Source organism: Trichococcus pasteurii (assembly GCF_900112935.1).
Lineage (GTDB): Bacteria > Bacillota > Bacilli > Lactobacillales > Aerococcaceae > Trichococcus > Trichococcus pasteurii.
The window spans coordinates 1-57,671 of the sequence record NZ_FONM01000013.1 but is presented as its reverse complement, the minus strand read 5'-3'; the positions used below and the strand labels follow the sequence as shown (position 1 = coordinate 57,671).

The following is a 57,671-nucleotide window of genomic DNA, read 5'->3' as shown; positions in this document are numbered from 1 at the left end:
CCACCACACCGAAGTACGCCAACGCCGATTTGGCCATCCAGTACCTGAAGGAACTGGATATCAGCCTGTATTTGCGGATCACTTATAAAGAAGTCATCCACAATGAAGAGCGCTATTTCAGAGAACTTGAAGGGTTTCTGATCCACACACTGCAGGTATTCGGCAGGAAATTTGTTAACCAATGGAAAGTCGTTTTCTATGCGGAAAAAGAGACGGCCGTCCTGTCCACAGAGTTGGAGCGCGTGTACTTGAGGCTGCATGAATTGATCCGGAAATATGCTGTTCAGCTGAAAATCGGCACTTTCCTTCCTTTCAAAGAGGACAAAGATAGTCTTTCATTGTCGCATCACTGGCAACTTCACCAATCCGACAGCATCGACTTCATCACCTATGATGCCGATCAGAACGAGGTCGTCGACTTTTCTGAAATCAGCGATGAAGACTTCCTGAACAGCCAAGGCTATATCCTGCGGAAAACGCAAAAGCTGAAACGTTTCCTGAAAAAGCACCAGATGCATCAGCCACTGTACCTGGAAAATTGGAACACGCTGACCGGAAACACGCGCTACACAAACGGGACTTTTTTCCGGGGTGCGCTGATCCTGAGGACTATCTTGGATTTGGGGACTGAAGTCGCGGGCGTCGGTTTTTGGCTGAACAGCGAACTCCATGAGCTGCACGGAGGAAACCACAACAAGGCTGTGGCGGGTTTGGAGCTGTTCCATTTCTTCAATGGCAAGAGGCCTGCTTTCTACACGCTGATGTTCAAGGAACGGATGACGGGCGAAGTGCGCGCTCAGGGAGAACATTATGTGCTGACCGAAAACGAAGAGGGTTACCAACTGCTGCTTTTCAACGAAAAGCATTTCAATCCGCGCTACTCGGTCGACGAATTGTTCATGCGGAACCGCAGCAACGAACTGCATGTCCGGCTGATCGGCATGGAGCACGGTGAATACCAAGTCCGGAAATACCGATTCGACCAACAAAATGGCGGTCTCTACACAAAGTGGGGGCAACTGAACAGCAAACACGGCATCGACCTTGAGGTGATGGAGTACATCGTGAAGTCCTCCATGCCTACTTTGGAGCTGGAGGATGAACAGATCGACAAAGATTGGTCCTTCTATGCTTCGATGAGCAGTAACGCGATCCTGTTCATCGAATTCCGCCGAGCGATCGGCTGAGCAGAACAATAATGAAGAAAAGGTTGTCTTCCACGAGACAACCTTTTTTTGTCGCCGGATATTTTCGGCTTGTGCGATTCACTCGGGTTATCGGACAAGTAGCAGGACGGTTGCATTGTGGTTGTCCGATTCTTCCGGGTTATCGGACATCCTCCAGCACAATGCTCTCTCGATGTCCGATTTTTTACTTTTTTCTGCCTGCTTGCGGGCCATTTTTAAATAGAAAGGGCTTTCGGACAAAAATCATCCGCAGTAAATTGCTATCCCACTGATTTCTTAAAATGCGAAGACAAAAATCAGGATGTTTTGCATAATAACGAGCCTTTTCTTATTTTTTTGTGGCGGTATACTAGCTGAGTGATTACGAAACGTAGCATTAAACAACCAATAGGATAGTTACAAACAGTCAAAAATAAGGGAGCGTAAATAAATGAATGAAGCGACCAAGAAGCAATTATTCAGCAAATTAGCCGAGAAGCAGGAGCGCATGATCGAAATCTACCGCTACTTGCATGCCCATCCGGAATTGTCTTTCCAGGAGGAGAACACGGCCAAGTATATCGAAGCTTTTTATGCAGGGAAAGAGTGTGACATCCGCACCCATGTCGGAGGATTGGGCATTGTCGTGACCATCGACAGCGGCAAACCGGGAAAAACCGTCGCCATCCGAGCGGACTTTGATGCGTTGCCGATCCAAGAGGAAACGGGCTTGCCATTTGCCTCAAAAACACCAGGAGTCATGCATGCTTGCGGACATGACGCGCATACAGCCTACATGCTGATCCTGGCCGAAACCTTGATTGAGATGAAGGAACAACTCGAAGGAAAAATCGTTGTGCTGCATCAGCCTGCGGAAGAAGTTCCCCCAGGCGGAGCGATCGGCATGATCAACGCCGGAGCGCTCGAAGGCGTCGATACTGTCTTCGGCATCCATGTGATGTCGCAGATGGACAGCGGCAAAGTGTTCTACCGTGAAGGCAATGTTCAGACCGGCCGCGCCAATTTCCGCGTGAAGATTCAAGGCGTCGGCGGACATGGCTCCTCGCCGCATAAAGCCAACGACGCCATCGTCGCGGCCAGTTATTTTGTCGTAGCCGTGCAATCCATCGTCAGCCGCCGTATGAATCCTTTCGATGTCGGATCGATCACTATAGGCAGTTTTGACGGCAAAGGCTCGTTCAACGTCATCAAAGATTCCGTCGTATTGGAGGGCGATGTGCGCTCGATGTCAGAAGAGACACGCACGCTGATCGAAAAGGAAATCCGGGCGAAGCTAGACGGCATCTCCGCCATGTTCGATGTGACCTATGAACTGGATTACGAAAACGACTATCCAGTCCTGTTCAACGATCCAGAAATGACGGCATTCGCAGCTGCGGCTCTGCAGGCTACCGAACTTCCGGGAGTAGAGGCTGTGGAACGCTGCGAGGCGCAGCCGCCTTCGGAAGATTTTGCTTATTATGCGAAGGAACGCCCGAGCGTCTTCCTGTATGTCGGAGCGACGCCGAAAGACGGCGAAGCTTATCCGCATCATCATCCGAAATTCCGGATCAATGAGGACAGTATGCTGATCGCAGCCGAAACAATGGGGACATTAGTGATTGATTACTTAAAAGGGAGCAGTGAAAAATAGTGGAAACGCAATACAAAGGTAATAACAGACTTATTTTGGGGATTGTTTCAGGGGTTGTAACATTCTGGTTGTTTGCTCAAACAATGGTGAACATCGTACCGGCCATCCAAGCAGACTTGGGCATTTCATCCGGCATCTTGGGCATTGCCATCAGTTTGACATCTTTATTCTCAGGTATGTTTATGGTTGTTGCTGGTGGGCTTGCGGATAAACATGGCCGCGTGAAAGTAACGAATATCGGAATGATACTAAGCATCATCGGTTCACTGTGCTTAGTATTGGCAAATGGCCCAGCTTTGTTGATCATCGGTCGTATCATCCAAGGGCTATCTGCTGCGTGCATCATGCCGGCTACTTTGGCTTTGATGAAGACTTACTTCGATGGAGCTGAAAGACAACGTGCGTTGAGCTTCTGGTCAATCGGTTCTTGGGGCGGCTCAGGAATTTGTTCCTTCTTCGGCGGTTTAGTAGCCACTTACTTCGGCTGGCGTGCAATCTTCATCGTTTCGATTGTAGTTGCTGTTATTGGGCTTCTTTTGCTTAAAGAAACTCCAGAAAGCAAAGTTGAAGCAGTCGGCGAAAAGAAACCTTTTGATGTCGGTGGACTGATTACTTTCGTGATTGCTATGCTGACTTTCAATGTTTTTATCAGCCAAGGAAGAACTATGGGATGGACAAATCCTATTATCTTGGGATTGGCTGTGGCATTCGTCATTTCAGTGCTTCTTTTTGTGAATATCGAAAAAAGACATGCAAACAGCTTCATCGACTTCTCTCTATTCAAAAACAAAGCTTACAGTGGTGCCACTTTGTCTAACTTCTTGTTGAATGCTTCTGCAGGGACAATGTTGGTTGCTAACACTTATGTTCAAGTTGGCCGCGGTTTTTCTTCTTTCCAATCCGGCTTGCTGACGATCGGGTACTTGGTGTGCGTATTGAGCTCCATCCGTTTGGGTGAAAAAGCCTTGCAAAAATTCGGTTCCCGCAAGCCGATGGTGACCGGCTCGTTCATTGCAACGATCGGTATCGCTTTGATGGCCTTCACTTTCGTGCCGGGAATCATCTACAACTTGTTGGTATTTGTTGGCTATGCTTTGTACGGCTTCGGTTTGGGCATTTATGCGACACCTTCCACTGATACCGCAATTTCGAATGCTCCTGCTGATAAAATCGGCAGCGCGTCAGGCATCTACAAAATGGCCAGCTCTTTAGGCGGAGCAGTCGGGGTCGCACTTTCGTCCAGCCTTTTCAATGCTTTGGGAGCGCAAGGAAATATGGAAGTGGCCGGTTCTGCCGGATTGATACTGAATGTCGCTTTTGGGACGATTGCGTTGGCTTCGATTTTGCTGACAGCTCCGAAAGCAACTGCGCAAGTGGAAGCTACAGAATAGGTTTGTGCAAACAGACCAAAAAATAGAATGAAAAAGGATGCAAAGTTATGGCGACTTTGCATTCTTTTGCGTTATACTTTTTGCGAAACAAAATATTTTCAGAAAACTATCATTAGGGGGGATACAATATAATGGAATTCATTTCTATAGTTGAAATAATCGGCACGATCGCCTTTGCGATGTCAGGAGCGTTGACCGCGATCGAGAAGGATCTTGATTACTACGGAATCGGAATATTTGCGATAACTACTTCTGTGGGCGGAGGGATCGTCAGGGATCTGCTGATCGATCGACCTTTACCGGCATCGCTGGAAAATCCGCTCTATGCACTCATCAGCCTGCTTTCCGCAGGCTTCGTCATCCTTTTCTATGCGCACATCAGCAAATTGGCGAAGATGCTGCAATTTTTTGATGCGGTCGGACTCGGTGCGTTCACCGCCATCGGAGCAGAGGTGGCGGTGCGGACGGGCCTATACCAGTGGTTCGTTGTGGTGACTTTGGCAGTCCTGACTGGAACCGGCGGCGGGCTTATCCGGGATGTTTTCGCGCGGGAGATCCCTTATGTATTCCGCAAAGAGGTCTACGCGATAGCTTCCATACTGGGTGCTATCCTATACATTATCGTGTTCCGCTTGGCCGGAAGCCAAATGGCGTTGTACAGCTGTTTTTTGGCAACGACTTTGATCAGGCTCTACTGCATGGAGAAGGATGTGCACCTGTTGAAAGTCGGAAAAGTAACTATGGAATAGATATGGTACAGGCACATACATAGATACCAATTAGTATATTTTTGGTATGATGATACTAAAAAAAGCTTATCAAGGCTATGGAATAATGAGGGGTTCAAATGGAACGTGGGTTTGAGTATTTAGTTGACATTCATGGTATTGCTGGTGCTAGAGAAATTTTTGAAAGAATCTGTACCAATCTTTTTCAGTCAATGTATGGATCTACCACTAAATCTGTAAAAGTTTCTAAAGGTGATGGGGGTATTGATGTTCTTGTTGGAGAAATACCATCCCCAGATAAAGTCTATCAATGTAAGTTTTTCCTTGATAGTCTTGGGGCCAGTCAAAGACAACAAATTAAAGAGTCTTTCGAAACGGTAACGTCTAACTACGATATCGCTGAATGGCTGTTATGCTTGCCTAGCATACTGGATCAAAAAGATCTTTTGTGGTGGTCGAAATGGAAGAATGAAAAAAGTGAAGAAACGGGTATCAAAATTGAATTATGCGATGGCTCATATCTTATTCATCAATTGAAATGCTATGACATTTATGCACGTGAATTTGATGATGATACAAGAAATAAATTGGATTTAATACTAGCAGAATTAAATAAATCAAAACAGCGGGTTTTTGATGCAATTATTTATGCTGATGTTGATGGGATTGAAGAAGAATATAACGATTTTATTTTTGTGAAAATGTTGGAAAGTGCCAATATTGTTGAAGTAAATGAGTATAAGATTGATTTCTTTAATGCTGAAATTTCTAAGCAAGAAAGCTTAAGCAAAGATGAAGTTGAAGGGCTCAAAATATATAATAATTTGAAGACTCGTATTTATTCTCTTTGGAGAACCCAATTTAATCTGCATAAGTCGAATGATGCTGGGCAAAATTTGCTAAATCAAGCTTACTTGAGGATAGAGGATCTTGATTCAACGACACTTCAGTCATCAGCTGAATACAATCTAGTTGCTAAAAAAGGAATACTTCATCAGCTTGCTAATGACAAGAGAATCGGTTGGGTGACTGATTATCTTAAAAAACTAACAGAATACATGGGTGAGTAATCATGAATGAAATAATTAATGGTGTTACTTATAAAGAGTATTTACTTACTCTTATAAGGATTGTCACATTTTTAGACTATCTTGGTGAGAACCATAAAAAAAACACTTCTCAAGAAAGGCTTGTTATGTATGATTTTTTTCTGAAATATCCAGAACTTTTAAGTATCACAGATAGTATCGATTTTGATACGAAATACTCATATTTTCATTGGAAACCAAATCATAAATTATATGATGCAGTACTTGCAGATGCACAAGCACGTGTTTTTATCAAATATGATTCGGAAACTCGAAGATACGCTTCAACAAGTATTGGTATGGAGTTTATCAATAATATGTCAAATACATACATTAAGAATTTAGTTAAAACTTCAGAGTATGTATCAAGAAATATATGTAAATTATCAAGTAAAGCAATTAATGAAAAAATCAATCATATCCTTATAAGTTGCAGGGGGCTATAATGGTGAATCTATTTTTGAAGACATTCAGGTTGGTAGGATTCGAAAAAAACTATGAAGTTAATTTTATTAAAGGTCTAAACTTTATATCTGGCCCAACATCAACTGGTAAAACAACAATCTTTGAACTCATAGACTATGCGTTTGGAGCTAAATCACATAAGTCATATATAGAGGTAGGGACAAAGTGCACAGATGTTGAACTAGAATTTATGATAAAGGATAATCTTTATAGAATTAAAAGAACATTATTTAAATTTGAACTACCAATTTTGGTTGAACTTTTTAATGAAGAAAATAATAGTTTTGAAATTTTGGGAACTTTTCTACCCAATAGTAAAGAATATGAGAAAACCCTATCTGCTTTTCTTTTGTCAAAACTGGGTCTTGATGGGGTAAAGGTTTCTAACCAAAACTTTAGTTTCCGTGATTTATTTAAATACTCCTATTTGAAACAAACAGAAATTGATAATGAGGATATCTTATCGGAAAAAAACTGGGCTGTTTATAATAAGCAAAAAGCTACGTTTGAGATAATCTTTAATTTCTATGATCAACTCATTGGTGAACTAAAGAGTCAATTAAATCTTAAACAAGAAGAGTTTAAAAATGAAACAATTAAACTAAAAGGCATTCAAGACTTCTTGAAACATTCTCAAGTTGAGAATTTTGAATCAGTAAATAAAAGAAAAATGGAAATCAGTATTCAAATTGATGAGTTTACGGAGCTACTTAATCAAAAAAAGGACAAAATCAGAAAAGAGTCATCGAACTCCTTGACACAAGAGTTAAGTGAAGGTGTTATAAAAAAAAGAGAACAGAGAAACAATCTTCTTTCTGAAATGGCTGATCAGGAACAATATATTCAAAAACTAATTACTTTATCTAATCAATACTCAAATGATCTTGAGAAAATCGATGCGGCTATAATGGGTGTTCGTGAGATTAATAAGTATGACTTCAAATTGTGCCCAAATTGTCTTCAACCAATTTCTAAACATAAGGATTCCGCAGGTTGTTCACTTTGTGCAAATTCAATGGAGAATTTGGCAGAGCAAATCTTAGTTCTAAAAAGCGAAAGAAGAAGTATAAGTACAAAGCAAAATGAACTTGAAAAGCATATTTCACAGTCTATGACACTTCGTGAGGATCTCATTAAAAAAAATAATTTTCTTTCTAAAGATATTGCGAAGGATGAAAGGCTACTTGATGAATTAACCGATTCCTATGTCAATCCGTATTTTGAAGAAATTAGTTTCATTAACTTGTCGTTGGGTAAACTCTATAGCGAGAACGATGAGCTTGATAACAGCCTTCGATTTATTAAAGAGCTTAATAGATTGAGCTTGGTGTTAAAAGATAAAATGAATGAACTAGAAGACTTAAAAGATCAAATAGATAGTAAAAAGGAAATCAATGAGAAGAAAAAAGTTTTTGAGTCATTGAATGAAAAATTCACTGAAATTCTGGAAAAATTTCAATTTCCCAAATTATCAAACGCGTACATTGATCCCAAACAGTACCTGCCGTATGTTCGAGGAAGAAAGTATAATGATTTAGGGAGTTTGGGTGCGGTGACTCTCTTAACAGTTGCTTATTATCTAACAATTCTAGAAGAAGCATCAAAACAATGTTTTAATGCCAATCACCTAAATCTATTAATGATTGATACACCAAGTAAGAATTTGGGGGTGTCTGCTAAATCATCTGAGTTCCAAGACGAAGAGATTTTTGAAGCTATTATCCATTACTTCATAGAATTGGATAAAAATATGTCTGAAGAAATCCAAGTTATAGTAATAAATAATGGATATCCTGACTTTTTACCTGAAAAACATCTAATTAAAGAGTTTTTGTCAGATGGAACTTCAGGCTTGATTGACAACATCTAGAATAGAAGAGGTTACTACATAACTCGCTGAAGTGAATGAATGTTCACTGCCATGAGCGCAAATCCAAAGTTATTGCGCACCTTTTCCTTTCCTCTGAACGAGGATCGAGTTTAGCACAAATTAGCCTTCAGGAATCCGAACGCTTATTCTGTGTTGATCTTTTTTTTATCCGTAGATCACACTAGTCTTTTCATCCAATATCAGGTTTGGGAAAATATCGTAAACCAATGCATATTGACCTTCTGTAGCTAGCTGCACATCGTAGTAAGCCTTGAACTAGCGGTTCTTCATATAATCGTCTTTCATCCGCATGAATGTGGCATCCTGATCCGTCTTGGAATAGCTGTATCTTTCTCCGAAAATCGTCATAACACGCTAATATTTCTGTTTCCACTTTGCCATATCCAGGATCAGTTTGCGGTACTGCTTTAGGATTGTTCGTCGGGATCGAAGTTGCTTTTTTCACTACCTGCCTCCGGCGTTGATATCTCTTGATCGACCGCTACAATATTCTAGTCCAATTGTTCAGCTACCTGAAGAAGTTCAGCTTCCGAAAGTTCCTCCCGACGATCCCGTTCTATCCTTGGGATGATCTCTTTCTCCAGAAGCCGTGGTTGGACTTGTCACTGATGGCAGAGCTATACTTCTCAATAGACTTGCGCCAAACAAATGTGAATCGATTTGTGGTAGCTTAAATATTTGTCCCGTCGATGAAAATAGCCTCATCCTTACTCTGTCCTGGAGTAATCCTTCGATTTTTCTTCCCGAAAACGCTGATTTCGTGTAAACACACAGGGTGATCTTCATCATTGGCGGATGGTAGGCGGGGGGCGGGGCACCCTGTTAACGGAGGAACGCTTAAAATCAGAAATTGTCGAACAAAAGCGTCTCGATCATCTTCCAGGTCTTGGTCCTGTTGCTGCTGTTCGTGAGTTTTTACAACACCTACATGGGTTTGCGATAAGAATTATCCAATTTAAGAGAAGTGAAGATAGGCCGTCTCCTTGCGAGGCGGCTTTATTTGTTGTCACACTCTCACATCGGGCTGATCACCTGGAATGAAAGCGTTATAAATTCGCTTGACACTTCTTTGTTGTGGGGTTATAATTCATTTAGTTAATATTTAGTAAAAATAACAAGTAAACATTTATCAAAAACAAAAAGGAGCGGATGAAGATGGAATTGACAGGATTGAAGCAAAAATTTGAGGAATTATTCGGCAAAGGGGATTACACAGCATTTTTCGCACCGGGACGGATCAATCTGATCGGCGAGCACACGGATTACAACGGCGGAAATGTTTTTCCTTGCGCCATTACATTGGGAACTTTCGCTATTGCGGCAAAAAATGATCTCAAGCAAGTCCGCCTCTACTCGGAAAACTTCCCGGAAGCCGGCGTCATCAGCTTCGACCTGGCCGATCTTGATCACAAAAAAGCCGACAGCTGGGCGAACTACCCGAAAGGCATGCTGCGTTATCTGAAGGAAGCCGGTCACGCCATCCCGGAAGGCATGGATATGGTCATCTTCGGAAATATCCCGAATGGCTCGGGTCTGTCCTCATCCGCATCCCTCGAGCTGTTGATGGGCGTTGTTCTGGATAACCTGTTCGACCTGAATGCGGATCGGTTGGAGCTCATCAAAACCGGCAAGCGCGTGGAGAACGAGTTCATCGGCGTCAACAGCGGCATCATGGATCAGTTCGCTGTAGGGATGGGCGAGGAGAACAAAGCGATTTTGCTGGACTGCAACACACTTGAATATGAAATGGTTCCCGTGGAATTGGGCAATCATGCTATCGTCATTATGAATACGAAAAAACGCCGCGAATTGGTCGACTCCAAGTACAACGAACGCCGCAGCGAATGCGAAGAAGCGTTGGCGAAGCTGCAGACGGTCGTCTCGGTCGGCAGCCTGGGCGAACTCGATGAAGAAACGTTCGAAAAATCAAAAGAGGTTCTGGAGAGTGACGTCCTGTACCGCCGCGCGCGTCATGCCGTTACAGAAAACCAACGCACCTTGAAAGCCAAAGCAGCCTTGCAGGCAGGCGAATTAGAAGCATTCGGCCAGTTGATGAACCAATCGCATATTTCTTTGCGGGACGACTACGAAGTGACCGGCATCGAATTGGACACATTGGTTCAAGCCGCATGGGATCAACCTGGTGTATTGGGAGCGCGCATGACCGGAGCAGGATTTGGCGGCTGTGCAATCGCCATTGTCCAAAAAGAAGCAATCCCGGCTTTCATCGAAAATGTCGGTAAAACCTATGAAGCAGCGATCGGTTATCCGGCAGAATTCTACATCGCCGAAATCAGCGATGGCGCAAAACGGTTATAAGGAGCGGTTGGCATGACGATAAATGAGACAGAGTATGCGATCGACCAAGCTGTTGTCGATTTCGTGGAAACGGGCATCGTAAACGGCGAAACGGATGCGATGGACAGGATTGCGCTGCGGAATCTGCTGTTGGCCATGATCGGAAAGGAAGACTTGGATACGCAACTTGTGCCGTCGCAAAGTTTGCCGGATCGTTTGGATCTGCTGGATCGCTTGGTGGATTGGGCGGTCGCAAACGGAAAAATCGAGGACTACCAATACACGAGGGAGACGCTGGAGGCGCAGATCATGTCTTTGATCACGCCGATGCCTTCCGTCATCAACAAGCATTTCTGGGAAGTCTATGCAGAAAATCCGGAAACCGCAACTGACTATTTCTACGAGCTCAGCCAGAACAATGATTACATCAAAACCCGCAGCATCGCCAAAAACATCGCGTTTCAGCACCGGACCGATTACGGTGAGCTGGAGATCACGATCAACCTATCCAAACCGGAGAAGGATCCGAAGCAGATCGCATTGGCGAAAAACGTGCCTGCTTCCGCTTATCCAGCTTGCCAACTCTGCATGGAAAATGAAGGCTACGCCGGGCGCATCGACCATCCGGCCCGTGCCAACCACCGCATCGTCAGGATGCCATTAAACGGCGAAAAGTGGGGTCTGCAATATTCGCCTTATGCTTACTATGAGGAACACTGCATCTTTTTGGCCGAGGAGCACAAGCCGATGAAATTGGACAAGCATACTTTCGAGAAGCTGCTTGGGATCATCACGCAATTCCCGCACTATTTCGTCGGATCGAATGCGGACCTGCCGATTGTCGGTGGCTCGATCTTGTCGCATGACCATTATCAAGGCGGCCGGCATACCTTCGCGATGGCAGAAGCACCGGTCGAACGGCCATTTGAAATGAACCGATTCGCTTCGATTCAGGCAGGCATCGTCAAGTGGCCGATGTCCGTCATCCGGCTTGCCGGTAAGGATGCCCATGAATTGGCGGAGGCGGCGACCTTTATCCTGGATGCATGGCGAGGCTATTCGGATGAAGCGGCCGAAATCCTGCATGTCACGGAGGGCATTCCGCATAATACGATCACGCCAATCGCACGCATGAAGGACGGATTATTCGAACTGGATCTGGTTCTGCGGAACAACCGGACTTCGCCGGAGTTCCCGGACGGCATTTTCCATCCACATCCGGACGTGCAGAACATCAAAAAAGAGAACATTGGCTTGATCGAAGTGATGGGGCTAGCCATTTTGCCTCCGCGTTTGAAGGATGAGTTGATTGAAATCGAAAATTATCTTAACGGAGAAACAGCTGAGATTGCTCCTTACCATCAGGAGTGGGTGGCAGGCTTGGTGGACAAAAAGGACCGGACTGGCGCTGATGCGGCGGAAGTGGTGCAGGAAGCTGTAAGCGAAGCCTTTTTGCGGGTGCTGGAGGATGCTGGTGTGTTCAAACGCACCCCTGAAGGCCAGCAAGCGTTCCTTCGTTTCGTCGGACAGTTGCGTTGAACTTTTGAATGAAAGTGGAGGGATCATATGTCAGTATTAGTAACAGGCGGAGCCGGCTACATCGGCAGCCATACCGTAGTGGAATTATTGAAAGCCGGCCAGGAAGTGGTCATCGTCGACAATTACTCCAACAGCAAACCGGAAGTGTTGAACCGGATCAAAACGATCACCGGCAAAGCACCGACTTTCTATGAAGTGGACGTTCTGGACCGCGAAGCCTTGGACGCAGTCTTTTCAAAAGAGGATATCGACTCCGTCATCCATTTCGCGGGCTACAAAGCGGTGGGCGAATCCGTGGCGAAACCGATCGAATATTACCACAACAACATCACGAGTTCTTTGGTTTTGTGCGATGTGATGCGCAGCCACGGCGTGAAGAAGATCGTCTTCAGCTCCTCGGCGACGGTCTACGGCATGAACAACGTGTCACCGCTGACGGAGGACTTGCCGACGAGCGCAACGAACCCTTACGGCTACACGAAAGTCATGATTGAACAGATCCTTCAGGATGTGGCGTTCGCCGATTCCGAGTGGAGTATCGCTTTGTTGCGCTACTTCAACCCGATCGGTGCCCACGAATCCGGTTTGATCGGCGAAGATCCGACCGGCATCCCGAACAACCTGATGCCGTACATCACGCAAGTGGCGGTCGGGAAATTGCCGCGCTTGAGCGTTTTCGGGGACGACTACGACACACCGGATGGCACAGGCGTGCGCGACTACATCCACGTCGTCGATTTGGCGCTGGGCCACATCAAAGCTTTGGACAAGATCAAGGAGTCGAATGGCGTCGGCATCTACAACCTCGGTACCGGCATCGGCTACAGCGTGCTGGACTTGGTGCACAACTTTGAAGAGGCCAATGGCGTCGAGATCCCTTACGTAATCGTCGACAGACGTCCCGGAGATGTTGCGACTTGCTATGCGGATGCGACGAAAGCAAAAGAAGAACTGGGTTGGACCGCCCAGAAGACATTGGCGGACATGTGCCGCGATTCCTGGAATTGGCAAAAGAACAATCCAAACGGATATGAATGAAAAAGTGAAGGACAGCCCCATTTTTTTAGGGGCTGTCCTTCACTTTTTCAATTAGTTCGGTAATAGAGGGTGTGAGCGTCTGGCGGTTGTCCGATAAGTGCGAAGAATCGGACAAGCAGGCAGCATTAGCACTTGGCGTTGTCCGATAATCGGGAAGAATCGGACAACCAGCAATCTTAGATTATTTTTTTCGTACTTCCGATGGCAGACAGTGGAATCTGTTTTTATAGCACGTATAGAAATAGGTCTTGTTCGAGAAGCCGACTTCGGTCAGGATCGTCTGGATCGGGATTTCGGTGGATTCGATCAGCAGGTTGGCCTTCAGCAGCCGCTTTTCGTTCAGCAGTTCTGTGAACGTCTGGCCGCTGCGCTTTTTGATCATGTTGCTCAAGTAGTTTTTATTGAAGTTCAGTCGTTTGGATGCCGCGTCCAAGGTCAGCGTCGTGAACTCGGCATCAATCAGTTGGAGGACCTCGTAAAAGGGGTCCTTTTTGCTGAACGTTTCGCTGTACTCGTGCGGCAGGGAGCGCGCCAACTCATAAATCAGGATCGGCAAATAACTGCTGATGATCTTTCCGGAAAAGACTTTCGGGAAGAAATATTCATCGGCCATGTTGTTGATGATCTGCTTGATGTGTTCGTTCTGCTCGTTGCGGAACAGGATGAAGTTCGCGGCGTTCGTGTCAAGCGGGTTGTTAGTCAGCAAAATTTTGTAGAGGATGCTGTCGTTGTGGTTCATGTTCATCAGCCAGTTGATCGAGATGCTCTTGTTGTTGAAAAGGATGTTCAAAAGCAGATCGTCCTTGCCGAGCGCCTCGATGGAATGCTCGCTGCCGGTGTCCATCAACAAAATATCGCCTTCCTTCAACAGGTAAGGGACGCCGTTGATAATCTGGCGGCATTCGCCCTTCACGATGTAGTTGAGCTCGAGGAATTGGTGCGAGTGCTCCGGGTAGGCGGCGTAGCGGTTGTGTTTGCTGATATAGATATCCTTGTTTTCGAAAAACAGATGCTCCTTGATCTTTGGCGCCCGAGTCGCCTCCCCTTCCAGTTCCGGCAGATCGGGCACAAATTTATGCCGCTTTTTTTGTTCCTTTTCGATGACAGATTCCTGCGATAGCAGCGCAATCAAATCCATCCCAACACCTCCTGTATATTTGGTACTCACAACTCATTCAGTGACATTGTAGCATAAATCCAGAAGTTGTTTAATAGTAATGTAAACAATTACAAGACGGAGGTGTGAAATAAGTAAATGAAGTACTATACGATGATAGATATCGGAGCCTCCAGCGGTCGGATCATGCTGGCGGAAATAGATAATAAACAATTGGCGTTGCAGGAAGTGCACCGTTTCAAAAATGACTTCAGCCGCATCGACGGGTCCGACAGATGGGATATCGAAACCATTTTCCAGGAAATCCTGACGGGGCTATCGAAACTGAAGGCACTCGGCGTGACCGAATGCCATCTAGGGATCGATACATGGGCGGTGGACTACTGCCTGATCGGAATGGATGGCCAGCTGCTGCAGCTCCCGATCAGTTACCGGGATGAACGCACGAAAGATACGATGGAAAAAGTGGCGCAAGCGATCGACAAAGAGACGATCTACGCCAAAACGGGCATCCAATTCCTGAACTTCAATACTTTGTACCAACTGTATGAAGAGGACAAGGACTTGTTGGCCAGGACGGACAAAATTTTGATGATACCGGATTATCTGGCTTATCGGCTCACCGGGGAAATGGTCGGCGAAGTGACGAATGTGTCCTCTTCGCAGATGTTGAATCTCGAAACCGGCGAGTTCGACAAGGAATTGCTTGAACTTGTCGGCATCCCGAGAGAGAAGTTCCCGGAACTGGTTGTGCCAGGAACGAAAATCGGCGATGTGAAGGCTGATCTGACGGAAACTTATGACCTGCCCAAAATCGAAGTGATTGCTGCGGCGACGCACGATACGGCATCCGCCATCGTGGGTGTGCCGGCAGTGGGCGGGAAATGGGCCTACCTCAGCAGCGGAACCTGGTCATTGATCGGTGTCGAAAACGACGCACCGATCAATGACTGTCCCGCCTACGAAGCGAACTTCACGAATGAGTGGGGCGCTTACGGCACCTATCGTTTCCTGAAGAACATCACCGGCATGTGGTTCGTGCAGGAAATCGCGCGCAACCTGGATTACCGACACTCATACGGCGAAATGGCGCAGATGGCCTATGCAGTCGAACCATTCCTGCAGTATGTCGATCTGAACGATCCGCGCTTCCTCAATCCAGCAAACATGATCGCTGAAATCCAAGCTTATTGCCGCGAACGGGGCGAAATCGTTCCGGAAACGACGGGCGAATTGGTGATGTGCGTGTACAGCAATCTGGCTTTGGCCTATGCGCATGAACTGAAGAAAGTCGAAGCACTAACGCAGGAAACGATTGACGTGCTGCACATCGTCGGCGGCGGAGCGAATGTTAAATTGCTGAATCAGTTGACTGCCGATGTCACCGGTAAGCTGGTCGTTGCCGGACCTACCGAAGGCACTGCAATTGGAAACTTGCTTGTGCAGATGATTGCGGCTGGAGAATTTGCTGACCTGGCGGAAGCCAGAAAATGGCTGAGAAGTCAGATCCATGTAGAAGAATACCCACCAAACCCGATCGCAGACCGGGAGCACCTAAAAAAATACGAAGAAAAGATTGGAGTATAGACAAATGACTAAACCTATTGAAGAAGCATACACTTTAGCGAAACAAAAATACGCCGCCATCGGTGTGGATACGGATGCAGTACTTGAAAAATTAAGCCAAATCAAGGTTTCCTTGCAATGCTGGCAAGGGGACGACGTATTGGGATTCATGTTCCCTGATCAAGCCTTGACCGGCGGAATTTCCGTCAGTGGTAACTACCCGGGCAAAGCTACGACACCAGCGCAACTGCGTGCCGATTTGGATAAAGCCTTGAGCCTGATCCCTGGCAATCATAAAGTGAATTTGCATGCCATCTACGTGGATACGGACGAAAAAATCGACTTGGATCAGATCGAACCGAAGCACTACGAAAAATGGGTGCAATGGGCAAAAGAAAAAGGTCTTGGACTGGATTTCAATCCTACTTGCTTCTCCCATCCGAAATCGACAGACGGTACGTTGTCCAGCAATGACCCTGAAACACAAGCGTTCTGGATCGAACACGTGAAACGCAGCCGCAAAGTGGCCGCTTACTTCGGCGAAGAACTGAACCAAACTTGCGTGAACAACATCTGGATCCCGGATGGCTACAAAGACAACCCAATCGACAAAATGTCGCCGCGTGTACGCCTGCGCGATGCGTTGGATCAATGTTTGGAAGAAAAATTCGATGATGCGCACATGCTGGACGCAGTCGAAGGCAAACTCTTCGGCATCGGTGCAGAAAGCTTCACGACCGGTTCCAATGATTTCTACCTGTCCTACGCTTTGACAAGGGATATCCTGTGGACAATCGATGCGGGACATTTCCACCCAACCGAGGATGTATCCGATAAATTCACGGCCTTCCTGCCGTTCGGTAAAGGTTTGATGCTACACGTGAGCCGTCCGATCCGTTGGGATTCCGATCACGTGGTCATCTTGGATGAAGCGACTACCCGCATCGGCGAAACATTGGTGCGCAACGACTTGTTGGACAAAACTTTCATCGGCATGGACTTCTTCGATGCAACAATCAACCGTGTCGCAGCCATGGTCATCGGCGCGCGCAGCACGTTGAAATCCTTGTTGTTGGGTATGTTGAGCCCAATCGAAACATTGAAGGATGCCGAAAGCACAGGCGACTTCACAACCCGTTTGGCTGTTACGGAAGAAATGAAATCTTATCCATTCGGCGCTGTCTGGGAATTCTATTGCCAACAACAAAATGTACCAGCTGGTACGGAATGGCTGACTGAAGTAAAAGACTACGAACAAAAAATTCTTACGGAACGCAAATAAGGGGGAAATCATAAAAATGAAAAACATTTTAGAAGCACCATTCATCAAAGAAGTCATGCTGTTGACGGACGTCATGTACAAATTCGGCTGGCACGAAAGAAACAGCGGTAACTTGTCCTACTTGCTGAAAGAAGAGGAAATTACGGAATATCTGAATCTGAACGAAGTGAAACGCAACATTCCGATCGCTTTCGACGGCAAAGCATTGGCTGGGAAATATTTCCTGGTCACAGGAACAGGGAAATTCTTCAAAAACGTCATCCATGATCCGGCTGATGTCTTGGGTATCCTGAAAGTAACTGCGGAAGGCAACAGCGTAGACCTGTTATGGGGTTATGAAAATGGAGCGGCTCCTACAAGCGAATTGCCTGCTCATTTGATGTCGCACATTTCGCGCTTGTCGGTCGATCCTGAAAACCGTGTCGTTTACCACTGCCACGCCACCAACCTGTTGGCGATGTCCTTCTCATGCGAGTTGGATGAAAGAAGCTTCACGCGCATCCTTTGGAAAATGTGTACCGAGTCATTGGTCGTGTTCCCTGAAGGCGTGGGCATCCTGCCTTGGTTGATGCCTGGAACGAACGAAATCGGCGAAGCGACTGCTGAGAAGATGAAGGAATACCGTCTGATCGTATGGCCACACCACGGTTTGTACGCAGCCGGAAAAGATTTGGAAGAGTGCTTCGGCTTGGTCGAAACGGCTGAAAAATCAGCGACTGTCTACACACTAGTGCAATCTCAAGGCGGCATCAGACAGGAAATCACTGACGAACAACTGAGCAATCTTGGCAAACGTTTCTCTGTAACCCCAAGAGCGGGCTACTTGAACATCTAATTATATCAAAAGGGGATAATTGAAAATGGCAACTTTTTATGTACCGGCAATAAACCTGATCGGAATAGGCTGCATCAAGGAATTGGGCAGCAATGTGAAGGAACTTGGCTACAAGAAAGCTTTGTTCGTAACAGATAACTTTTTGGCCAAAAGCGAAATGATCGACGTTGTTTTGGCAGAGTTGGACAATGCGGCTATCGACTATGTGATCTATGCGGATGTCGATCCGAACCCGACTTGCAAAAACGTCAACGAAGGCGTGGCGATGGCACAAGCAGAAAACTGCGACTTCATCATTTCCTTCGGCGGCGGCTCTCCGCAGGATGCAGCGAGCGCCATCAGCATCATCCTGACGAACGGCGGCAAACCGCAGGATTACGAAGGCTTGCACAAATCCGCTAAAGCCGGTTTGCCGGTTGTGGCGATCAACACGACTGCCGGAACATCCGCTGAAATCACGATCAACTACGTCATCACTGATGAAGACCGCAAAGTGAAGATGGTTATGGTCGACAAAAACAGCTTGGCGAAAATTTCCGTGAACGATCCTGAATTGATGCTGACGATGCCGAAATCATTGACTGCGGCGACCGGGATGGATGCTTTGACACATGCGATCGAATCAATGGTAACACCGGGCGCATACGCTGTGACGGAAGTATTGGCAGCCGGAGCGATCGAATTGATCCGCGAATACTTGCCGAAAGCTGTCGAAAACGGAACTGACTTGGATGCGCGCGACAAAATGGTCAACGCCATCTTCTTGGGCGGAATGGCCTTCAACAATGCCGGCCTAGGCTACGTGCATTCGATGGCTCACCAATTGGGTGCCGTCTACCACTTGCCGCACGGCGTCTGCTGCGCAATGCTGTTGCCAATCGTGGAAGCCGAAAATGCCAAATTTGCGCCTGAACGTTTCCGCAAAGTAGCGAAAGCTTTAGGCTTGGCAGTGACAGCTGACGTAACCGATCAAGCCTGCGCGGATTACACGGTCGAAGAAATCAAACGTTTGTCCAAAGTTGTCGGTATTCCAACATCATTGAATGAGCTGGGCATCAAGGAAGAGGAATTCGATTATGACTACCTGTCCAAAAATGCCATGATCGATGCCTGCGCACCAGGAAACCCATTCACTCCGACATTGGAAGAAACGATTGCGATGTACAAAAAATTGTTCCAATAATCCAAACCTGGGCTAAAAAAACAACTTTTCCAAAAAATGCAGATAATCCGAATTTGTCCAAAAATAAGGTTATTTAAAACAAAGAAGAGCCACCTCGATTTTTGAGGCGGCTCTTCTTTGTTGTACCAAAATCCGGTTATAGAACTGGACGTTGGCTGTTGAGGAGGCTTAGAATACTGAACAGCCGACAGAAGATCGACCTCTCGGCTGTTCGTGCTACAAAGCACTCGGAACAGTTGACAAAAGCCAGACATTTCGGCTGTTCGCGTTGCAAAGCGCTCGGAACAGTTGACAAAAGCCGGACCTCTCGGCTGTTCGCGCTGCAAAGCGCTCGGAACACCCGACCCAAGAGCGAGCTCCCGAGCGATTGAGCGGTTTCGGGGCATCAGTCTTCCAAAAACAGATTCAGCTGCTGGCAGGCATAATAAATACCATCCCGCCAAACTTCCCGGGTGACAAAATCGGCTTTTTCTTTCAGCTGATCGATGGCATTACCCATGGCAACGGCGGTTCCGACCGCATCGAACATTTCCAGATCATTTTGCTCATCTCCAAAAGCCAACGATGATTCCAGCGGCAAGCCAAGGATGTTCAGGAGCTGCTGGATCCCGCAGGCTTTCGATACGCCATGGGGCAGGATATCCAATGTTTTCGGTGTGGATTTGACGACTTTCAATTCCGTCAACCAACTGCTGATGCCCTCGACGTCGGCGCTGTCAACCAGTATCTGCAGCACTTTCGACGGGTATTCCCCAGGTTTGAGGAAGCGGATCTCAACGCCACGGTCCAAGAGATTCTTCCGATCAGCGGAACTGAAGATTCCGTGAACAGTGTCATAGAATACATCAATCCCGCGTTGTTCGAAGCTAGTGTAGATTTCCTCCACAACATCCTGTTCGATCCAATTCTGGTAGATGCTCTTGCCATTCAGGGTGATTTCCTGTCCATTCGAGGTGATCATGCTGTCGATACCGAGAATGGAAGCCAAATCCAATACAGCTTCCTTGTGGCGCCCGGAAGCGATCACGGGAATGATTCCGGCCTGACGGATCTTATGGATGGCCTCTTTTGTGGATTCGGGTATGCCATCATTTATGTTGACTTTGTGATTGCTGGAATCGATCAAAGTGCCATCGATATCAAAAAAAGCGATCTGATACTTTGTCATAAGTAGTCTCCTTTGTTTGGGTCTTATTCTTTTAAAGGCAGTATGTGTGTAGCTTTATTATAGGCTGATTACGGAATTTAAAAAGGCTTTCGTTTAAATCTGGGAAAAAGTACCATTGATTTCATGCGAAAACAAGCTTATTCCGGACATAATGTTCAACCCAGATAAGTTGCTGGTGCATCCAGCATTCGGATCTGTTTGTGAACGTAGGCTTCGCCGGAGTTCGGAGCACGTATAGTATTAATCTATAACTGCGTATATTTATTAAGTGTTATCCTATATCCATTTTCCATGGCATACTGGAGCAACCTTCTGATAGACGCTGATCAGCAACTATCGGGACAGTGGTAAGACATCATGTTCGCAGTTTTCCCTGATGACTGGGAAGGGACTTGAAATAGCAGGAACCAAAAAAATGAAATGGAGGAATTCAAAATGAACAGTTCACTAATCGGTTTTCCAAGAGTAGGCAAAGGGCGCGAATTGAAATTCGCATCCGAAAAATATTTCAGAAAAGAAATTTCAGTAGAAGAGTTGGAGAAAGTCGCAAAGGGTATTAAGATAATGCACTGGAATCTGCAGCAAGCAGCCGGCATCAGCCACATCCCTTCGAATGATTTTTCATATTACGACAACTTGTTGGATCTGACGGTCTTGTTGAACGCGCTGCCCAACAGCTACAGACAGCTGGGACTGAACGAGCGCGACACTTACTTTGCGGCTGCGCGCGGCTATCAGGGCGAAGCAGGCGACGTCAAAGCGTTGGCGATGAAGAAATGGTTCAACACCAATTACCATTACTTGGTTCCGGAACTGTTCGACGATACCGAAATTAAATTGGTGGGCGACAAGCCTTTTACCGAGTACGCAGAAGCCAAAGCAATCGGCGTGCTGACGAAACCGGTAATCATCGGCGGATTCACTTTCCTGAAACTGGCAAAATACAAAGGCTCCAAAACAATAAATGATTTTGCCGACCAAGTGGCAAATGCCTATATCGCAATACTCAATAGGTTCAATGAGCAAGGTGTGGCGTGGGTGCAGTTTGATGAACCGAGTTTGGTCACCGATTTGTCCAAAGCGGATGTCGCGCTATTCACTGCCATATACGAAAAAGTGCTGGCGCATAAAGGCAATGTAAAAGTATTGCTGCAGACCTACTTCGGGGATATCCGGGACAGCTACGAAGAAGTGATTGGGCTCGACTTCGATAGCATCGGCCTTGACTTCATCGAAGGTAAACAAACCGTGGAACTTTTGGAAAGACATGGCTTTCCGGCTGATAAAACTTTGTTTGCCGGCGTCCTGAACGGGAAAAACATCTGGAAAAGCGACTACAAAAAGGTCATCGACTTGGTCAATGGGCTGGAAAAGTACAGCAACGACATCGTCATCAGCACTTCCTGTTCGCTGTTGCATGTTCCTTACACGTTGGAAAATGAGACGAGTTTGCCTGATGAAGTATCCCAGTATTTCGCGTTCGCGAAGGAAAGACTGCAGGAAATCAAAGAACTGACGGAATTGATCGGCACTTCCGGATATGAAGAGCAGGGAGCCTATCTTGCGAATCAGCAAGTCTTTTCAGCGGACCGGGTCTATGAAGACAAGCACGTGCAAGCATCCGTGGCGAGCTTGACGGAAAGAGATTTTGTCAGAAACGTTCCGAGAAAAAAACGGAGAGCGATCCAAAAGGAGAAACTGCAACTGGGTCTGTTGCCGACAACGACGATCGGTTCCTTCCCGCAGACGAGGGAAGTCAAGCAGAACCGCAGCAAATACCGCAAAGGCGACATCAGCAGAGCCGAATATGATGAAAACATCAAAGGATTTATCAAAGAATGCATCGATCTGCAGGAGGAACTGGGGCTGGATGTGCTGGTCCACGGCGAATCTGAGCGCAACGACATGGTTGAATTCTTCGGAGAAAACCTGGCGGGATACGTATTTACCGAAAAAGCCTGGGTACAGTCCTACGGAACAAGATGCGTCAAGCCACCGATCATCTTCGGTGATATCCGACGCGAAAACCCGATTACCGTGTTCTATTCGGAATATGCGCAGAGTCTTTCCGACAAACCGGTCAAAGGGATGCTCACTGGTCCGGTGACGATCCTGAATTGGTCGTTTCCGCGTGAGGACATTTCGCTGAGGGAGATGGCTTTCCAGATCGGTCTGGCGATTCGCGAAGAGGTTCAGGACTTAGAAGCGGCGGGCATCAAGATCATCCAAATCGATGAAGCGGCTCTGAAGGAGAAGTTGCCGATCCGCAGAGAAGAATGGGCTAGCGAATACCTTGATTGGGCGATTCCGGCATTCCGCCTTTGCCACAGTGGCGTGAGACCGGAGACGCAGGTGCATACGCATATGTGCTACAGCGAATTCGAGGAGATCGTACAGGACATCGATAACATGGATGCGGACGTCATTTCTTTCGAAGCCTCCCGTTCCAAACTGACGATCATCGATGCCTTGAAGGCGAACCAATTCGAAACGGAAGTCGGACCGGGCGTATACGACATCCACTCGCCGCGTGTGCCGAGTGTCGAAGAGATGGTGGCGGTATTGAAGAACGCGCTGACGAAGATAGACGAGGAAAACCTATGGATCAATCCCGACTGCGGACTGAAAACCAGAGGCATCAAAGAAACGAAAGAAAGTCTGGCCAATCTTGTGGCGGCGGCGAAAATCATCAAAGACGCAGTTTCGGTCTGAAAAGAGGTGAAGGCTGATGAAAATAGAATCCAAATTCCAAAAGAAAAAACCGGTGCTTTCCTTCGAAATTTTTCCACCGAAGCGCGATAAAGCGATCCAGAACATCGACGAGACACTGGCGATCCTGAGCGAACTGAACCCTGATTTCATCAGCGTCACTTTTGGCGCCGGCGGAAGCCATACGAATAACCAAACCGTTGAATTGGCAAAACGCATCAAACATCAATATGGGATCGATCCGCTGGTGCATTTGACTTGTCTGAATCATTCGAAATTCGAAATCTGTGAATTGTTGGAGGAATTGAGGGCTGCTGACATCGACAGCATCCTTGCCTTGCGAGGGGATACAAACCCGGCAGTAGAAGCGAAAAAAGACTTCCGGTATGCCAGCGATCTGGTCAAATTCATCAGGCAATACGGTGATTTTTCCATCAGCGGCGCCTGTTATCCGGAATGCCACACGGAATCGAAAAACAAAGTCGAGGACATCGCCCACCTGAAAGAGAAGGTGGACAGCGGAGTGCAGCATCTGATCTCCCAACTTTTTTTCGACAACAATGCCTTCTATTCCTTTCAGGAACATATCCAAATCGCGGGTATGCACGTGCCGGTCGAGGCGGGCATCATGCCAGTCATCAACAAGGCGCAGATCGAAAGGATGGTGACGCTCTGCGGGGCCTCTTTGCCGGAAAAGTTTTCCCGAGTGATGCACAAATACGAAGACAACAAAGAGGCACTTTTCGATGCCGGTATGGCCTATGCGATAAATCAGATTGTCGATCTGCTGGCGCATGACGTGGACGGCATCCATATCTACACGATGAACAATCCAATCGTCGCAAAAAGGATCTGCGACGGCATCAAAAATCTGATTTGATGAGAACTGAATGAGCAGGATTGGAATGATCTGATTATGGGAAAGAGAGATTTAAAAAATACGTTTGGTCAAACAAATAACCAGGTAGTGTACGAAAAGACCCAAAAATCACTAAAGCAATTCATTAAGCACAAATAACAAGAACCAAACCCCATAGCGGTGCTGTCTCATTTTGAGGCGGCGCCGTTTTTGTGTTCATATGCTGTCCTGGTTGCCCAACTCCGGTTGAGTGATACTCCCCGCATTTAAAAGATTTTTTCCTAAAGGTTTATGAATTTGATCGTGCAAGTTGCCTTTTTATTTAAATCGCAACGAACAAAGTGCATCAACATGAAGGAACGATCCATTGTTTACTCTAAATTCCGTTCAAGCAATACTCTCATTTGGTATTCCATGACATGAGGCGGGCAAGGTTTTTCATTCTTAAACCACCATTCCACTGCCCCAAGGTAAGCCGTTGCAAAAAAATGAAGAATAACCTCTTCATTTAAACCGGCATTTTTCCCTTCATTTACGTTTATGTCCCATCCATTCTTCATATCTTTGATGAGAAAATCAAGGAACCGAGTACGGAAGAAGGGGGCTCCTTTACTGTCTAACATCGCTGAGAAGAATGAATAATTGCTTTCGAAGTATTCGAACCAGCTTACACTTCCGTCCAAATAATCCATTTCATTTGCTGATTCGCACATTATCTGCATTTCATTGATATGCTCTTCAATGAGCTTATCAAGCAAATCAAATTTATCCAAATAACGGAGGTAGAAAGTTTTTCGGCTAACATCCGCTCTGTCAGCAATATCCTGTACAGTTATCTGATCCAAATTTTTTTCAGCCATCAGTTCTATAATAGCTTTTTTTAGTGCTTCTTGAGATTTGAGTATTCTTCTATCCACTTTAGTCATTGTTAAAGTCACCAATCTTTCTTGAAAATAATAACAGTATAATCAAATATTTTGCGATTAATACACAATTCCAACTAATTAGTGCACTAATACACTGATGTTAATTAATTGGGCATTGTAGATTTTTCCTTTCTGTTTATAGTTATACGCAGGTGTATCTTAATACACTGGTGTGTCTTTTCTGGAAAACACAAAAAATATTATAACTTTGAAAGGAGAAACTGATGTAAAAAATTCAAATAAGCTAAGAGTCCTATTAGGTTGCTTGAGCACGAATATATATATATGCATATTATACACACGTGTATTCTAATACACCACTGTAACTTTTTGAGAGTGAGTAATTTTGTATTGTCCCTCAAGATAAAGTTATTAAAAAGTATGTTCATGCAGTTTGTATTCTAAAATCAACATAAATTATTAAGAAAGATAGGTGGAAGCAAAATGAGTAAAAGGAATAATTTAATTTTGTTTATATTGACTACAGGAGTTTTCGGAATCATCAATACGGAAATGGGAGTTATCGGTGTGCTGCCTTTAATTGCTGAACACTTTGGTGTCAGTGTATCACAAGCGGGATTGCTTGTGAGTTTCTTTGCACTGGCTGTTGCTATATCCGGTCCCACTTTGCCGTTACTTTTCTCGGGTATAAATCGCAAAAAGGTATTATTGTTGGCGCTTGGTGTTTTCGTGGTTGGTAACCTTGTTTCCATCTTTGCAACAAACTTCAACGTTGCATTGATCGCTCGTGTAATTCCAGCTTTTTTACACCCAGTTTACATCTCAATCGCTTTGACGGCAGCTACTAGTTCAGTAAGTCAGCAGGAAGCTCCAAAAGCTGTTTCTAAAATAATTATGGGTGTATCGGCAGGTATGGTGATTGGTGTGCCGATTACTACTTTTATTGCAAATGCCGGTTCGTTGGAATTGGCAATGACATTCTTTGCAGTTGTTAACTCAGTAGCATTCATTGCGACATTACTATTTGTACCATCCATGCCCGTGACGGAAAAATTGTCGTATGGAAAACAATTGAGTGTGTTAAAAAAACCAATTTTATGGCTATCCATTTTTGCTGTTATCTTCATCAATTCAGCTGTATTCGGAGTCTACAGTTACCTTGCCGAATATCTAGAAAAGATTACGAATATATCCGGTCAAGCGCTAAGTTTAATGTTGGTTCTATTTGGTATAGCAAGTCTTGTAGGAAACATTGTGGGTGGGAGGGTACTTTCTAAAAATGCCCTCAAATCGGTAGTGTCTTATCCCTTCGTATTAGGGGCGGTTTACATCATGTTATTCTTAACTGGACAGTTCACTGGAGCTATGGTCATCATCGTTTTGGCATGGGGAATATTATTTGCTGTAGGAAATAATATTAGTCAATACTGGATTACGTCTGCTGCTCCAGAGGCTCCAGAATTCGCAAATGGACTGTTTCTGTCAGTCAGCAACTTAGGGATTACGATTGGCGCAACTGTAGGTGGATTATTTATCTCAGGAATGGGCATCCAATACGTCGTATTCGGGGGATTACTCTTCTTGGTCTTAAGTTTAGTATTTATTTTACTAAGAAACACTTTATACAATTCTGCAAAACATCGTTCTACTATCAGAAATTAAGTAAGCTTCCTTTCTATGGTTAGCGACAATAATCTCCTCTGATATTAGGGAAATAAAAATCTGACAAACTTTTTAACAGTAAGTACACATTTTTGAGAAATTTGTACACTAATACACGAATCCTGGATATTTAGGAATTGTAGACCTTCAAATTCTGACTATAATAATACACAGGCGTATCTTAATACACCGATGTATCTTTTGGGTGAATAGTAAAAATAAACTATGAGGAGGGTTACTTTTGAAAAATGTAATTTTGAACAATGGTGTTGAGATGCCGATACTCGGCTTTGGGGTTTATCAAATTAATAACCCTGATGAATGTGAGCAGTCCGTTTACAATGCGCTTACGGCTGGCTACCGGTTGATTGATACGGCTGCGGCGTATCTGAATGAAGAAGCAGTCGGAAGAGCCATCAAACGGAGTGGCGTGCCAAGGGAAGAAATATTTATTACAACCAAACTTTGGATTCAGGATGCTGGGTATGAGAACACGAAGAAAGCCTTCGCAAAATCACTGGAAAAACTGCAAGTGGATTATTTGGATCTTTATTTAATTCATCAGCCATTCGGTGATATATATGGTTCTTGGCGTGCTATGGAAGAATTGTATCGTAATGGAAAGATTAAAGCTATCGGAGTCAGCAACTTCAAGATGGACCGTCTGATTGATTTGATCGATCATAATGAAGTTGTTCCTGCTGTAAACCAGATTGAAACACATCCCTTCACCCAGCAAATCGAAAGTACTAAATTGATGAGAGAGAACCATGTTCAAATCGAGTCCTGGGGTCCTTTTGCTCAAGGAACAAATAATGTCTTTCAGAATGAACTATTAGTAACACTGGCTGAAAAATACAATAAATCCGTTTCGCAGGTGATTCTGCGTTGGTTGACTCAAAGAGGCGTCGTTGCGATTCCTAAATCTATCCGCAAAGAACGAATCATCGAAAACTTCAATATCTTTGACTTTGAACTAAGACAGGAAGATATGGAGGCGATTGCCGCATTAGACATGAAACAGAACCTTATCTTTGACCATTACGACCCTGAAAGCGTAAGACGACTCGGTAACGTTACATTTGAAATTTAATGCTCTCCAACAGAAATGACACTTAATAGAAAGAAGGATGAAACAAATGGAATATGTAAAATTTGGAAATACTGGTTTAGATGTATCACGAATCTGTTTAGGCACGATGGGGTTTGGTGTGCCATCAGATCGTTGGCCCCAAAAATGGGTAATTGATGAGGATCAGAGCCGTACGATTATTAAAAAGGCACTAGATTTAGGGATTAATTTCTTTGATACTGCAAATGTCTATTCAGACGGAATGAGTGAGGAATTTTTGGGTCGTGCTTTAAAGGATTTTGCCAAACGGGATGAAATCGTCATTGCTACAAAAGTCTTTTTTCCAATGCATGATGGTCCAAATAGTATGGGACTTTCTCGGAAGACGATTATGAGCGAAATTGATAAAAGTCTTGAACGTCTTGGTACAGATTATGTGGATCTCTATATTACGCATCGATGGGATTACAATACCCCAATTGAAGAAACGATGGAGGCTTTGCATGAGGTAGTGAAATCCGGAAAAGCTCGCTACATCGGGGCTTCTGCCATGTACGCTTGGCAGTTCCAGAAGGCGAACCAGATTGCTGAGAAAAACGGCTGGACAAAATTCGTATCTATGCAGAATCACTTGAATCTCATTTACCGGGAGGAAGAGAGAGAGATGTTGCCGCTTTGCAAGGAAGAAAAAATCGCTGTCACGCCATACAGCCCACTCGCATCAGGAAGATTGACACGTGATTGGTCAGAAACAACGCTTCGTTCGGAAACGGATCAAGTGCAAAAAACGAAGTATGATTCAACAGCAGATGCCGATCGATTAATCGTAGAGCGTGTTGCCGAACTTGCAGAAAAACAGGGTGTTCCACGCGCACATATTGCACTTGCCTGGCTTCTTCAGAAAGAACCAGTAATAGCTCCTATTGTTGGTGCGACAAAAATTTATCATCTCGAAGATGCAGTTGCTGCTCTTTCTGTTTCATTAACAGCGGAAGAGGTAGCATACTTGGAAGAACCGTATGTACCGCACGCAATTGTTGGACATAATTAATAGTTGTTAAATAATAGTCCATTAATTTAAATACTGGAAGGTGAGGGATAATCAATGGAAAATGTAAAGTTTGGAAACAGCAATTTGAATATATCAGGAAAGACTTTGGAAGGGAGCGTGGCACTCGTCACAGGTGGGAGCGCAGGGATTGGGTTCGGTGCTGCTAAGCAACTGGCCGAGGCGGGCGCATTCGTCTACATTGTCTCGCGGCGGCAAAAACAAATTGAAGAAGCGGCAGCTCGGCTCGGCCCATCCGTACGTGGCATCGCCGTTGATGTGACGAACAAGGAAGATTTGAAGCGCCTTGCCGAGACCATCCAGAAAGATCATGGCGGGCTCGACATCGTCTTCGCCAATGCAGGCGGAGGAAGACCGATTGCTCTCGAAGAACTTACCGAAGGGGATATCGATCACTTGTTAGGTGTCAATATCAAGGGCGTAATCTTTACCGTTCAGACGATGCTTCCGATTCTCAAAGACGGTTCTTCCATTATCTTGAACGCTTCGATTACTGCAGATATGGGTCTTCCAGGTTTTTCTGTTTATGCAGCAACGAAAGCAGCTGTCCGTTCGCTTGCACGCAGCTGGACAACAGATCTTAAGCATCGGCACATCAGAGTAAATACGGTTAGCCCGGGCGTTGTACCGACAGAGGGGTACCGTACCGAGCAGAAGATGACCGAAGAACAGGTGTCAGATTACGCGCAGCGAGTTACAAGTGAGATTCCCGTAGGGCGTGTCGGGACGCCGGAAGATATCGGAAATGCCGTGGTCTTTCTAGCTTCTGATTCGAGCAGCTTTATCACGGGGATTGATCTGGTGGTCGATGGTGGGCAGACACGAGTGTATCAAGGGAAAAATTAATCCAGTATCAATTAATGTCCTTTTACTTGTCGAACATATAGCTGGACTACATTCGGTGTTATATACTAAGAGAGGGAAGATGAACCATGATAACTTCAAAATCAGCCGAACAACACATCATTTGTGAATTGCGTTGTGAAACGCCTAACCGAGAAAAAGTACAAGAACACCTTTTGGAACTTGTCGGACCTGCACGACTTGAGGAAGGATGCCTTTACTACGATTTATACCAAAAACTAGAATTTCCCAATACTTTCTATATTCTGGATGGATGGGTTAATGAAAAGGCTGTTGAAGACCACACTAAGCATCCGAATGTCGCAAGAGTTATGGAACAATTGCAGCCGCTACTTGTGTATGGACCTCAGATTACACTGACCCAACGCGTAAGCGATCCATCCTAAGTGCAATTATCACAGGATCGAAGATTTCAAAATCCTACTTGAGCATACGTTTGCCCTGGCATGTTTTTTGTTCAGAAAAAATTGGATGTCGTCTTGATAAACAACTTTATTAAGAATAAAAGGTGATTTAATCCAGCGCTTGCAAGGGATAGAGACTCCCCGCATTTATGTGCCGGCCCCACAGATGAAGTCAGAAAAAAAGAGAGCTCCCGCCATTTCCGGCGGGAGCTCTCTTTACTTATTAGTTACTTTGAGTATTTTTTTTGGTCTGGAAACGCGGTCTTTGTGCAGCTTTTTGGCCGCCTCTTGGACCTTGCTGGTTTTTGACGCGGGTTCCGTTATTGCGCGCAGCAACCGGTTTTTTCGGTTGTGGTGCAGCTGCCTTAGTGCCTTCTTTCAACAGGAAAGGCTGATCTGTTACGACCGGAACTTTTCTCTGGATAAGTTTTTCGATGTCTCGCAACAAGGATGCTTCTGTTTCATCACAGAAGGAGATGGCTTTTCCGCCGCGTCCTGCGCGTCCCGTCCGTCCGATACGGTGAACATAGGTTTCCGGAACTTCAGGCAGATCAAACAAGATGACATGCGAAAGTTCAGGCACATCGATACCACGGGCTGCGATATCTGTCGCTACAAGAACGCTGGTTTTTTTGGTCTTGAAGTTTTCCAAAGCACGCTGACGCGCAGTCTGGGATTTGTTGCCGTGGATCGCTTCGGCTGAAAGTCCAGCCTGTAAAAGCTTTTTGACGATCTTGTTGGCGCCGTGCTTCGTTCTTGAGAAGACAAGCGAGCGCTCCACTGTATCTTCCTTCAGAAGGTGGATAAGCAGATCGGTTTTGTCGGTCTTGGCTACGGGATAAACGCTTTGGTGGATGATTTCCACAGTGGAGGAAACCGGCGTGACTTCCACCTTCACCGGATTGGTCAAAATGGTCCCCGCAAGTTTTTCGATTTCAGTCGGCATAGTCGCTGAAAAGAACATGCTTTGGCGTTTCTTAGGCAATTCACGGATGATGCGGCGTACATCATGGAGCATCCCCATGTCCAACATCATATCGGCTTCGTCCAGGACAAAGAAATCTACCTGGTTCAGTTTGATGTATCCTTGTCCGATAAGGTCCAACAATCTGCCTGGCGTCGCCACAAGGATATCCGTTCCGCGTTTCAGCGCGGTTGTCTGAGGATTCTGAGAAACACCGCCAAAAATGACTTGGATCTTCAATGGAAGGTATTTTGCGTAAATTTGGAAGCTTTCCCCGATTTGCAAGGCAAGCTCACGGGTAGGGGCAAGGATCAGGGCTTTGATATTACCTTTTCCAGCTGTTCCTGCTTCTGTTAGGTTCTGCAGAATCGGGAGGGCAAAGGCAGCGGTCTTACCGGTACCAGTTTGGGCGCAACCCAACAAATCCTTGTTGTTCATCAGATGCGGAATGGCATCTTCCTGGATGGGCGTCGCTTTCGTGTAGCCTGCCTCTTTCAGTGCGCGCAGCAGGTTTTGGTTCAATTCTAGTTCTTTAAATAACAAATGGATCTCCTTCAGCATGCTCTGCATGCATTTGATTTTAGTGGGTATGTTTCGGGTCAGGGCAGTTTGGGAAAGAGAGTCGGACTCCCGTTTGCCAAATTCCTCACCGCGAAACGTTATATAGGTTCTCTGAGCAACAGCGTGACTGGCCTACTATATCACAAATGGAAGCAAAAGTCATAGAATTCCATTTTTGAAGGAAATAAATAGGTTGCAAAGGAGGGCGGGGAGGAGATGAGGAATCCAAAATAACCCGCCAAAAGCATTTTGGCGGGCTGAAATACATAATTTTCGTCAGAATTCCCCGCCAAGTCCTATAGCAGTTCCCATTTCTTCGCCGCTTCTGTTTTGCGCTTGAGGCTGTTGAGGTTTTTCGTGTATTCGCGCGCGTAGAGGATCGAAAACAACGTATTCAGTATGTACTCAAAGGATATCTGAGAAGAGAAGGTGCCGACTTTGAAGAAATCGAACTCATCATAAGGCACCTCGATCACTAGGTCGCACAGCTTGCTCGTTGGTTGCTCCGTATTTGCCGTCAGCAGGATGCAGGGGATCTTCATGGAATTCAGATATTTGATGATCTTTCTGTGGTTGGTTGAATTGCCGCCGTAACTGATGAACAGAGCACAATCGGCTTTGCCCATGCTCATGGCATTCCAGGCCGCTTCGCCGTATTCGTCGCCAATGATCAGATGCTTGTTGATTTTGATGAGTTTGTTCTGGTAGCTGCGGGCGCGGATCTGGGAATCGCCCGTACCGAAAAGGAAGATCTTATCCGCCTTTTGCAGCAGATCCACCGCTTTGTTCAGTTTGTCCTTTTCCAGTTTCACCAAGGTTTTTCTGATCGTTTCGATCGTCAGGTCGGCCATTTTTTTGGCGATGTCCATCGAACCGTCCATCGGCAGGAACGGGAAGTTGGGATCGACGTTTGTCGGCGTATGTTTGTTGCTTTGGATTTCGTGGATCAGCGCCACCTTGAAGCTGCGATAGCCTGAAAAACCCAATTTCTGGCTGAGCCTGATGATTGCTGAATGGGAAGTGAAGGTGTTTTCTGCAAGTTGCTGGATCACCATATCGGGCACATCATCCAAGTTTGTCAAAATGTAATCAGCGATTCTTTGCTCGGTGTCCGTAAAACTTTCTTTCAATTTCAATTTTTTCAGCAAACTCATCCTGTTCCCTCCATATATAACGTATCCAGCAATGATTCGATCCACTTAACCGATCCGGTATTTCCTTCAATATAAGCAATAAACCCCGAAAAGGCAACTGCCAACAGCAAATTACAAAGGATATTACTATAGGCGCTGAACATTATGTTCAGTGTTTTACAAGCAAATCGGATTTGCATTGAACAGCAGGTCCCATCTGACGTAAAAGCGTTTTCGTGAAGGCTGGTATTCCCTATAATGAGGCCATGCAAGAGAAATGGAGGAATTATTTTATGTTAACAATCGCTTATATCGGCGGCGGGAAAAGTGCCCACCGTTATCACATGCCCTTCTCCCTGAAAAACGAAAACATCCGCATCAAGACAATCTTTTCTCCGGTACAAAACGATGCCTGGGAAAAAGTGCCAGGAGTTCTTTACACAGACAACATTGAAGACATCTGGAGCGATGATGAAGTCCAATTGGTAGTGGTGTCCACGCCATCAGACTTCCATTATCAATATGGCAAAATGGCCCTGGAAAAAGGCAAGAACGCGCTGGTTGAAAAACCCTTCACGAACACTTCCGCAGAAGCTAAAGAACTGTTCGCCTTGGCGAAAGAAAAAAATCTCTTTATCCAGTGCTACCAAAACCGCAGATTCGACTCGGATTTCCTGACTGTTCAAAAAGTGATCGAGAGCGGCGTTCTGGGGGATATCCTGGAAGTCGAAATGCACTACGACTACTTCAGACCAGAAATTCCGGAGTCCATCACAAGCTTTTCTAAGGTCAACAGCTACCTGTATGGGCATGGTTGCCATACAATCGATCAGGTCCTGTCCTACTTTGGCAATCCGGAAAGTGTCACGTATGACGTCAGACAGCTTTTGGGAAAAGGTCGTTTCAATGATTACTTCGATTTGGACCTCTTCTATCCGACCAAAAAAGTATCCGTCAAATCCAGCTATTTCCGCCTGAAGGAACGTCCTAGCTTCATCGTGACCGGCAAAAAGGGCCAATTCGTCAAACAGACCAAAGATCGCCAAGAGGAGCACCTAAAAATGTTCCATATGCCTACGAACGCTGATTTCGGGATCGATTTGCCGGAACATTACGGCATCCTCACGTATATGGATGACGCGGGCTGTTACCACGAAGAGAAAGTCGTTTCCGAAGTTGGAGATTACGGTCGGATCTATGCCGGCGTCTATGAGTCAATCGTCAATGGAAAAGAAAAAATCGTCAAAGATGAAGAGACCATCCGCCAGATCGAAATTCTTGAAGAAGGCATCAGCACAATCAAGGAATAATATTAGGAGGTCATAAAAAATGGAGAACTTATTGAATAGTCTTGAGGAAAAATTGACTCCGATAGCGGTGAAACTGGAACAAAACCGCTATTTGAGCGCTGTAAAGAACAGCTTTATGTCAGCAATGCCGCTTTTGATCATCGGCTCCTTCTTTATCTTACTAGCCTACTTGCCGATTAACGCTTATACCGAATTCATGTTGAATACATTCGGAGCCGATTGGCAGCGGATGTTCACGATCCCGAACAACATTTCCATGAGTATGATGACCGTTTACGTTGTGGTCGGGATGGGTAATGAATTAGCTAAATCGTACGGACTGGACAATATGGCCGGCATCTTTGCGGCATTGGCATCCTTTTTCGTAGTCACACCGATGCACGCTTTCGCAGAGGAAGGCTTGGGAATCGGGATTCCATTAGGGAACCTGGGAGCTGCCGGATTATTTGTTGGTATCCTGATTGCAATTATCGCAATTGAAATTATGCGCTTCACCGACAAAATGGGCTGGAAAATCACAATGCCTGATTCGGTTCCGCAGAACGTATCGAAGTCCTTCTCAGCCTTGATTCCGGTTGCGCTGGTCATCGTTTTCTTCAACTTCGTGCGCATCGGATTCGAACAGACCAGTTACGGCGATGTGCAAACGTTCATCTTCAATAACTTGCAGACACCATTAACGGCTTTAGGAAGCACATTGCCGGCGACCATCGTCGTGCTCATCATTGAAGGTATTCTTTGGTCATTTGGTCTGCACGGTGCGAACATTGTCGGGAGTGTAATGTCTCCGATTTGGTTGACCTTGACAGCTGAAAATGCTACGGCGCTGGCAGCTGGGGATGTTATTCCGAATATCGTGACTTCTCAGTTTTATAATAACTTCATCAAAATCGGTGGATCGGGTGCAACGTTCGGTCTGTGTCTTTTGCTTCTGTTCGCAGCCAAATCCAAGCAGTTCAAAGCGTTGGGCAAATTGTCGATCGGTCCGGAAATCTTTACGATCAATGAATCGATCATTTTCGGCATGCCGATCGTATTGAACCCGATCATGATCGTTCCGTTTCTCTTGGCACCGATTATCATGGGCGTTGTCGCATTTTTTGCAATGAGCACGGGGCTCGTACCTTATACCAATGGGGTGAACATTCCTTGGACCACTCCTCCGATCATTGCAGGATTCCTAGTTTCAGGTTGGAGAGGAGCCGTATTGAATATCGTCCAAATCGCTCTTTCTGCTGCCATCTACTTCCCGTTCTTTAAGATAGCGGATAATTTGGCGGTCAAACAGGAGCTGGAAAACGACGAAGAAGTACAGCATCAGATGGATGCTGTTGAAGCATAGAAACTGAATAAGAATACAAAGAATCGAAAAAAGGAGTCTTATATATGAAACTTGCAATACTAGGATCGGGACAGATCGTCATGGATTTTCTGACGATGGCGAAGGACTTGCCGGATACGGAATTGGTCAGCATGTTCGGCATCGAAGCGGAACGCGCGAAAATGGAGGGCCTGGCAAACACATACAGCATCGGGAAAATATATACGGACTATCAAGAAGTCCTGAATGATCCGGAGTGCGACACCATCTATGTGGGACTGCCAAATCATCTGCACTACACATTCACGAAGCAAGCATTGGAGAACGGAAAACATGTGATCTGCGAAAAACCATTCACGATCAATTCAGCTGAATTGATCGAACTGAAGGAACTGGCGGAAAGTAAAAATCTGATCCTGGTCGAAGCGATTACGACAAGATATCTGTCCAACTATCTGGCGATCAAGGAGCAGATCCCTCACTTGGGGGATCTGAAGATCATCGAATGCAACTATTCCCAGTATTCTTCTCGATACGATGCCTTCAAGAAGGGAGAAGTTTTGCCCGCCTTCAGTCCGAAAGCAGGCGGCGGAGCGTTGATGGACATCAATATCTACAACATCCACTTTGTCGTTGGGATACTTGGGAAACCCGACTCGGTGAAATACCTTGCGAATGTCGAGCGAGGGATTGATACATCCGGCATTCTTCTGTTGGATTACCCTGGTTGCAAAGTGGTCTGCATCGGGGCGAAGGATTCGGCAGCACCGATACGATCCATGATTCAGGGCGATAAAGGCTCCGTTGTACTGAATGGCCCGCCGAATCTCTGCGATTCTTTTGTAGTGAACCTGAACGGCCAGGAGAGCCAAGCATTGGACAAGAAAGTACATCCACACCGGATGTACGAGGAATTCCGCGAATTTGCGCGCATGATCGAAGCCAAAGATTTTACGAAAGCCAAGGATATGCTTGAGCAAAGCCAAGTCGTGATGGAAATCGCCGAAGAGGCGCTGGCAGGCGCCGGAATCATTCTGGGGTGACGGAATAGAGATAAGGGTGGGGCTGTCTCAAAATGGGACGGTCCCGTTTATGGAAAGGTGCATATAAGTGGATAAAGTCGAGTTATTGGAACAGGAACAGACGCTGCAATTTGAAGCATTTACGCATGAAATGGGCTTGGAAATCGCGCAACGAGTCATCAAAAAAGTCAAGGAACTGGCAGGAAAGCCTGTCGGCATAAGGATCGTGCATAATGACTTGCTGATTCTGCATTATTTGATGGATGGCCGCAGGGAGAGCCCTTGGTTGAACCGGAAGGAAAAGACGGTTATGGACAGCGGACACAGCTCCCTCTACACTTTCCTCTATGCGGATGACGTACCCCAATATAAAGAATGGGAGAGCAGTCCGGAACATGCTGTTTGCGGCGGGGGATTCCCGATCATCGAAAACGGGGAAGTCACGGGCGCCATCTGCGTTTCCGGCTTGGAACATCTGGAGGACCATAAATTGATCGTCGAATCAATGGAAGAAGTATTGGCCTCGCAATATTAAGAACGTTGCTGACGGATTTGAGAATAAACAATAAGACCGCACCAAAATGGATTTGTTATCCAGTTCAGTGCGGTCTTGTTTTTGTGGTAATTTGTTCTTCGAACATTGTGCAGTCAGTTCATGACTGACTAGTCCTGGATTTCATCCAATTTCTTCAGATGCTTTTCGGCAATCTTTTTCACTTTGTCGACGCGGTTCGTGTATTTTTCGATATCGCTGAGGTAATCGGTCGTCATCCAAGCCGTCACGATTTCAAGCGCTAATGCCGAACCGATGATTTTTCCGCCAAGGCAGAGTACATTCGTGTCGGAGTGGGAACGCGCCAGTTTCGCGCAGAAAGGATCTTGGCAGACCGCTGCATAGACGCCGTAGATTTTGTTGGCGATCATGGCACTGCCGTAACCGACGCCATCCACAAAGATACCGCGGTCGGCTTTTCCTTCCGCCACAGCCAGTGAGGCAGGGTAAACATAATCGGACAGGTCACAAGGTTCTTCGTTGTAAGGTCCGAAGTCGAGCACTTCATGGCCTTCCTTTTCGAGTAAAGCTTTGACTTCTTCTTTCAATGCGAAGCCGGCATGGTCGCTGGAAACGGCAATTTTCATTTAAATCCCTCCATTATCTGTCATTAATCAAAAGTATAAGCCAAATGGCGAGAGTAGTACAGACTGAGTTTACAGATCAAGGCTTCCCGCGGCCTTGAAAAAAGAATAATCTGCATTTAGAGCATTTTCCCATATGATTTTGATGTAGTTTTACAGATTGGTTTTGATTATAGTAAGCGTATACTTAAAAACAAGGCGGGGAACCACATGGAAATTACGGATATTAAATTTAACGGTATTGTTGAGCCTATCGGTTATCATTTTGAGCCCTTGATCGTCAGTTGGGCGGTCGACAACGGGTTAGGGAAAATGCAAAAAGAGGCAAGCCTCCAATTAGCTGGCGATCATAAATTCAAGGAGATTGTGCTGGAGAAAAACGGTGATCTGGACAGTTCAGGGGAAACGTTGACGCTTCAGTTGAAGCCCAGAACACGCTATTATGTGCAGATTCGTGTCACGGCTGAAGATGGTGAAGAAGCTAAATCGGCAAGCTTTTTTGAGACTGGGAAACTGGATGAAGCATGGGACGCGGAATGGATTGGGCCGAAGGTGCAGGAAGAAATCCATCCGATTTTGTTCAAGGATTTCGAACTGAGCCAGCAAGTGAAGGAAGCCCGCCTGTATATCAGTGGGGTTGGGCTTTATGAAGCAAGTTTGAACGGAAAGAAGATCGGAAATGATGTGCTGGCGCCGTTCGTCAACAACTACGATGCTTTCATCCAAATCCAAATCTATGATGTCACTGATCAATTGAAACAAAGCAATCAGTTGGCGATCATGTTGGGCAACGGCTGGTACAAAGGGAGATTCGGACTGAGCGGAGAGAATGCTTATTTTGGGGACAAATTTGCGGCAATTGCAGAATTGGTGGTGTGCTACGAAAACGGGACGGAAGAGCGGATCGTGACGGATCTCAGTTGGAAAGCGACGCTGAGCGATATCACGAACAGCGGCATCTACGATGGCGAAACGATCGACCGGACACTTGATAAATCGGGGCGCTGCGATGAGGTGGCGATCGTTGGCATTTCAAAAGAAAAATTGAGAGACCGCGTTAGCCCGGGATTGAGCATTCATGAAGTAGTTCCTTTGAAGGAGGTCATCACGACCCCGAATGGCGAGACGGTACTTGATTTTGGGCAGAACTTTGCCGGCTGGCTTGCGTTTGATGCCGATTTTCCGGCAGGGACCGAGGTGCACTTTGAGTTCGGGGAAATACTGCAGCAAGGCAATTTTTATAATGAGAATTACGGCACCGCCACAGCAGGCTTCCGTTACATTTCCAATGGAGAATCCGAAATGGTTCATCCGCATTTCACTTACTTTGGTTTCCGCTATGTGCGTGTGACGGGCTGGCCGGCAGACAAGGAAATAGCCGTACGCGGGTTGGCCATCTATTCCGATATGACGCGAACAGGCATCATCGAAACCGGCAATGCTAAAGTGAATCAACTGTATTCAAACTCGCTTTGGGGGCTCAAATCAAACTTCCTCGATATGCCGACCGATTGTCCGCAAAGGGCTGAGCGGCTGGGCTGGACCGGGGACGCGCAAGTATTTGCTCCGACAGCAAGCTATCATATGGACACGCGGGCTTTTTACCGCAAATATCTGATCGATATGCGCACGGAACAGGAAAAATTGTCGGGAAGCATCCCGAATTATATGCCGGCGATGGCTACGCAAGGTGGCGCAGCTGTCTGGGGAGATGCCGCGACGTTCATCCCTAAAGCCTTGTGGACTGCCTACGGGAACAAGGCAGAAGTCGGGCAGTATTACCCGCTGATGAAAGACTGGGTGGATTGGACCGGTTCTAAAATCGAGAAAGCGCATGGCTCGAAAACGGAGCTCAATGCCGGCGGATTCCAGTTCGGGGACTGGCTGGCCCTGGATGGCGCAACACCTTCTTCATTCAAGGGCAGCACTGACGATACGTTTATTGCTTCAGCTTATTATTATGAAAGTCTGTGCATCGTCGCGGAAGTCGCAGCTTTGATGGGGAATGAAGCTGACGCTGCCTATTACCGCGGACTCAGCGAACAAGTCCGCGAGCGGATTATATTTGAGTATGTGACCCCATCCGGACGCCTGTCCATCGACACCCAATCGGGATACATCATTGCTTTGAAGTTCAAACTATTCCGTGAGCGCGAAGTGGTCATCGAGCAGCTGAGAACCCGTCTGAAAAAAGATCTGTACAAAATTAAATCCGGCTTCGTCGGGACGCCGATTTTTTGCCAGGTGCTTTCGGAAAACGGTATGGTTGATCTGGCCTACGAATTCCTGCTCAATGAAGGTTTCCCGGGCTGGTTGTACGCAGTGAACCTTGGCGCGACGACAATTTGGGAGCGCTGGAACAGCGTCATGCCGGATGGCACCATGAATCCTGCCGGTATGAATTCTCTGAACCACTACAGTTACGGATCCGTCATCGAGTTTGTCTATAAATATGTGGCGGGCATCCAACCGTTGGAGCCCGGTTTCCGTACCGCTAGATTGGCGCCTAATCCAAACGCCAAACTGGGCCATGCCCGCGGAAGCTATCAGTCAGCGGCCGGCAAATTCGTCAGCGAATGGAAAATACTTGAAAACGGCGAACTGAGCTGCTGCTTCGAAGTTCCATTTGGCGCCCAAGCTGAGATCGTATTGCCTTACTCTGATCGGGAGCCGATCAAAGTGGCGTCAGGCAGATACGAGTATACCTACCGACCAACAAAAGACCTGAGCCTGCTGTATGATTCGGACACACGCCTTGCGGTCATCAAGAACGAAAACAAGGAGCTGTTCGAAGAAATCCTGGGCATTCACGAACGCATCAGAGGATTCATGGCGTTTGCCGATGAGGAACAGCTGAACCTGTCATTGCATCAGCTGTCAAAATTATTCTACACTGGCATAACTGCAGAGATGGTCGCCGAGGCCGACCGTTTATTTAAAAAATCAAATCGTATCTGACACAAAAAGCAAAGGCCCGAAGGCCTTTGCTTTTTGTGATGGAGTTGATAAAATGGGCATGAAGAGCAGAGGAGTGATAAATATGTCCACGGCACAAGAAATTTTGGGAATTTTGCTGAAAGAAACGCCGCTTGAAGCTGAAATGAAAACCATGACGGCCGAACAAATAACCGCCAAATTCCAAAATCAAGCGGCAACAGCCGGCTATCTGCTTGATTTTCATTTGTCTGATGAGGATTTTTTTGTGGATCATCAAATCTTCATGAACCGGCATGCCCGCTATTTTGCCATGCCCACCCATTCGCATGAATTCCTGGAGCTGAATTATCTTCTGCAAGGACAATGCACCCAGTGGATCGGCCAGGAAAAAATCCAGATGAAGCAAGGCAATCTGCTGATGATCGATCCGGGAACCGGCCATTCCATCGATAAGCTCGGTGAGCAGGACATTCTGATCAATATCTTGATCAAGTCGGACGCCATCAATACGAAAGTACTCCAAAGGATGGCGCAGAGGCATAGTCTGATCACTGATTTTCTGTTGACCGTGGGCAAAAAAAATAGCCGTCACCGGCCTTATCTGCATTTCAGCACCGCCGATAATCAACGGATCAGCACGTGCTTGTCCTATTTGCTTGCCGATTATTTTGTAGACGAAACGCCTAAATTCGAGAAAGTGGAACTTTGGTTGTTGGTCATCCTGGCCGAACTGGAGGATATCATGTCCAGCGAAGCCGGGGAACTCCCTTTCAACAAGAAAGTGATCGATGCCCTGGAGATCATCGACAGTGAATACGCCAGCATCACGTTGGAAGGTCTGGGGAAACAATTGAATTTCAACAAAAATTACCTCAGCAATCTTCTCAAACAAGAAACAGGCCTGACGTTCAAAGAGTGGGTCACGAAACGACGACTGCAAAAGGCCTACGATCTGCTGATCGGGACCGACAAACCGATCGAAAAAATCGTTGCAGAGCTTGGCATCACCAGCCCGAGTTATTTCTTCAAGATATTCAAGAATGAGTACGGAGAGACACCCAATCAGTTAAGGAAAAAAATGCACCGAAACAAAAAGCTGTGAGAAAAATCATAGCTTTTTTTCTTGTCTGAATTGGTCGGGCGATTGCTGCAGATTTTCTTTGAAAAAACGGTAGAAGTGCGACTCCGAAGTGAATCCGATGGCGCTGGAAATATCACTGATTGTCATATCCGTATGGGCCAACAGATCCATCGCATGCTTTATTTTCAGCTTTTTTGCATGCTTCATGATGCTGAGGCCAGTATTCTTCTTGACCACTCGATTCAGATGTTCATCATTATAATGGGTTATTTCCGATAATTCTGCACGCGTGATGTTCCCCATTCTTTTTTCGAGGGCATTCAAAACTTGAGCCACCAGGAAGTCCTCTTTACTTAATCCAAGGTCCATAAATTTCGTGAAAAAGATTGTGTTGTTCTGGAGAGCGTCGATGATGCGTAAAGACAGGCCTTTTTGGAAATAACCTGCGCCCAGTTTGGATGTGGATAATTCTAATTGAAGGGAATCCAGCAGGATGTTGAAAGTGCGGTTTTCTTCGTTTGTTTGAGTAAACTCAACGTAGCTTCGTTTCAAATCGTCGTCATCAGCGATATTGGCCCGCAGAAATTCAAATAACGGACCTAGTGTCGGGAGTTGCTTGTGCGAAAAGGTTTCATTAAAAATGGAAGTCAAATACTCCGGCGAAAAGTTTACGAACACAACGGAACAGGCCGGATCCAGGACTTCGTAGTGATTGATCTGACGGTTCATAAGGCACCCATCACCGGCGCGATAATAGACCGTTTTATCTTCTATGTAATTAGTAAGGGACCCATGAAGGACATACATCAATTCAAAGTGCGCATGTTTGTGCGGCACATTAATGCTGTCGCCAATCAGGTATCTGATTTCTCCTCCGTATGCTGCAGTATACAAAATTTGATTATCTTTAGCCGTTTTGAAATACATCGAAACGGGACTGTTCGTATCCAAAACGCTGGCTGGTTTTTCCGATAAATTGTTTTGTAAGTCTTTAAGTTTTTCGGGTAATGAATTTGCTTCAATCATAGTTTTTTTCCACACCTTCATATTCATTTTCGGATGTCGATTTTTCACATAGTTCAGTGGATGGGGGTCGATTTCTACCATTATATCATGTCCTCTTTTTAAGTAAAATGTAACTATCAAAGGGAATAAAGCGATACCAAGAAAAAGAGGGTTGTGTATGCGAAACGAAATGAAGTTGAATGATGATTGGCGGTTTCACCTGGGGGAAATCGGCTCTCCCGTGAAAACAGTTAAAAAAGCTGGGGCAATCGGTGGCCTGACCGCTCCGCTCAAAGGCGAAGATGGGGAACAGATCACGATCGGGCAAGGCGGGAAGCATTTTCTGAATCTCATCTCTCAAGGCGATTTAAAGAGAGGTTTGAGGATGCTGGCGGGAACCGATATGGATTCAGAGCTGACGGAAGAATGGGACAGGATTGCTATTCCTCACGATTGGTCAGTGGCTGTTCCCTATGTGGATGCGCCGGAATTATTGATGAGTGGTTCCAAGCCGGAAAATATCGGGTACTACCGAAAAACATTTTCCTTGGATGCCACACTGGAAGCAAATCAGATAGTGTTAAAGTTTGATGGTGTGATGAGGATGGCATCCGTTTGGCTCAACGGCATTTATTTGGGTGATAATATAAGCGGTTACACTCCTTTCGAATTCGATATCACCGAAATAGCCAAATTCGGCGATGAAGGGGTGAATGTGCTGCTGGTCCGGGCGGATACAACGACAGGGGCTGAAGGATGGTGGTATGAGGGAGCCGGGATCTACAAAGAAGTCCGTTTACAATTCCTTCCGAAAGTATACGTGGATGATGATTCTTTCTATATCTATACAAAGGAAATTGGTGAAAATGCCGTACTTGGCTGTGAAGCAACCTTTGTCAACTGCACAGACAAACCACAGACCGTCAGACCCACGTTGCATGTTGGCGATCAACAAGTGGCATTTGATGGAATCACAATTGAACCGTTGCATTCGGTCAGCATCAATAAGGATTTTTTGATTTACCAGCCTAGACTTTGGACGCCGGAAACGCCCCACTTATATGAAGCGACCATCCGGATATACGGGGAACAGCAAAATATTGATGAATTCAGCACTACATTCGGAATCCGGAAAATTTCCTACGACAAGAACGGGTTTTTCCTGAATGGCAGCAACTACCTATTAAAAGGCGTGTGCGAGCATCAAGATTTTGCGGGCGTAGGTGTTGCATTGAATAAAGATATCGTGGAGTTTAAACTGCTGAAATTAAAAGAGATGGGGGTGAATGCCTACAGAAGCGCGCATCACTTTGCCAGTAAAGACCTGTTGGACTGTTGCGACAGGCTGGGGATTATTGTGATGAATGAAAATCGAATTCTCGAAACCAGTCCTTGGAGGCTGCGCGATTTGGAAAAAATGGTGAAGCGAACGCGCAATCATGCCTCCCTCTGCTTTTGGTCCATAGCCAACGAAGAAGTGATCGGGAATACTAAATTGGGTCACAGGATGGCCAAAAGAGTGACTGCTTTGATGCAATCGCTAGATTATGAGCATCTGTTGGTTTCGGCTGAATTGCTTAATCCGGAAGGTATTGTGGATCAAGAATACATGTCAAATTTTGATGTGGTTGGCGTCAATTACCCGGAGGCCGGTGTCATGGGAGAAGGTCTGAAAAAAATAAAGGCAAATTACCCTGAGCAACCGCTTATGAGTACAGAGAACGCTTCTTACTTTTCTACTCGTGGCATCTATAAAGATAATGCAGAAAAATGTCAAACGAACAACTTTGGTTCCTTGTATTCAATGGTGTTGCCTGGAAAGCGCAAGCTAGGCGATCCTGGTGTTGGCGGGACGGCACGACCGGAAGAAGTCCTTGATTTCATTGAACAAAATCCCTATATGGGCGGTTCCTTCATTTGGACAGCTTTTGATTACGCAGGCGAACCAGCGCCATTCGGCTGGCCAGGGATCGGCTCTCAATTTGGTGTGTTGGATACTTGCGGCTTCGAAAAAGATTACTTCTACTACTATCAATCAAAATGGACAGAAACGCCGATGGTTCATGTCATGCCCCATTGGAATAAGGAAGGTCTGACCTTTAATGAGGACGGCAAAGTAGAAGTCAGGGTATTCAGCAATTGCGATGAAGTGGAACTGTTCGTGAACGATGACAGTCAAGGGAAACAATCAGTCGGTGAACATCACAATAGTTGGGTTGTTGATTTTATACCGGGTGAATTGAAGGTTATTGCATACAGCAAAGGAGAAGCAGTGGTTTCGGATGCAAGAGTGACAGCGAAAGAAGCGGTGGATTTTCTGACTGAGGTCATATATGACGGCGAAACAACGCAGTTGATCAAGGTGGAAGCGATAGATGGAGCGGGCAATGTTGTACCTATGGCCAATAATGCTCTGGACATAGCGATAAAAAATGGTTCGCTTCTGGGTACGGGGAACGGAAATCCGGCATATGCAGAAGAGGATAAGGAGAACGCGCTGCACTTGTTCTCAGGGAAGGCTTTGCTCATTGTCAAAAAAGAAGCTGCGGCAGTTCCCAAAATAAAGGTTGCTGTTGCTGAGGGGTGCGGAAAAGAAGGGCAGCTGAGCGCAGTAAGTGATTCGAAAGGTAATCCATAAAATTCAATAGATAGGGGAGATAATTTACGATGGAAGAGAAATTATTACAAACAACCATAGCACAACCTCAAGAGAAGGTAAGCAAACTATTCAGTTGGTCTTATGCGTCTGCATTGAATGGGGGACCCATGCTGGCGGGCGCTGTCATCAGTACCTATTTCGCAGTATTCATGACGGATACAATGCTGTTGCCGGCTGCAGCAGCCTCGCTGATTATGTTCATTTCCACGCTGTGGGATGCGATCAATGACCCGATAATGGGTGTGATTGCGGACCGAACAAATACCAAATGGGGAAGATACAGACCGTATTTTGTGCCTGCACCGATTTTGTTCACGTTCTTTGCAACGCTGTTATGGGTGAATCCCGACTTCAGTGCTACGGGTAAGTTCATCTATATCTTGATCATCTACATTGGATACGGGATGTCAGGCACGATGTATACGATGCCCCATATGGCGCTGTTGCCTGCGGTTGTAAAAGATAATGAACAAAGAAACAAAATTATTGCGCTGAGCGCTGGTATGATGGCTTTGATGTTCACTGTGGGATCAACCTTCACGACTACTATCACGGGCTTCTTTGAAAATATGGGGTTCAGCAACGGATTCATCCCGCTGATGCTCTTCTGTGGCATTCTTTCATTCTTCTCTTTCTGGACATTATTCAAGACTTCCAAAGAACGCTATCTGACCAAAATCGAGAACACTTCCATCAAACAAGATTTGAAGCGAGTATTGAAACACAAAGAACTGACGCCATTTTTGATTGTCTGGTTGATGGCTTCGGTGGGCTATGGCTTGATGTTCAGTTCGTCCGTATACTATGTGATGTACTATCTTGGGAGACCGGACCTGATTCCTTTATACATGGGAATCGTATCGATCGGTGCGCTGGTATCTATGATGGTGCTGATGCCGATTGTGCTTAAAATTTTTAAAACCGGCCAGCGTGCGCTTGTGTTCACTCAAGTTGGGGCGATCATCTGCTATACGTTATTGTTTTTCTTTGGAAAGAGCAATTTGACGTTCCTGTATGTGGTGACTTTCCTGGCTTCAAGCATCGCCTCCATGCAGAACGCATTAGTGAATGTCCTCGTGAATGATGCGATTGATTACATTCAGTTTAAGGAAGGTATTTCCGCAAACGGATTGATTGCGTCAATCAAAGGATTCGCTCAGAAAACTGGGAATACAATCACAAATTCGGGTATTTTAGCTCTATTGGCTGTTTCAGGTTATGTTGCAGGGGCCATTGGCAATCAACCGGAGAGCACGATGACAGCAATCAACTTCCTGAGGTTTGGTGCTCCAACAATAACTGCGGTTATTCTTTTGGTAGCATTACGGTTCAACCCGGTTGCGAAGCACTATGGAGATATCGAAGAAATGAAAAATCTGATGAAATCCAAAGCGCAAGAAGACTAGACAATTCCACATCCACGCCAAGCAGGTTGTATTTGCTCGGTGTGGATGTTTTTGCGATTACTGTTTTTTATCAAATGAATAGATAGCGGAAAATATAACATAAACATCCAAATGAGGACAAAAGCAATTGTTGTGTGTGAGGTTTTCTCACTCAAAAAGGACAGAAGAAGTTTGATTTTCTGAAAAAACTGCTCTAATATTCATTTATAACAAATTTCATGTTAGAAGTTTTCACAAAAAGTTATTCCAGTGTGGAACTTTTTCAATAAGGAGGAAAATATATGAAGGCAGTCATACTACAAAACTGGCGTCCGGATTCATCGAACTATAATTTCCAAAATCTTTTGAATGCGTGGGAAGGGATATCCGACATACCCGAAATAACCGGTTATCGGGTCGAAATCGTCCATGATTCTTCCTTCGAGTCCTATGACCAGGCCATCGGCGATGCCGAAATCGTTATCGGCTTTTTCATCACCGAAGAGAATTTCAATGAAGAATTGTTTATCAGACATCCCAATATTCGCTACTTGGCTACCTTATCGCATGGTTATGCCGAGATGGATAAAGCTTTGACGCAAAAATATGGTGTGACCGTGACGAATACCATCTATGGTGCGGAAGCGATCGCCGAATTCACGCTAGGACTTTTGTTTGATATCTGTAAGAATGTTCAAACGAACAGCGACATCGTTAAAAGTACAGATTGGACGGACCCGCAGCCCGGCACTTGGTTCATTCCCGCAACGAGGCAATTGGAAATCAGCGGCAAAACGATCGGCATCATCGGCTTGGGGAATATAGGTTTCCAGTTGGCCCGCAAGTCCGATGCTTTGGGGATGCATGTTCTTGGCTACAGCCGCACCTATAAGGAAGGTCTGGCTTATCAGTTCATTGATCAAGTCTCTCTGGAGCAGTTGCTGGAGGAGTCGGATATCATTTCGATCAACACGCCTTTGACGAGCGAAACCTATCATCTGATCAATCGTGCGGCTATCGACCAGATGAAGCATGGGGTGATCCTTTTGAACACGGCCCGCGGAGAGATCATCGACGAACTGGCGTTGACTGAAGCGTTAAAATCAGGCAAAATCTATGCGGCAGGCTTGGATGTCCTTTCGGAAGAACCGCCCACAAAAAATATCGAACTGTTTCAGTTGGATAGTGCCAGAATCACGCAGCATATCGCATGGGGTTCGCAGGAAACAAACTTGCGGGCCATCGAAATCGCCTTGGATAATCTGGTCAATTACCTTCAGGATCAACCGACGAGTGTGATCAGCTAATTCCAATGATGAATACCGAATGAAGGCCGAGCGCAAAAGCTCGGTTTTTTTGCTGAAGCGTCGGAATGCTTGTTCTTAAAGGATGGGGGATAAGGATATGCTAGTTGATTGGGCCGCTATGAGCAGCAACTATGCGAATTTTGCCGGGATACTTGCCGGGTTTGTGTTCAGCGGTATTTTCTTGCTTCTGGGAGATGAAAAAAGGGATGCTTCCGAAGTCATCAGCTTGGGGAAAACGATCTATTACGGATCTGCCCTTATCGCAACGATGTTTGTGATCAGAACGATCCCGGCTCAATATACTGATGAAGCTATCTTGTCCGCTTTGACCCGAAATCTGTATCTTGCGGTAGCCGTTACAGAGGTACTGTCGTTTATCCTAAGCAAACTTTTCAGGAGAAAACTGGATGCCCTGTTCGAACGTTACTTCATCATGATCATAACCGCTACGTTCCTGTTCATTCTGCTGCTCGTTGTCCTTTACTGATCTTGGTGCTGAGAAAGCCCACCACGTTGTGTCAACACCTCCCTTTTAGGTGTAGGATGATAAGCGCTTTTCTTTGCTTTTTAGAACGTTCGTTCGTATAATAGAGGTATCTCAAGCAATGGAAAGAAGTGTCGCAGATGAAGACGGTCCAAATCAAACTGAAGCCGACCAAGACACAGGATATGGAACTGAAAAGGCTCTCGTTAGAATACATTCGGCAGGCAAACGCATTGGTCAAACAGGCAATCAGTGAAGAAAAATTCCCGCGTGTCTCATCAAAGCACATTGAATCGGATATTCCTTCGGTCCTGAAAAATGAATTGATCCGGTATGCCAAAAGCAAGCACAAGCAGTTCGGAAAGTGCATTTTCAAGAAACCGATGCTCTCGTATAACAACCAGAATTTTTCGGTGGACGCAACCGCCATTCGTTTTCCGATTATGGCAGACGGAAAGGCGAAGAAAACGGCCATCAAAGCCGTCATTCCGGAAGAAATATTTGCGTTGCTGTCCGAATCCAAATTGGGAACTTTACGGATCACGAAGAAAGGCTTCCATTGGATGGCGCAAATCTGTGTTCCCGCCGAAGATAAAGAATTTGTCGGCGACGGGATTCTCGGCGTGGATCTGGGTATCCTTTGTCCAGCTGTAGGTGTAGTCGCTGCCGATGGTAAGACCCAGTTCTTCGGCAACGGCCGGCAAAACAAGCATCTCCGCAGGAAGTACAAATAACTCCGCCGTCAATTGGGTAAGCAGAAAAAAGTCAATGCCATCCGAGCCATCAACAACAAAGAATCCAGAATCATGCGGGACATCAACCACAAGCTTTCCAGACAGATAGTCACGTTCGCAGCGGAAAACAATTGCGGCACCATCCATCTGGAAAACCTTTCCGGCATCCGTCGGACCTCAAGGTTAAGAGGAAAAAACAAAGCGAGCCTGCACAACTGGACCTTTTTGAACTGGCAAGTTTCATCGAATACAAAGCGCGAGAACTTGGGATCAAAGTAATCTACATCAAACCCGAATATACCTCCCAGTCTTGCCCGTCATGTGGGGAGCGAAACAAGGTGAAGGACCGCAATTATCAATGCGGCTGCGGGTATCATGCCCACCGCGACAGGGTAGGCGCCCTGAACATCGCCAAAACAATCTAACCGATGTGGTCATAGCATCGGTGCCCGTGGGTCTATATGACCTGCCACGGGAGGGGTGATGGCACACCCTAAACTTGAGACCTGAACAAAACAGAAATGGCCTGCGTTCGGTAAGGTACTCTAGAATCCAACTGCTTTAGTGGTGGGAGTGTCAAAACACACAGCTCCATCTGAAGGATATTCCCGTAATCGTCGATCAGGTTATCATGGGGATGTTCACGGTAAATATGATGATCAATAACTTCAGCATCAATCATGAATACCGTATGATGCAGTTGCAAGACAAGAAATGAATGTTTTGTGTCCGTTTGATGATTTTTATTTTGATTTTTCGATTGTTTTGAGTAAAATATAGGAAAAGGATCGGGGTGAATGCATGAAATCAAGTCAAGGAATCGTATACAAGAGAAGGCAGCACATCTTAAAGGCCCTTCAAGAAAAGAAAGTTGTGTTGGTGGAAGATTTGGCGAAGGAACTGGATGTATCGGAAATCACCGTCAGACGGGATCTGCAGAGTTTCGATGACCAGCATCTGATCGAGCGTTTTTATGGAGGAGCCCGTCTATTGGAAGGATCTTTTCAAAAAGAAGAGTATCCGGCAGTCAGACCGCATCGATCGAAAAAACAGGAAATCGCGAAATTAGCTGCTACTTTGGTCAATGATCATGACATGATTTTCATAAATTCGGGATCTACCGCATTCCTCTTGCTCAACTATTTGTCGGACCGGAATGTCACCATCATAACCAACAACGGCCGGGCAATCTTTCGGAATCCGTCCTCGAAGGCGGAAATCGTACTGTCCGGCGGGGAAATATACGAAAAGAAAAAATCGCTGGTTGGGGATTTCGCCTTGTACACCTTCTCAAAAGTGACTGCCAATATTTGTTTTCTGGGTGTGGGCGGCATCAATGATAAAGGGATCACGACCTATGCCTTGCCGGAAACAGCTGTCAACAGGCTGATTCTGGAGCGGACAAACGGACCGCGCATCGTAGTGGCGGAAGGCAGCAAAGTGGGACGGGAACAAAATTTTTCCACCGCCAGTATCAGCCTCATCACGCATCTGGTCACTGACCGCTCTGCGGATAAAGAAGAAATAAAGAAAATCGAAGCCAAGGGCGTCAAGGTACTTTATGTTACCGACGTTGCCGACATTACCGGCGTTACCAATGAGAACCGAACGGAAAACTGAATAAGCATACAGATCAAAGCGGCAAAACGCAACGGGAACTCTCCGGTTGTGATTGCCGCTTTTTTTGTTGGAAACAAGCTACAGGCCTCCAGTTAAGCAATCATAAAAATGAAATATTGGCGTTCGAATCGTTCATAACCAATGAAACGATCATAAAAATAAGCTAAAGATTGTTTGTTTAGGACCTATTGCGGCTGAAAACGTTTTATTGTATGATTACCTCATCGAAAGAAATGTTCGTTTCATGAACGTTTTAAGATCGGTGTACAAATAATAAGAAAAAGTGATCATAACGATTACGCAGAAGGAGAATGACGAATGGCTAATGTTAATGATATTACAAAAGAATCATGGGTATTGAGCACATTTCCTGAATGGGGCACTTGGTTGAACGAAGAAATCGAGGACACAGTGGTTGCTGAAAATACATTCGCAATGTGGTGGCTGGGCTGTACAGGAATCTGGTTGAAATCACATGAGTCGACAAACATCCTTTGTGATTTGTGGTGCGGCACAGGCAAACAATCGCACGGCAGCGGAAAAATGAAGACCGGCCACCAGATGCAACGCATGAGCGGTGTTCAAAACATGCAGCCGAACTTGAGAACCCAGCCTTTCGTCATCGATCCATTCGCAGTCAAAAACGTGGACGCATTGGTCGTAACGCATATCCACTCCGATCACCTGGACATCAATACGGCAGCGGCTGTTCTGAAAAATTCGAGCGACGCAGTGAAATTCGTCGGCCCGCAAGCGGTCGTTGACACTTGGATCGGCTGGGGCATCCCTGAAGAGAAATGTGTCGTTGTGAAACCGGGTGACAGCGTCAAAATCAAGGACATCGAAATCGTTGCTTTGGAAGCATTCGATCGCACTGCCTTGGTTACGGCTTCAGATGGAGAAGTTCTAAGAGGAAAAATGCCGCAGGACATGGATTTGATCGCAGTGAACTACCTGTTCAAAACTTCAGGCGGGAACTTGTATCACGCAGGCGATTCCCACTACTGCAACTATTTCGCAAAACACGGAAACGATCACCAAGTGGATGTCTGCTTAGGAGCATTCGGCGAAAACCCGCGCGGGATCACAGACAAAGTCACTTCAGTGGACATGCTCAGAATGGCAGAATCGTTGAACGCGAAAGTGGTCATCCCGGTCCACTATGACATCTGGTCGAACTTCCAGGCGGACCCGAAAGAATTGGTCGAACTTTGGAAATTCAAAAAAGACCGTCTGCAATACGGATTCAAGCCATACATCTGGCAAGTCGGCGGCAAATTCGTCTATCCGAATGACAAAGACAAAATGGAGTTCAATTTCTACCGCGGATTTGACGATGTGTTCAGCGTCGAAAATGATTTGCCTTTCACTTCATTCCTATAAGAACAAGCACCTAAGAGGAGAGATCATATGTTAGATGAAGTCATCAAAAATCAAAGGTATTCTTTCCACGAGGGATTCGATAGTTGGCAAGACAGCATCCGTGCTGCTTGTCAGCCACTTATCGAAGAAGGCGCCATCGAGAGCGCTTATCCCGAGTACATTATCGAAAACGTCAACGAATTCGGACCTTACATCGTCATCGCGCCGGATATCTGCATCCCGCATGCGCAAGAAGGCAAGGGTGTAAATGAAACCGCTATCTGCTTCATGCGTACGAAAGTACCGGTGAACTTCGGTCCGGCAGCCGAGTACGAAGCGCGCATCTTCTTCGTCCTTGCATCGACGGACAATGAGAAACACTTGGCGAACCTGTCCTCACTGGTGACGCTGCTGTCCGACGAAAGTGTCGTGGATGCCTTTATTCAAGCCAACTCAGTCGCTGATTTAGAAAAAATTATGGAAATCGAGGGTGAATATCTTGGAACTACTAATTAGTGTATGGACATTCTTTCAAGTCAACATCTTGACGCAACCTGCTTTTTTCCTTGGTATTATCGTATTCGTCGGCTACTTGTTGTTGGGCAGACCCGTATATGACGCTCTTGCCGGTTTCATCAAAGCAACTGTCGGATATTTAGTCTTAAATGTAGCGGCTGGCGGTTTGGTCGGGAATTTCCGTCCGATCCTGGCAGGATTGAAAGAACGCTTCAACTTATCGGCAGTCGTAATCGATCCTTATTTTGGACAAACCGCTGCGCAACAAGCGATCGAAGGAGCCGGACGTTCCTTCAGCCTGATGGTTATCGTTTTACTTATCGCTTTCATGGTGAATATTGTTTTAGTCATTTTCCGTAAATATACTAAAGTCCGGACCGTGTTCATCACCGGCCACATCATGGTGCAACAGTCTTCCACTGCTTTATGGCTTGTCTTGTTCGCTTTTCCTGAACTGCAGGATGCAGGCGTCATCGTCATGCTGGGCCTTTTGTTGGGAACGTATTGGTCAGTATTCTCTAATCTGACAGTCGAAGCAACCCAAGATTTGACTGAAGGCGGCGGATTTGCAATCGGGCATCAGCAAATGTTCGGTGTCTGGTTGACCGATAAATTTGCAGGGAAATTCAGCAAAAACAGCAAAAAATTGGAAGATGTTACGCTTCCTGGCTTCCTTTCCATCTTCAAGGAAAGCGTCGTTTCAACAAGTATCCTAATGTTCCTGTTCTTCGGTATCATCATGAGTATCCTCGGAAAAGATTTGATGATGACCATCGATGCTACTTATACCGGCGAGCGCAACTACGTGTTCTATATCCTGGAAAAATCGTTGTACTTCGCAGTTTATCTGCAAATTCTGCAACTTGGTGTCCGCATGTTCGTATCTGAATTGACGGAATCCTTCCAAGGGATCTCCAACAAACTGTTGCCTGGTTCCATGCCGGCGATTGACTGTGCGGCAACTTATGGATTCGGCCCAGGAAATGCCGTCACATTCGGCTTCCTGTTCGGAGCTTTGGGACAATTCTTGGCGATCATCGGCTTGGTAGTATTCAAGAGCCCGGTTCTGGTCATCACCGGATTCGTTCCAGTATTCTTTGATAATGCAACGTTTGCTGTATATGCGAACCACAAAGGCGGTATGAAAGCCGCAATGATCATCCCATTCATTTCGGGTGTCATTCAAGTAATCGGTGGCGGCTTGGCTGCCTACCTCTTCCAGCTTTCCCAATTCGGCGGCTGGCACGGTAACTTCGACTGGGATACTTTATGGTTGGGTTACGGAGTCATCATGAAATACGGCGGATATGCCGGTGTCGCTGCACTTGTCATCGGGATGCTGTTGATACCACAACTGCAATACCGCAAAAACAAAAAACACTACTTCATGATCGCGGAAGATTATGAGCAATACAAAGAAGAAATCGAAGCTGAAAACAAAGCTGAATTTAGCGTTGAAGCAGCCTAACCGAAAAAGCAGGATATATAATAGGAGGAATTGATTATGAAAGTACTAGCAGCATGCGGAAGCGGAATGGGTTCAAGCCAAATCATCAAAATGAAAATTACGAATGTCTTCAAAAAATTAAATATTCCTTTGGAAATCCACCATTGTGCGGTTTCTGAAGCAAAAACTTTGGCACCGAGCTACGATGTGGTTGTTTGTTCGAACTCTCTTTTGGATGTATTCAAAAATGTGGACCAAAGCAAAACAAAAATCATTGGGTTGAAAAATCTCTTGTCCGAAAAAGAGATCGAAGAAAAAGTCCGCGAAATCGTCTTGGGCGAATAGGCGGTGCTCCCATGACATACACTGAATTGAAAAAAAGAGTGTTGGAAGCTAACCTGTCGCTGCCGGAATATGGGCTGGTGAAATTCACCTGGGGCAATGTTTCCGAAATAGATCGTGAAAAACAAATCATCGCAATCAAGCCATCCGGGGTCGAATATGCAGATATGACTGTTGAAGACATCGTTATCGTCGATATGGACGGAAATGTAGTGGAAGGCAGCCTGAAACCATCTTCGGATTTGGATACGCATCTTGAACTCTACAGAAACTTCAAGGATATCGGCGGAGTGGTCCATACGCATTCACCATGGGCAACCACTTTGGCGCAAGGAGGGGCAGAGATTCCGGCCTACGGGACGACGCAAGGGGATTACTTCTACGGAACAATCCCTTGCACCCGCCGGATGACGAGTGAAGAAATCGCGGGATCCTATGAATTGGAAACCGGCAAAGTGATCGTCGAAACGTTTGCAACCATCGATGAGAATCAGGTTCCGGGCGTGCTGGTACACAGTCATGGGCCCTTCGCTTGGGGGAAGGACGCTTTTGAGGCGGTCCACAATATGGTCGTCATGGAAGAAGTTGCCATGATGTCCTGGCGCAACCGCGTCATGAATCCGGGGATCGAAAGTATGCAACAGGAACTGTTGGACAAACATTTTCTTCGAAAACACGGTCCGGGAGCCTACTACGGACAGGTCAAGGAGGAGCAACATGACTTACACGTTAGGAATCTATGAAAAATCGATGCCGGGCAATCTGAGCTGGAAGGAAAAGCTGTCGGTTGCGAAAAATGCCGGCTATGATTTCTTGGAAATGAGTGTCGATGAAACAGACGAGAAACTGGCACGGATCGAATGGAGCAAGCAAGAGCGGAAAGAGCTTCTGGATGCCATGTACGAAGTCGGACTGCCGATCCGCTCCATGTGCCTTAGCGGCCATCGAAAATATCCGCTAGGTTCGCATGATCCGCTCATCCGGGAAAAAAGCTTGGAGATCATGGAGAAAGCCATCGATCTGGCGGATGATTTGGGAATCCGCATCATCCAATTGGCAGGCTACGATGTCTATTATGAAGACGGTGATCAGCAGACCAAGGAATACTTCATCGAAAATCTGCAGAAAGCCGTCGATATGGCAAGTAAAAAAGGGATACTGTTGGGGTTCGAGACGATGGAAACGCCGTTCATGAACACCGTGGAGAAGGCGATGGAATATGTGGACATCATCCAATCGCCGTACCTGCAAGTCTATCCGGACACAGGGAACTTGAAGAATGCTTCCTTGTCCTGCATGAACTCCGTCTATGAAGATATCCAAACGGGCAGGGGACATATGGTTGCAGCGCATCTGAAGGAAACAATCCCGGGTCATTTCCGTGAAATCCCCTTCGGTACGGGACATGTTTCTTTTGAGGAAACGATCAAAACGATGTGGAAAGAAGGCGTCCGCCGCTTCGTTGCCGAATTCTGGTATACCGGTCAAGAAAATTGGCTGGAAGACATCCAGTTCGCCCACACTTACTTAAGAGGAAAATTTCAACAAGTTGGCCATTAATTGAGTTTGGTTGAAGGTCAAAAGACCTTCAACCATTTTTTAGGAAGAGAGGATATATGGAAATATGCAAAATACATTTGATCAAATCGACGAGTTAGCAGTAAATACCGTACGGACACTTAGCATTGAGGCAGTACAGAAAGCAAATTCAGGGCACCCCGGATTACCGATGGGCGCAGCGCCAATGGCCTATGCTTTATGGACAAAGCATTTGAAAGTCAACCCAAAAAACAGCAAATGGGTAGACCGTGATCGTTTCGTATTATCGGCTGGACACGGATCCTCCTTGTTATACAGCTTATTGCATTTATCCGGCTTCGCTGTAAGCATGGATGACGTGAAAAACTTCCGTCAATTCGGCAGCAAAACACCTGGACACCCGGAAGTGCATGACACGGATGGCGTGGAAGCGACGACTGGTCCTTTAGGCCAAGGGATCGCTAATGCGGTCGGTTTCGCGATGGCGGAAGCGCACTTGGCGGCTACTTACAATAAAGAAAACTTCCCGGTTGTTGATCACTACACCTACTTCCTGAACGGCGACGGCGATTTGATGGAAGGTATCTCCCATGAAGCGGCTAGCTTGGCTGGCCACTTGAAATTGGGCAAATTGATTGGTTTGTATGACTCCAACGACATTTCCCTTGACGGCCCTACATCGAAATCCTTTACGGAAGACGTTGCTGCTCGTTTTGAAGCTTACGGCTGGCAACATATCTTGGTTAAGGACGGCAATGATCTGGAAGCCATCTCCAAAGCCATCGAAGAAGCGAAAGCTGAAACCGAAAAACCAACTTTGATCGAAATCAAAACCATCATCGGCTTTGGTGCTCCTGACGCTGGAACGCATAAAGTGCATGGCGCTCCCCTTGGAGCGGAAGGCGTTTCCTTCGCTAAAGCGGCTTACGGCTGTGCGGACGAAGCTTTCTGCGTACCGGCTGAAGTGACAACCCGTTTCGACGAAACAATGGTTGCAGAAGGCCAAAAAGCGGAAGCGGCATGGACAACGATGTTCAACGACTACAAAGCAGCTTATCCGGAATTGGCGCAACAATTCGAAGCTGCCATCGACGGTAAATTACCTGAAGGCTGGCAAAACAAACTGCCGACTTATGAAGTGGGCAGCGCAGCAAAAGCAAGCCGTGTGACCAGTGCTGAATCCATCCAAGCATTGGGTGAAGCTGTACCTTATTTCTGGGGCGGTTCTGCGGACTTATCTTCTTCAAACAACACAATGATCAAATCGGCAAGCGATTTTGAGCCGGGCAACTATGCCGGCCGCAATATCTGGTACGGTGTGCGCGAATTCGCGATGGCCGCTATCATGAACGGCATCGTTCTGCATGGCGGAACCAGAACGTATGTAGGAACATTCTTCGTCTTCACTGACTACTTGCGCCCAGCAATGCGTTTGGCTGCCATCTCGCACTTGCCTGGCACTTACGTGATGACGCATGACTCAATCGCGGTCGGCGAAGACGGCCCGACGCATGAGCCAGTGGAACACTTATCCAGCTACCGCGGCATGCCGAACTTGACAGTTCTGCGTCCTGCCGACGGTAACGAAGTCAGTGCTGCATGGGAAATCGCAGTGTCTTCAGCGGACAAACCAACGATGTTGGTGCTGACGCGCCAAAACTTGCCTGTTTTGGAAGGCACAAAAGAAATGGCCCGCGAAGGCGTGAAGAAGGGTGCTTACGTGCTTTCTCCGCAACAAGGCGAAACGCCTGCCGGCATCCTGATCGCAACCGGTTCGGAAGTGAACTTGGCTGTTGAAGCGCAGCAACAATTGCGTGAAGCCGGAGTGGACGTTTCTGTTGTCTCCATGCCGAGTTTCGATCTGTTCGAA

General features: G+C 46.1%; 49 protein-coding genes (1 of these 49 running past the window's edge). 42 read left to right on the top strand and 7 right to left on the bottom strand.

The window, feature by feature from the left end; all coding sequences use genetic code 11:
- The 10 genes from BM184_RS10905 to galE all read left to right on the top strand — a co-directional run.
- Positions 1–1,187 carry the 3' portion of a helix-turn-helix transcriptional regulator gene (locus tag BM184_RS10905; protein WP_086942399.1) on the top strand. The gene continues 1,165 nt to the left of window position 1, outside the view, so the window shows 1,187 of its 2,352 coding nt (coding positions 1,166–2,352); the start codon falls outside the window, past its left edge; the stop codon is at positions 1,185–1,187.
- A 430-nt stretch (positions 1,188–1,617) separates the two neighbouring features.
- On the top strand, positions 1,618–2,820 hold the full coding sequence (locus BM184_RS10900) for an amidohydrolase (protein ID WP_086941960.1): 1,203 nt from the start codon (positions 1,618–1,620) through the stop codon (positions 2,818–2,820).
- On the top strand, positions 2,820–4,211 hold the full coding sequence (locus tag BM184_RS10895; RefSeq protein WP_256213127.1) for an MFS transporter: 1,392 nt from the start codon (positions 2,820–2,822) through the stop codon (positions 4,209–4,211). Before BM184_RS10900 ends, BM184_RS10895 begins: the two co-directional genes overlap by 1 nt.
- Positions 4,212–4,342: 131 nt before the next feature.
- Positions 4,343–4,960 (top strand): trimeric intracellular cation channel family protein, encoded by a 618-nt coding sequence (locus tag BM184_RS10890; protein ID WP_086941962.1) that lies wholly within the window; start codon positions 4,343–4,345, stop codon positions 4,958–4,960.
- Positions 4,961–5,058: 98 nt separating this feature from the next.
- Positions 5,059–6,009: a PDDEXK family nuclease gene (locus tag BM184_RS10885; protein ID WP_086941963.1), complete on the top strand. Its 951-nt coding sequence runs from the start codon at positions 5,059–5,061 to the stop codon at positions 6,007–6,009.
- Positions 6,010–6,011: 2 nt separating this feature from the next.
- On the top strand, positions 6,012–6,473 hold the full coding sequence (locus tag BM184_RS15190) for an ABC-three component system middle component 2 (protein WP_143091135.1): 462 nt from the start codon (positions 6,012–6,014) through the stop codon (positions 6,471–6,473).
- On the top strand, positions 6,473–8,362 hold the full coding sequence (locus tag BM184_RS10875) for a DNA recombination protein RecN (RefSeq protein ID WP_245830563.1): 1,890 nt from the start codon (positions 6,473–6,475) through the stop codon (positions 8,360–8,362). Before BM184_RS15190 ends, BM184_RS10875 begins: the two co-directional genes overlap by 1 nt.
- 1,176 nt (positions 8,363–9,538) lie before the next feature.
- Positions 9,539–10,702 carry a galactokinase gene (locus BM184_RS10870; RefSeq protein ID WP_086941964.1) on the top strand — a complete coding sequence of 388 codons (1,164 nt, stop codon included), beginning with the start codon at positions 9,539–9,541 and terminating at the stop codon, positions 10,700–10,702.
- A gap of 12 nt (positions 10,703–10,714) precedes the next feature.
- On the top strand, positions 10,715–12,220 hold the full coding sequence (galT, locus tag BM184_RS10865) for a UDP-glucose--hexose-1-phosphate uridylyltransferase (RefSeq protein ID WP_086941965.1): 1,506 nt from the start codon (positions 10,715–10,717) through the stop codon (positions 12,218–12,220).
- 27 nt (positions 12,221–12,247) lie between these two features.
- Complete coding sequence (gene galE / locus BM184_RS10860) at positions 12,248–13,258, top strand: UDP-glucose 4-epimerase GalE (RefSeq protein WP_086941966.1); 1,011 nt, start codon at positions 12,248–12,250, stop codon at positions 13,256–13,258.
- A gap of 181 nt (positions 13,259–13,439) precedes the next feature.
- Here the strand turns inward: galE and BM184_RS10855 are convergent, their stop codons facing one another.
- On the bottom strand, positions 13,440–14,396 hold the full coding sequence (locus BM184_RS10855) for a helix-turn-helix domain-containing protein (protein ID WP_086941967.1): 957 nt from the start codon (positions 14,394–14,396) through the stop codon (positions 13,440–13,442).
- 117 nt (positions 14,397–14,513) lie between these two features.
- Here BM184_RS10855 and rhaB point away from each other — a divergent pair, with 117 nt between their 5' ends.
- Genes rhaB through BM184_RS10835 form a run of 4 tightly spaced genes read left to right on the top strand, consistent with a single transcriptional unit; the run spans position 14,514 to position 19,241 of the window.
- Positions 14,514–15,962 (top strand): rhamnulokinase, encoded by a 1,449-nt coding sequence (gene rhaB, locus BM184_RS10850; protein WP_086941968.1) that lies wholly within the window; start codon positions 14,514–14,516, stop codon positions 15,960–15,962.
- Positions 15,963–15,966: 4 nt separating this feature from the next.
- Positions 15,967–17,223, top strand: a complete 1,257-nt coding sequence (locus tag BM184_RS10845) for an L-rhamnose isomerase (RefSeq protein ID WP_086628891.1) — start codon at positions 15,967–15,969, stop codon at positions 17,221–17,223.
- Between the two features lie 10 nt (positions 17,224–17,233).
- The gene (rhaD, locus tag BM184_RS10840; protein ID WP_218151031.1) at positions 17,234–18,058 is read left to right on the top strand and encodes a rhamnulose-1-phosphate aldolase; all 825 of its coding nucleotides are present in this window, start codon (positions 17,234–17,236) and stop codon (positions 18,056–18,058) included.
- A gap of 25 nt (positions 18,059–18,083) precedes the next feature.
- Positions 18,084–19,241, top strand: coding sequence for an iron-containing alcohol dehydrogenase (locus tag BM184_RS10835; protein ID WP_086941970.1), 1,158 nt, complete (start codon positions 18,084–18,086; stop codon positions 19,239–19,241).
- A 385-nt stretch (positions 19,242–19,626) separates the two neighbouring features.
- Here BM184_RS10835 and BM184_RS10830 read toward each other — a convergent pair whose 3' ends face one another.
- On the bottom strand, positions 19,627–20,409 hold the full coding sequence (locus BM184_RS10830; protein WP_086941971.1) for a Cof-type HAD-IIB family hydrolase: 783 nt from the start codon (positions 20,407–20,409) through the stop codon (positions 19,627–19,629).
- Positions 20,410–20,844: 435 nt separating this feature from the next.
- Between BM184_RS10830 and metE the strand changes: the two genes are divergently transcribed.
- Both metE and metF read left to right on the top strand, forming a co-directional pair.
- Positions 20,845–23,121, top strand: coding sequence for a 5-methyltetrahydropteroyltriglutamate--homocysteine S-methyltransferase (gene metE / locus BM184_RS10825; protein WP_086941972.1), 2,277 nt, complete (start codon positions 20,845–20,847; stop codon positions 23,119–23,121).
- A 16-nt stretch (positions 23,122–23,137) separates the two neighbouring features.
- Positions 23,138–23,998: a methylenetetrahydrofolate reductase [NAD(P)H] gene (gene metF, locus BM184_RS10820; RefSeq protein WP_086941973.1), complete on the top strand. Its 861-nt coding sequence runs from the start codon at positions 23,138–23,140 to the stop codon at positions 23,996–23,998.
- Positions 23,999–24,348: 350 nt separating this feature from the next.
- Here metF and BM184_RS10815 read toward each other — a convergent pair whose 3' ends face one another.
- Positions 24,349–24,903, bottom strand: coding sequence for a TetR/AcrR family transcriptional regulator (locus tag BM184_RS10815; RefSeq protein WP_086941974.1), 555 nt, complete (start codon positions 24,901–24,903; stop codon positions 24,349–24,351).
- 444 nt (positions 24,904–25,347) lie between these two features.
- Here BM184_RS10815 and BM184_RS10810 point away from each other — a divergent pair, with 444 nt between their 5' ends.
- The 5 genes from BM184_RS10810 to BM184_RS10790 all read left to right on the top strand — a co-directional run bounded on the left by BM184_RS10810 (position 25,348) and on the right by BM184_RS10790 (position 29,917).
- Positions 25,348–26,526 (top strand): MFS transporter, encoded by a 1,179-nt coding sequence (locus BM184_RS10810; protein ID WP_086941975.1) that lies wholly within the window; start codon positions 25,348–25,350, stop codon positions 26,524–26,526.
- A 241-nt stretch (positions 26,527–26,767) separates the two neighbouring features.
- Positions 26,768–27,619, top strand: coding sequence for an aldo/keto reductase (locus BM184_RS10805; protein WP_086941976.1), 852 nt, complete (start codon positions 26,768–26,770; stop codon positions 27,617–27,619).
- A 46-nt stretch (positions 27,620–27,665) separates the two neighbouring features.
- Positions 27,666–28,649: an aldo/keto reductase gene (locus BM184_RS10800; protein WP_086941977.1), complete on the top strand. Its 984-nt coding sequence runs from the start codon at positions 27,666–27,668 to the stop codon at positions 28,647–28,649.
- A gap of 54 nt (positions 28,650–28,703) precedes the next feature.
- The gene (locus BM184_RS10795) at positions 28,704–29,513 is read left to right on the top strand and encodes an SDR family NAD(P)-dependent oxidoreductase (RefSeq protein ID WP_245830565.1); all 810 of its coding nucleotides are present in this window, start codon (positions 28,704–28,706) and stop codon (positions 29,511–29,513) included.
- An 86-nt stretch (positions 29,514–29,599) separates the two neighbouring features.
- A complete protein-coding gene (locus BM184_RS10790; RefSeq protein ID WP_086941978.1) occupies positions 29,600–29,917 on the top strand; it encodes a putative quinol monooxygenase in 318 nt (105 codons plus the stop codon).
- A gap of 241 nt (positions 29,918–30,158) precedes the next feature.
- On the opposite strand, the gene BM184_RS10785 is transcribed toward BM184_RS10790, so the two are convergent.
- Both BM184_RS10785 and BM184_RS10775 read right to left on the bottom strand, forming a co-directional pair.
- A complete protein-coding gene (locus BM184_RS10785) occupies positions 30,159–31,442 on the bottom strand; it encodes a DEAD/DEAH box helicase (RefSeq protein ID WP_086941979.1) in 1,284 nt (427 codons plus the stop codon).
- Between the two features lie 314 nt (positions 31,443–31,756).
- Complete coding sequence (locus tag BM184_RS10775) at positions 31,757–32,614, bottom strand: MurR/RpiR family transcriptional regulator (protein ID WP_086941981.1); 858 nt, start codon at positions 32,612–32,614, stop codon at positions 31,757–31,759.
- A 272-nt stretch (positions 32,615–32,886) separates the two neighbouring features.
- Between BM184_RS10775 and BM184_RS10770 the strand changes: the two genes are divergently transcribed.
- The 4 genes from BM184_RS10770 to BM184_RS10755 all read left to right on the top strand — a co-directional run bounded on the left by BM184_RS10770 (position 32,887) and on the right by BM184_RS10755 (position 36,781).
- Positions 32,887–33,903: a Gfo/Idh/MocA family oxidoreductase gene (locus tag BM184_RS10770; RefSeq protein WP_086941982.1), complete on the top strand. Its 1,017-nt coding sequence runs from the start codon at positions 32,887–32,889 to the stop codon at positions 33,901–33,903.
- A gap of 19 nt (positions 33,904–33,922) precedes the next feature.
- A complete protein-coding gene (locus BM184_RS10765) occupies positions 33,923–35,245 on the top strand; it encodes a PTS sugar transporter subunit IIC (RefSeq protein WP_086941983.1) in 1,323 nt (440 codons plus the stop codon).
- 44 nt (positions 35,246–35,289) lie between these two features.
- Positions 35,290–36,267: a Gfo/Idh/MocA family protein gene (locus BM184_RS10760; protein ID WP_086941984.1), complete on the top strand. Its 978-nt coding sequence runs from the start codon at positions 35,290–35,292 to the stop codon at positions 36,265–36,267.
- Positions 36,268–36,334: 67 nt separating this feature from the next.
- The gene (locus tag BM184_RS10755) at positions 36,335–36,781 is read left to right on the top strand and encodes a heme-binding protein (protein WP_245830567.1); all 447 of its coding nucleotides are present in this window, start codon (positions 36,335–36,337) and stop codon (positions 36,779–36,781) included.
- 128 nt (positions 36,782–36,909) lie between these two features.
- Here BM184_RS10755 and BM184_RS10750 read toward each other — a convergent pair whose 3' ends face one another.
- On the bottom strand, positions 36,910–37,386 hold the full coding sequence (locus tag BM184_RS10750; protein ID WP_086941985.1) for an RpiB/LacA/LacB family sugar-phosphate isomerase: 477 nt from the start codon (positions 37,384–37,386) through the stop codon (positions 36,910–36,912).
- A 207-nt stretch (positions 37,387–37,593) separates the two neighbouring features.
- Here BM184_RS10750 and BM184_RS10745 point away from each other — a divergent pair, with 207 nt between their 5' ends.
- Both BM184_RS10745 and BM184_RS10740 read left to right on the top strand, forming a co-directional pair.
- A complete protein-coding gene (locus tag BM184_RS10745) occupies positions 37,594–40,341 on the top strand; it encodes an alpha-L-rhamnosidase (RefSeq protein ID WP_086941986.1) in 2,748 nt (915 codons plus the stop codon).
- Between the two features lie 82 nt (positions 40,342–40,423).
- Positions 40,424–41,422, top strand: a complete 999-nt coding sequence (locus tag BM184_RS10740; protein ID WP_177208630.1) for an AraC family transcriptional regulator — start codon at positions 40,424–40,426, stop codon at positions 41,420–41,422.
- 6 nt (positions 41,423–41,428) lie between these two features.
- Here BM184_RS10740 and BM184_RS10735 read toward each other — a convergent pair whose 3' ends face one another.
- On the bottom strand, positions 41,429–42,427 hold the full coding sequence (locus BM184_RS10735; RefSeq protein WP_177208629.1) for an AraC family transcriptional regulator: 999 nt from the start codon (positions 42,425–42,427) through the stop codon (positions 41,429–41,431).
- Between the two features lie 157 nt (positions 42,428–42,584).
- On the opposite strand from BM184_RS10735, the gene BM184_RS10730 reads away from it, so the two are divergent.
- The 15 genes from BM184_RS10730 to tkt all read left to right on the top strand — a co-directional run.
- Entirely contained in the window at positions 42,585–45,044 is a 2,460-nt protein-coding gene (locus BM184_RS10730) for a glycoside hydrolase family 2 TIM barrel-domain containing protein (RefSeq protein ID WP_086941989.1), read from the top strand.
- A 29-nt stretch (positions 45,045–45,073) separates the two neighbouring features.
- Positions 45,074–46,471: an MFS transporter gene (locus tag BM184_RS10725; RefSeq protein WP_086941990.1), complete on the top strand. Its 1,398-nt coding sequence runs from the start codon at positions 45,074–45,076 to the stop codon at positions 46,469–46,471.
- Positions 46,472–46,752: 281 nt separating this feature from the next.
- On the top strand, positions 46,753–47,757 hold the full coding sequence (locus BM184_RS10720; protein ID WP_086941991.1) for a 2-hydroxyacid dehydrogenase: 1,005 nt from the start codon (positions 46,753–46,755) through the stop codon (positions 47,755–47,757).
- A gap of 97 nt (positions 47,758–47,854) precedes the next feature.
- Positions 47,855–48,244 carry a hypothetical protein gene (locus BM184_RS10715; protein ID WP_086941992.1) on the top strand — a complete coding sequence of 130 codons (390 nt, stop codon included), beginning with the start codon at positions 47,855–47,857 and terminating at the stop codon, positions 48,242–48,244.
- A gap of 137 nt (positions 48,245–48,381) precedes the next feature.
- Positions 48,382–48,975, top strand: a complete 594-nt coding sequence (locus tag BM184_RS15570; RefSeq protein ID WP_245830569.1) for a hypothetical protein — start codon at positions 48,382–48,384, stop codon at positions 48,973–48,975.
- Positions 48,976–48,987: 12 nt separating this feature from the next.
- On the top strand, positions 48,988–49,254 hold the full coding sequence (locus BM184_RS15565) for an IS200/IS605 family accessory protein TnpB-related protein (RefSeq protein WP_256213125.1): 267 nt from the start codon (positions 48,988–48,990) through the stop codon (positions 49,252–49,254).
- The gene (locus BM184_RS15560; RefSeq protein WP_256213129.1) at positions 49,191–49,400 is read left to right on the top strand and encodes a transposase; all 210 of its coding nucleotides are present in this window, start codon (positions 49,191–49,193) and stop codon (positions 49,398–49,400) included. Before BM184_RS15565 ends, BM184_RS15560 begins: the two co-directional genes overlap by 64 nt.
- Before the next feature lie 376 nt (positions 49,401–49,776).
- Positions 49,777–50,595, top strand: coding sequence for a DeoR/GlpR family DNA-binding transcription regulator (locus BM184_RS10705; protein ID WP_086941993.1), 819 nt, complete (start codon positions 49,777–49,779; stop codon positions 50,593–50,595).
- Positions 50,596–50,913: 318 nt separating this feature from the next.
- Complete coding sequence (gene ulaG, locus BM184_RS10700; protein ID WP_086941994.1) at positions 50,914–51,978, top strand: L-ascorbate 6-phosphate lactonase; 1,065 nt, start codon at positions 50,914–50,916, stop codon at positions 51,976–51,978.
- Positions 51,979–52,005: 27 nt separating this feature from the next.
- Positions 52,006–52,473, top strand: a complete 468-nt coding sequence (locus BM184_RS10695) for a PTS sugar transporter subunit IIA (RefSeq protein WP_086628865.1) — start codon at positions 52,006–52,008, stop codon at positions 52,471–52,473.
- Positions 52,454–53,941 carry a PTS ascorbate transporter subunit IIC gene (locus BM184_RS10690; RefSeq protein WP_218151030.1) on the top strand — a complete coding sequence of 496 codons (1,488 nt, stop codon included), beginning with the start codon at positions 52,454–52,456 and terminating at the stop codon, positions 53,939–53,941. Before BM184_RS10695 ends, BM184_RS10690 begins: the two co-directional genes overlap by 20 nt.
- 36 nt (positions 53,942–53,977) lie before the next feature.
- Positions 53,978–54,265 (top strand): PTS sugar transporter subunit IIB, encoded by a 288-nt coding sequence (locus BM184_RS10685; protein ID WP_205076491.1) that lies wholly within the window; start codon positions 53,978–53,980, stop codon positions 54,263–54,265.
- A gap of 11 nt (positions 54,266–54,276) precedes the next feature.
- The gene (locus tag BM184_RS10680; RefSeq protein ID WP_086941995.1) at positions 54,277–55,005 is read left to right on the top strand and encodes an L-ribulose-5-phosphate 4-epimerase; all 729 of its coding nucleotides are present in this window, start codon (positions 54,277–54,279) and stop codon (positions 55,003–55,005) included.
- Entirely contained in the window at positions 54,980–55,822 is an 843-nt protein-coding gene (locus BM184_RS10675; protein ID WP_086941996.1) for an L-ribulose-5-phosphate 3-epimerase, read from the top strand. Before BM184_RS10680 ends, BM184_RS10675 begins: the two co-directional genes overlap by 26 nt.
- 64 nt (positions 55,823–55,886) lie before the next feature.
- Positions 55,887–57,671, top strand: a 1,785-nt coding sequence (gene tkt / locus BM184_RS10670; protein ID WP_093365096.1) for a transketolase, incomplete at its 3' end; no start/stop codon positions are given.

What these genes read in the sequence shown, in the direction of transcription:
- BM184_RS10705 (WP_086941993.1), top strand. Translation starts at nt 49,777, where the DNA reads ATGAAATCAAGTCAAGGAATCGTATACAAGAGAAGGCAGCACATCTTA.
- BM184_RS10685 (WP_205076491.1), top strand. Translation starts at nt 53,978, where the DNA reads ATGAAAGTACTAGCAGCATGCGGAAGCGGAATGGGTTCAAGCCAAATC.
- BM184_RS10770 (WP_086941982.1), top strand. Translation starts at nt 32,887, where the DNA reads ATGTTAACAATCGCTTATATCGGCGGCGGGAAAAGTGCCCACCGTTAT.
- BM184_RS10790 (WP_086941978.1), top strand. Translation starts at nt 29,600, where the DNA reads ATGATAACTTCAAAATCAGCCGAACAACACATCATTTGTGAATTGCGT.
- BM184_RS10715 (WP_086941992.1), top strand. Translation starts at nt 47,855, where the DNA reads ATGCTAGTTGATTGGGCCGCTATGAGCAGCAACTATGCGAATTTTGCC.
- BM184_RS10760 (WP_086941984.1), top strand. Translation starts at nt 35,290, where the DNA reads ATGAAACTTGCAATACTAGGATCGGGACAGATCGTCATGGATTTTCTG.
- BM184_RS10830 (WP_086941971.1), bottom strand. Translation starts at nt 20,409, where the DNA reads ATGACAAAGTATCAGATCGCTTTTTTTGATATCGATGGCACTTTGATC.
- BM184_RS10815 (WP_086941974.1), bottom strand. Translation starts at nt 24,903, where the DNA reads ATGACTAAAGTGGATAGAAGAATACTCAAATCTCAAGAAGCACTAAAA.
- BM184_RS10900 (WP_086941960.1), top strand. Translation starts at nt 1,618, where the DNA reads ATGAATGAAGCGACCAAGAAGCAATTATTCAGCAAATTAGCCGAGAAG.
- BM184_RS10870 (WP_086941964.1), top strand. Translation starts at nt 9,539, where the DNA reads ATGGAATTGACAGGATTGAAGCAAAAATTTGAGGAATTATTCGGCAAA.
- BM184_RS10720 (WP_086941991.1), top strand. Translation starts at nt 46,753, where the DNA reads ATGAAGGCAGTCATACTACAAAACTGGCGTCCGGATTCATCGAACTAT.
- rhaB (WP_086941968.1), top strand. Translation starts at nt 14,514, where the DNA reads ATGAAGTACTATACGATGATAGATATCGGAGCCTCCAGCGGTCGGATC.
- BM184_RS10680 (WP_086941995.1), top strand. Translation starts at nt 54,277, where the DNA reads ATGACATACACTGAATTGAAAAAAAGAGTGTTGGAAGCTAACCTGTCG.
- BM184_RS10800 (WP_086941977.1), top strand. Translation starts at nt 27,666, where the DNA reads ATGGAATATGTAAAATTTGGAAATACTGGTTTAGATGTATCACGAATC.
- BM184_RS10740 (WP_177208630.1), top strand. Translation starts at nt 40,424, where the DNA reads ATGTCCACGGCACAAGAAATTTTGGGAATTTTGCTGAAAGAAACGCCG.
- ulaG (WP_086941994.1), top strand. Translation starts at nt 50,914, where the DNA reads ATGGCTAATGTTAATGATATTACAAAAGAATCATGGGTATTGAGCACA.
- BM184_RS10765 (WP_086941983.1), top strand. Translation starts at nt 33,923, where the DNA reads ATGGAGAACTTATTGAATAGTCTTGAGGAAAAATTGACTCCGATAGCG.
- BM184_RS10890 (WP_086941962.1), top strand. Translation starts at nt 4,343, where the DNA reads ATGGAATTCATTTCTATAGTTGAAATAATCGGCACGATCGCCTTTGCG.
- galT (WP_086941965.1), top strand. Translation starts at nt 10,715, where the DNA reads ATGACGATAAATGAGACAGAGTATGCGATCGACCAAGCTGTTGTCGAT.
- BM184_RS15570 (WP_245830569.1), top strand. Translation starts at nt 48,382, where the DNA reads ATGAAGACGGTCCAAATCAAACTGAAGCCGACCAAGACACAGGATATG.
- BM184_RS10855 (WP_086941967.1), bottom strand. Translation starts at nt 14,396, where the DNA reads ATGGATTTGATTGCGCTGCTATCGCAGGAATCTGTCATCGAAAAGGAA.
- BM184_RS10810 (WP_086941975.1), top strand. Translation starts at nt 25,348, where the DNA reads ATGAGTAAAAGGAATAATTTAATTTTGTTTATATTGACTACAGGAGTT.
- BM184_RS10745 (WP_086941986.1), top strand. Translation starts at nt 37,594, where the DNA reads ATGGAAATTACGGATATTAAATTTAACGGTATTGTTGAGCCTATCGGT.
- galE (WP_086941966.1), top strand. Translation starts at nt 12,248, where the DNA reads ATGTCAGTATTAGTAACAGGCGGAGCCGGCTACATCGGCAGCCATACC.
- BM184_RS10795 (WP_245830565.1), top strand. Translation starts at nt 28,704, where the DNA reads ATGGAAAATGTAAAGTTTGGAAACAGCAATTTGAATATATCAGGAAAG.
- metE (WP_086941972.1), top strand. Translation starts at nt 20,845, where the DNA reads ATGAACAGTTCACTAATCGGTTTTCCAAGAGTAGGCAAAGGGCGCGAA.
- BM184_RS10730 (WP_086941989.1), top strand. Translation starts at nt 42,585, where the DNA reads ATGCGAAACGAAATGAAGTTGAATGATGATTGGCGGTTTCACCTGGGG.
- BM184_RS10885 (WP_086941963.1), top strand. Translation starts at nt 5,059, where the DNA reads ATGGAACGTGGGTTTGAGTATTTAGTTGACATTCATGGTATTGCTGGT.
- BM184_RS10835 (WP_086941970.1), top strand. Translation starts at nt 18,084, where the DNA reads ATGGCAACTTTTTATGTACCGGCAATAAACCTGATCGGAATAGGCTGC.
- BM184_RS10695 (WP_086628865.1), top strand. Translation starts at nt 52,006, where the DNA reads ATGTTAGATGAAGTCATCAAAAATCAAAGGTATTCTTTCCACGAGGGA.
- BM184_RS10775 (WP_086941981.1), bottom strand. Translation starts at nt 32,614, where the DNA reads ATGAGTTTGCTGAAAAAATTGAAATTGAAAGAAAGTTTTACGGACACC.
- BM184_RS10845 (WP_086628891.1), top strand. Translation starts at nt 15,967, where the DNA reads ATGACTAAACCTATTGAAGAAGCATACACTTTAGCGAAACAAAAATAC.
- metF (WP_086941973.1), top strand. Translation starts at nt 23,138, where the DNA reads ATGAAAATAGAATCCAAATTCCAAAAGAAAAAACCGGTGCTTTCCTTC.
- BM184_RS10875 (WP_245830563.1), top strand. Translation starts at nt 6,473, where the DNA reads ATGGTGAATCTATTTTTGAAGACATTCAGGTTGGTAGGATTCGAAAAA.
- BM184_RS10750 (WP_086941985.1), bottom strand. Translation starts at nt 37,386, where the DNA reads ATGAAAATTGCCGTTTCCAGCGACCATGCCGGCTTCGCATTGAAAGAA.
- BM184_RS10725 (WP_086941990.1), top strand. Translation starts at nt 45,074, where the DNA reads ATGGAAGAGAAATTATTACAAACAACCATAGCACAACCTCAAGAGAAG.
- BM184_RS10675 (WP_086941996.1), top strand. Translation starts at nt 54,980, where the DNA reads ATGACTTACACGTTAGGAATCTATGAAAAATCGATGCCGGGCAATCTG.
- BM184_RS15190 (WP_143091135.1), top strand. Translation starts at nt 6,012, where the DNA reads ATGAATGAAATAATTAATGGTGTTACTTATAAAGAGTATTTACTTACT.
- BM184_RS10735 (WP_177208629.1), bottom strand. Translation starts at nt 42,427, where the DNA reads ATGATTGAAGCAAATTCATTACCCGAAAAACTTAAAGACTTACAAAAC.